57 protein-coding genes, 1 other RNA gene and 1 riboswitch (1 of these 59 only partly in view) are annotated in these 55,701 nt (G+C 64.5%); of the genes, 26 read left to right on the forward strand and 32 right to left on the reverse strand.

Annotated elements, in window-relative coordinates:
- On the reverse strand, positions 1 to 487 hold a 487-nt coding region (locus ACX80X_RS01355; protein WP_459310995.1), incomplete at its 3' end, for a DUF222 domain-containing protein.
- 227 nt (positions 488 to 714) lie between these two features.
- On the opposite strand from ACX80X_RS01355, the gene ACX80X_RS01360 reads away from it, so the two are divergent.
- Positions 715 to 1,773, forward strand: coding sequence for a M4 family metallopeptidase (locus ACX80X_RS01360; RefSeq protein WP_252600102.1), 1,059 nt, complete (start codon positions 715 to 717; stop codon positions 1,771 to 1,773).
- A gap of 60 nt (positions 1,774 to 1,833) precedes the next feature.
- Complete coding sequence (locus ACX80X_RS01365) at positions 1,834 to 2,157, forward strand: protealysin inhibitor emfourin (RefSeq protein WP_252611714.1); 324 nt, start codon at positions 1,834 to 1,836, stop codon at positions 2,155 to 2,157.
- A 12-nt stretch (positions 2,158 to 2,169) separates the two neighbouring features.
- Here ACX80X_RS01365 and ACX80X_RS01370 read toward each other — a convergent pair whose 3' ends face one another.
- The gene (locus ACX80X_RS01370; RefSeq protein ID WP_252600104.1) at positions 2,170 to 3,138 is read right to left on the reverse strand and encodes a GlxA family transcriptional regulator; all 969 of its coding nucleotides are present in this window, start codon (positions 3,136 to 3,138) and stop codon (positions 2,170 to 2,172) included.
- 81 nt (positions 3,139 to 3,219) lie between these two features.
- On the opposite strand from ACX80X_RS01370, the gene ACX80X_RS01375 reads away from it, so the two are divergent.
- Entirely contained in the window at positions 3,220 to 3,387 is a 168-nt protein-coding gene (locus ACX80X_RS01375; RefSeq protein ID WP_181037140.1) for a hypothetical protein, read from the forward strand.
- A 62-nt stretch (positions 3,388 to 3,449) separates the two neighbouring features.
- Here the strand turns inward: ACX80X_RS01375 and ACX80X_RS01380 are convergent, their stop codons facing one another.
- Positions 3,450 to 3,596: a hypothetical protein gene (locus ACX80X_RS01380; RefSeq protein ID WP_252600105.1), complete on the reverse strand. Its 147-nt coding sequence runs from the start codon at positions 3,594 to 3,596 to the stop codon at positions 3,450 to 3,452.
- On the opposite strand from ACX80X_RS01380, the gene hrpA reads away from it, so the two are divergent.
- Positions 3,595 to 7,548: an ATP-dependent RNA helicase HrpA gene (hrpA, locus tag ACX80X_RS01385; protein ID WP_252614312.1), complete on the forward strand. Its 3,954-nt coding sequence runs from the start codon at positions 3,595 to 3,597 to the stop codon at positions 7,546 to 7,548. The genes ACX80X_RS01380 and hrpA overlap by 2 nt on opposite strands.
- A 65-nt stretch (positions 7,549 to 7,613) precedes the next feature.
- On the opposite strand, the gene ACX80X_RS01390 is transcribed toward hrpA, so the two are convergent.
- From ACX80X_RS01390 to ACX80X_RS01400, 3 genes are read right to left on the reverse strand one after another with little or no spacing between them, the layout of a single operon-like run.
- The gene (locus tag ACX80X_RS01390; RefSeq protein WP_252614313.1) at positions 7,614 to 8,042 is read right to left on the reverse strand and encodes an HIT family protein; all 429 of its coding nucleotides are present in this window, start codon (positions 8,040 to 8,042) and stop codon (positions 7,614 to 7,616) included.
- A complete protein-coding gene (locus ACX80X_RS01395; RefSeq protein ID WP_305884353.1) occupies positions 8,039 to 9,223 on the reverse strand; it encodes an NAD(P)-dependent alcohol dehydrogenase in 1,185 nt (394 codons plus the stop codon). The genes ACX80X_RS01390 and ACX80X_RS01395 overlap by 4 nt, the downstream gene beginning before the upstream one ends.
- Positions 9,220 to 10,107 (reverse strand): sulfurtransferase, encoded by an 888-nt coding sequence (locus ACX80X_RS01400; RefSeq protein WP_252614314.1) that lies wholly within the window; start codon positions 10,105 to 10,107, stop codon positions 9,220 to 9,222. The genes ACX80X_RS01395 and ACX80X_RS01400 overlap by 4 nt, the downstream gene beginning before the upstream one ends.
- A 100-nt stretch (positions 10,108 to 10,207) precedes the next feature.
- Here ACX80X_RS01400 and ACX80X_RS01405 point away from each other — a divergent pair, with 100 nt between their 5' ends.
- The gene (locus tag ACX80X_RS01405; RefSeq protein ID WP_252614315.1) at positions 10,208 to 11,287 is read left to right on the forward strand and encodes a PLP-dependent cysteine synthase family protein; all 1,080 of its coding nucleotides are present in this window, start codon (positions 10,208 to 10,210) and stop codon (positions 11,285 to 11,287) included.
- Positions 11,288 to 11,291: 4 nt separating this feature from the next.
- Here ACX80X_RS01405 and ACX80X_RS01410 read toward each other — a convergent pair whose 3' ends face one another.
- Positions 11,292 to 11,948, reverse strand: coding sequence for an MBL fold metallo-hydrolase (locus ACX80X_RS01410; RefSeq protein WP_252614316.1), 657 nt, complete (start codon positions 11,946 to 11,948; stop codon positions 11,292 to 11,294).
- Positions 11,949 to 12,058: 110 nt separating this feature from the next.
- On the opposite strand from ACX80X_RS01410, the gene ACX80X_RS01415 reads away from it, so the two are divergent.
- Positions 12,059 to 12,541: a Fur family transcriptional regulator gene (locus tag ACX80X_RS01415; RefSeq protein ID WP_252614317.1), complete on the forward strand. Its 483-nt coding sequence runs from the start codon at positions 12,059 to 12,061 to the stop codon at positions 12,539 to 12,541.
- Positions 12,542 to 12,583: 42 nt separating this feature from the next.
- On the opposite strand, the gene ACX80X_RS01420 is transcribed toward ACX80X_RS01415, so the two are convergent.
- The 5 genes from ACX80X_RS01420 to ACX80X_RS01440 form a co-directional block, all read right to left on the reverse strand.
- A complete protein-coding gene (locus tag ACX80X_RS01420; RefSeq protein ID WP_252614318.1) occupies positions 12,584 to 13,459 on the reverse strand; it encodes a metal ABC transporter permease in 876 nt (291 codons plus the stop codon).
- On the reverse strand, positions 13,459 to 14,274 hold the full coding sequence (locus ACX80X_RS01425; RefSeq protein ID WP_252614319.1) for a metal ABC transporter ATP-binding protein: 816 nt from the start codon (positions 14,272 to 14,274) through the stop codon (positions 13,459 to 13,461). The genes ACX80X_RS01420 and ACX80X_RS01425 overlap by 1 nt, the downstream gene beginning before the upstream one ends.
- Positions 14,271 to 15,269, reverse strand: a complete 999-nt coding sequence (locus ACX80X_RS01430) for a metal ABC transporter solute-binding protein, Zn/Mn family (RefSeq protein WP_252614320.1) — start codon at positions 15,267 to 15,269, stop codon at positions 14,271 to 14,273. Before ACX80X_RS01430 ends, ACX80X_RS01425 begins: the two co-directional genes overlap by 4 nt.
- A gap of 115 nt (positions 15,270 to 15,384) precedes the next feature.
- Positions 15,385 to 16,455: a hemolysin family protein gene (locus tag ACX80X_RS01435; RefSeq protein WP_252614321.1), complete on the reverse strand. Its 1,071-nt coding sequence runs from the start codon at positions 16,453 to 16,455 to the stop codon at positions 15,385 to 15,387.
- Complete coding sequence (locus ACX80X_RS01440) at positions 16,452 to 17,786, reverse strand: hemolysin family protein (RefSeq protein WP_252614322.1); 1,335 nt, start codon at positions 17,784 to 17,786, stop codon at positions 16,452 to 16,454. The genes ACX80X_RS01435 and ACX80X_RS01440 overlap by 4 nt, the downstream gene beginning before the upstream one ends.
- A 500-nt stretch (positions 17,787 to 18,286) precedes the next feature.
- Between ACX80X_RS01440 and ACX80X_RS01445 the strand changes: the two genes are divergently transcribed.
- From ACX80X_RS01445 to ACX80X_RS01465, 5 genes are all read left to right on the forward strand, one after another.
- On the forward strand, positions 18,287 to 22,087 hold the full coding sequence (locus ACX80X_RS01445) for a multifunctional oxoglutarate decarboxylase/oxoglutarate dehydrogenase thiamine pyrophosphate-binding subunit/dihydrolipoyllysine-residue succinyltransferase subunit (protein ID WP_459311002.1): 3,801 nt from the start codon (positions 18,287 to 18,289) through the stop codon (positions 22,085 to 22,087).
- A gap of 121 nt (positions 22,088 to 22,208) precedes the next feature.
- A complete protein-coding gene (locus ACX80X_RS01450) occupies positions 22,209 to 22,808 on the forward strand; it encodes a GDSL-type esterase/lipase family protein (RefSeq protein ID WP_252614324.1) in 600 nt (199 codons plus the stop codon).
- Between the two features lie 99 nt (positions 22,809 to 22,907).
- Positions 22,908 to 23,750: a DUF4097 family beta strand repeat-containing protein gene (locus tag ACX80X_RS01455; protein ID WP_252614325.1), complete on the forward strand. Its 843-nt coding sequence runs from the start codon at positions 22,908 to 22,910 to the stop codon at positions 23,748 to 23,750.
- The gene (locus ACX80X_RS01460; RefSeq protein WP_252614326.1) at positions 23,750 to 24,361 is read left to right on the forward strand and encodes a PadR family transcriptional regulator; all 612 of its coding nucleotides are present in this window, start codon (positions 23,750 to 23,752) and stop codon (positions 24,359 to 24,361) included. The genes ACX80X_RS01455 and ACX80X_RS01460 overlap by 1 nt, the downstream gene beginning before the upstream one ends.
- A 154-nt stretch (positions 24,362 to 24,515) precedes the next feature.
- Positions 24,516 to 24,590 carry a 50S ribosomal protein bL37 gene (locus ACX80X_RS01465; RefSeq protein WP_104061284.1) on the forward strand — a complete coding sequence of 25 codons (75 nt, stop codon included), beginning with the start codon at positions 24,516 to 24,518 and terminating at the stop codon, positions 24,588 to 24,590.
- A 167-nt stretch (positions 24,591 to 24,757) separates the two neighbouring features.
- Here ACX80X_RS01465 and rsrA read toward each other — a convergent pair whose 3' ends face one another.
- Positions 24,758 to 25,018, reverse strand: coding sequence for a mycothiol system anti-sigma-R factor (gene rsrA / locus ACX80X_RS01470; RefSeq protein ID WP_185260958.1), 261 nt, complete (start codon positions 25,016 to 25,018; stop codon positions 24,758 to 24,760).
- Positions 25,015 to 25,839, reverse strand: a complete 825-nt coding sequence (locus tag ACX80X_RS01475) for a sigma-70 family RNA polymerase sigma factor (RefSeq protein WP_252614327.1) — start codon at positions 25,837 to 25,839, stop codon at positions 25,015 to 25,017. Before ACX80X_RS01475 ends, rsrA begins: the two co-directional genes overlap by 4 nt.
- Before the next feature lie 316 nt (positions 25,840 to 26,155).
- On the opposite strand from ACX80X_RS01475, the gene ACX80X_RS01480 reads away from it, so the two are divergent.
- The 11 genes from ACX80X_RS01480 to ACX80X_RS01530 all read left to right on the forward strand — a co-directional run bounded on the left by ACX80X_RS01480 (position 26,156) and on the right by ACX80X_RS01530 (position 34,882).
- Complete coding sequence (locus tag ACX80X_RS01480; RefSeq protein WP_252600117.1) at positions 26,156 to 26,692, forward strand: DoxX family protein; 537 nt, start codon at positions 26,156 to 26,158, stop codon at positions 26,690 to 26,692.
- A 6-nt stretch (positions 26,693 to 26,698) separates the two neighbouring features.
- Positions 26,699 to 28,099, forward strand: coding sequence for a 3-phosphoshikimate 1-carboxyvinyltransferase (aroA, locus tag ACX80X_RS01485; protein ID WP_252614328.1), 1,401 nt, complete (start codon positions 26,699 to 26,701; stop codon positions 28,097 to 28,099).
- Complete coding sequence (gene rsgA, locus ACX80X_RS01490; RefSeq protein WP_058931974.1) at positions 28,083 to 29,198, forward strand: ribosome small subunit-dependent GTPase A; 1,116 nt, start codon at positions 28,083 to 28,085, stop codon at positions 29,196 to 29,198. The genes aroA and rsgA overlap by 17 nt, the downstream gene beginning before the upstream one ends.
- 52 nt (positions 29,199 to 29,250) lie before the next feature.
- A complete protein-coding gene (hisN, locus tag ACX80X_RS01495; RefSeq protein WP_104061136.1) occupies positions 29,251 to 30,063 on the forward strand; it encodes a histidinol-phosphatase in 813 nt (270 codons plus the stop codon).
- Between the two features lie 159 nt (positions 30,064 to 30,222).
- A riboswitch (SAM riboswitch) is annotated at positions 30,223 to 30,336 on the forward strand.
- 35 nt (positions 30,337 to 30,371) lie between these two features.
- Positions 30,372 to 31,811: an aminotransferase class V-fold PLP-dependent enzyme gene (locus ACX80X_RS01500; RefSeq protein WP_252614329.1), complete on the forward strand. Its 1,440-nt coding sequence runs from the start codon at positions 30,372 to 30,374 to the stop codon at positions 31,809 to 31,811.
- Between the two features lie 106 nt (positions 31,812 to 31,917).
- On the forward strand, positions 31,918 to 32,676 hold the full coding sequence (locus ACX80X_RS01505) for a class I SAM-dependent methyltransferase (RefSeq protein WP_252614330.1): 759 nt from the start codon (positions 31,918 to 31,920) through the stop codon (positions 32,674 to 32,676).
- Between the two features lie 31 nt (positions 32,677 to 32,707).
- Positions 32,708 to 33,421, forward strand: coding sequence for a metal-dependent transcriptional regulator (locus ACX80X_RS01510; protein ID WP_252600122.1), 714 nt, complete (start codon positions 32,708 to 32,710; stop codon positions 33,419 to 33,421).
- On the forward strand, positions 33,422 to 33,856 hold the full coding sequence (locus ACX80X_RS01515) for a fluoride efflux transporter FluC (protein ID WP_459311005.1): 435 nt from the start codon (positions 33,422 to 33,424) through the stop codon (positions 33,854 to 33,856).
- A complete protein-coding gene (locus ACX80X_RS01520) occupies positions 33,856 to 34,251 on the forward strand; it encodes a fluoride efflux transporter FluC (protein ID WP_252600147.1) in 396 nt (131 codons plus the stop codon). Before ACX80X_RS01515 ends, ACX80X_RS01520 begins: the two co-directional genes overlap by 1 nt.
- Positions 34,252 to 34,294: 43 nt before the next feature.
- Positions 34,295 to 34,663 (forward strand): hypothetical protein, encoded by a 369-nt coding sequence (locus tag ACX80X_RS01525; protein WP_056343264.1) that lies wholly within the window; start codon positions 34,295 to 34,297, stop codon positions 34,661 to 34,663.
- An 81-nt stretch (positions 34,664 to 34,744) separates the two neighbouring features.
- On the forward strand, positions 34,745 to 34,882 hold the full coding sequence (locus ACX80X_RS01530; RefSeq protein WP_185260969.1) for a hypothetical protein: 138 nt from the start codon (positions 34,745 to 34,747) through the stop codon (positions 34,880 to 34,882).
- 4 nt (positions 34,883 to 34,886) lie between these two features.
- Here ACX80X_RS01530 and ACX80X_RS01535 read toward each other — a convergent pair whose 3' ends face one another.
- The 14 genes from ACX80X_RS01535 to ACX80X_RS01600 all read right to left on the reverse strand — a co-directional run bounded on the left by ACX80X_RS01535 (position 34,887) and on the right by ACX80X_RS01600 (position 46,336).
- Complete coding sequence (locus ACX80X_RS01535) at positions 34,887 to 35,867, reverse strand: S1C family serine protease (protein WP_459311007.1); 981 nt, start codon at positions 35,865 to 35,867, stop codon at positions 34,887 to 34,889.
- A 203-nt stretch (positions 35,868 to 36,070) separates the two neighbouring features.
- Positions 36,071 to 36,439, reverse strand: a transfer-messenger RNA (tmRNA) gene (gene ssrA / locus ACX80X_RS01540).
- Between the two features lie 87 nt (positions 36,440 to 36,526).
- Positions 36,527 to 36,997, reverse strand: coding sequence for an SsrA-binding protein SmpB (gene smpB / locus ACX80X_RS01545; RefSeq protein WP_459311009.1), 471 nt, complete (start codon positions 36,995 to 36,997; stop codon positions 36,527 to 36,529).
- 87 nt (positions 36,998 to 37,084) lie between these two features.
- A complete protein-coding gene (locus ACX80X_RS01550; RefSeq protein ID WP_252600125.1) occupies positions 37,085 to 38,491 on the reverse strand; it encodes a peptidoglycan DD-metalloendopeptidase family protein in 1,407 nt (468 codons plus the stop codon).
- 27 nt (positions 38,492 to 38,518) lie between these two features.
- Positions 38,519 to 39,433, reverse strand: coding sequence for a permease-like cell division protein FtsX (gene ftsX / locus ACX80X_RS01555; RefSeq protein WP_252600126.1), 915 nt, complete (start codon positions 39,431 to 39,433; stop codon positions 38,519 to 38,521).
- Positions 39,430 to 40,224 carry a cell division ATP-binding protein FtsE gene (gene ftsE / locus ACX80X_RS01560; protein ID WP_252614333.1) on the reverse strand — a complete coding sequence of 265 codons (795 nt, stop codon included), beginning with the start codon at positions 40,222 to 40,224 and terminating at the stop codon, positions 39,430 to 39,432. Before ftsE ends, ftsX begins: the two co-directional genes overlap by 4 nt.
- A gap of 175 nt (positions 40,225 to 40,399) precedes the next feature.
- Positions 40,400 to 41,518: a peptide chain release factor 2 gene (prfB, locus tag ACX80X_RS01565; protein WP_459311011.1), complete on the reverse strand. Its 1,119-nt coding sequence runs from the start codon at positions 41,516 to 41,518 to the stop codon at positions 40,400 to 40,402.
- 63 nt (positions 41,519 to 41,581) lie between these two features.
- The gene (locus ACX80X_RS01570; protein ID WP_459311125.1) at positions 41,582 to 41,995 is read right to left on the reverse strand and encodes a pilus assembly protein TadG-related protein; all 414 of its coding nucleotides are present in this window, start codon (positions 41,993 to 41,995) and stop codon (positions 41,582 to 41,584) included.
- Positions 41,996 to 42,059: 64 nt separating this feature from the next.
- Complete coding sequence (locus ACX80X_RS01575) at positions 42,060 to 42,452, reverse strand: hypothetical protein (protein WP_459311013.1); 393 nt, start codon at positions 42,450 to 42,452, stop codon at positions 42,060 to 42,062.
- A gap of 73 nt (positions 42,453 to 42,525) precedes the next feature.
- A complete protein-coding gene (locus tag ACX80X_RS01580; protein WP_459311127.1) occupies positions 42,526 to 42,948 on the reverse strand; it encodes a TadE/TadG family type IV pilus assembly protein in 423 nt (140 codons plus the stop codon).
- 24 nt (positions 42,949 to 42,972) lie between these two features.
- Entirely contained in the window at positions 42,973 to 43,239 is a 267-nt protein-coding gene (locus ACX80X_RS01585) for a hypothetical protein (protein WP_227008108.1), read from the reverse strand.
- 81 nt (positions 43,240 to 43,320) lie between these two features.
- Entirely contained in the window at positions 43,321 to 44,262 is a 942-nt protein-coding gene (locus ACX80X_RS01590; protein WP_459311015.1) for a type II secretion system F family protein, read from the reverse strand.
- Positions 44,259 to 45,113: a type II secretion system F family protein gene (locus tag ACX80X_RS01595; protein ID WP_459311017.1), complete on the reverse strand. Its 855-nt coding sequence runs from the start codon at positions 45,111 to 45,113 to the stop codon at positions 44,259 to 44,261. The genes ACX80X_RS01590 and ACX80X_RS01595 overlap by 4 nt, the downstream gene beginning before the upstream one ends.
- A complete protein-coding gene (locus tag ACX80X_RS01600) occupies positions 45,113 to 46,336 on the reverse strand; it encodes a CpaF family protein (protein WP_459311019.1) in 1,224 nt (407 codons plus the stop codon). The genes ACX80X_RS01595 and ACX80X_RS01600 overlap by 1 nt, the downstream gene beginning before the upstream one ends.
- Positions 46,337 to 47,037: 701 nt before the next feature.
- Between ACX80X_RS01600 and ACX80X_RS01605 the strand changes: the two genes are divergently transcribed.
- A complete protein-coding gene (locus tag ACX80X_RS01605) occupies positions 47,038 to 49,098 on the forward strand; it encodes a lysozyme (protein WP_252600150.1) in 2,061 nt (686 codons plus the stop codon).
- 233 nt (positions 49,099 to 49,331) lie between these two features.
- Entirely contained in the window at positions 49,332 to 50,507 is a 1,176-nt protein-coding gene (locus ACX80X_RS01610; protein WP_459311021.1) for a lipopolysaccharide biosynthesis protein, read from the forward strand.
- A gap of 7 nt (positions 50,508 to 50,514) precedes the next feature.
- Here the strand turns inward: ACX80X_RS01610 and ACX80X_RS01615 are convergent, their stop codons facing one another.
- From ACX80X_RS01615 to ACX80X_RS01630, 4 genes are read right to left on the reverse strand one after another with little or no spacing between them, the layout of a single operon-like run.
- A complete protein-coding gene (locus ACX80X_RS01615; protein ID WP_252600134.1) occupies positions 50,515 to 51,507 on the reverse strand; it encodes a glycosyltransferase in 993 nt (330 codons plus the stop codon).
- A gap of 13 nt (positions 51,508 to 51,520) precedes the next feature.
- Positions 51,521 to 52,945 carry a sugar nucleotide-binding protein gene (locus tag ACX80X_RS01620; protein ID WP_252600135.1) on the reverse strand — a complete coding sequence of 475 codons (1,425 nt, stop codon included), beginning with the start codon at positions 52,943 to 52,945 and terminating at the stop codon, positions 51,521 to 51,523.
- Between the two features lie 3 nt (positions 52,946 to 52,948).
- Positions 52,949 to 53,947 (reverse strand): dTDP-glucose 4,6-dehydratase, encoded by a 999-nt coding sequence (gene rfbB / locus ACX80X_RS01625; protein ID WP_252600136.1) that lies wholly within the window; start codon positions 53,945 to 53,947, stop codon positions 52,949 to 52,951.
- Positions 53,948 to 53,956: 9 nt separating this feature from the next.
- Complete coding sequence (locus ACX80X_RS01630; protein WP_252600137.1) at positions 53,957 to 54,730, reverse strand: glycosyltransferase; 774 nt, start codon at positions 54,728 to 54,730, stop codon at positions 53,957 to 53,959.
- Between the two features lie 168 nt (positions 54,731 to 54,898).
- Between ACX80X_RS01630 and ACX80X_RS01635 the strand changes: the two genes are divergently transcribed.
- Together ACX80X_RS01635 and ACX80X_RS01640 are read left to right on the forward strand one after the other, a co-directional pair.
- Entirely contained in the window at positions 54,899 to 55,651 is a 753-nt protein-coding gene (locus ACX80X_RS01635; RefSeq protein ID WP_252600138.1) for a glycosyltransferase family 2 protein, read from the forward strand.
- A protein-coding gene (locus tag ACX80X_RS01640; protein ID WP_459311129.1) for a DUF2304 family protein crosses the window boundary here: on the forward strand, positions 55,651 to 55,701 show its 5' end (the start). The gene runs 339 nt beyond the window's last position; 51 of the gene's 390 nt are visible here — the first part of the coding sequence; it begins with the start codon at positions 55,651 to 55,653; its stop codon lies off the right edge, out of view. The genes ACX80X_RS01635 and ACX80X_RS01640 overlap by 1 nt, the downstream gene beginning before the upstream one ends.

The following is a 55,701-nucleotide window of genomic DNA, read 5'->3' on the forward strand; positions in this document are numbered from 1 at the left end:
AATGTGCCTCCAACGCCTGCGCCCCGGTGAGGTCAAGGTTGGTGGTTTCGTCGACCATGATCCGGGCGTGCTGCCACGAAATCGTCCCGGCCTGCAATGCCGCAAACGTCAGCGGCAAGGCCGTGGTCAGTACGTGGGATTCGGCGAGCAGGGCACCGGCACTGCGTTCACTCACCGTCAGGGCGCAAGCGACCTCAGCGACGACAGCCATCTCCTGACCTGTGTGGTCCTGCGGCGACTCGGCCGGACCCGCCAGGGCCTCGGCAGCGGCGCCGTAACCGGCAGCCAGCCAGGCCTTCAGGGCGGCACTTTTCGCGTCCAACCGCGAGATCTCGGCCAGCCCGTCCAGGAAACCACCCACCACCCGGCGCAACGGATCAGCCTCCCAGGGACCGGAGGCTTCGGCACCTTCACTGATCACAACAGCCAGCTCAGCGAAAGACACCGCAAGTGCCTCCGCCGTCACCACAGCTGCTCTGGTATCCATACTCAAATGATCCCGCGAGGGTCTGACAATAACGGCCAGCCTAAACGGCTATGTGCACAACTCCGCGAAACAACGATCCGTGCCTCCAGCCGCCGCGGAGTTCAGGGCCACAGCTGTCCCCTCGCGCACGGGGCCCCAAGTGTCCGTTCGCGCTGGATTGAGTGCGCCTTCGTCGGATTGTCGGCGCCCCCTCGTAGGCTGATTCAACGAACGCGAGGAGGTAGACCATGCACATTCCAGCCACATTCTGTTCGATCGTTCCGCCTTACTTGCTGCGGCGGTTGGCCCGCCTGGACGAGCCGAGGTTTTCAGCCGCCGCACGGGCTGCCAAGGAAGCGCTAAGCCACGTCCGGTACGTCCAATCAGCCCGTACCCAGCCGGCGCCTGCCGCTCCCCCGGCACTGCGGGACGTCCGCCCGGGCCCGCCCAACAGGAGCGTCTACGATGCCGGCGGTTCGGAGAACCTGCCCGGAAAGCTCATGCGCAAGGAAGGCGAACCGGCCTCCGGCGATCAGTCCGCTGATGAGGCGTACGACGGCCTTGGGCACACGCATCGCCTGTTTGCCGACGTCTTCGGCCGTAACTCCATCGACGGGGAAGGCCTGCCGCTCGATGCCACGGTGCACTTTGGCAAGCTCTACGACAATGCTTTCTGGGACGGCCGGCAGATGGTCTTCGGCGACGGCGACGGCGAAGTCTTCGACCGTTTTACGCGGTCGCTCAGCGTCATCGGGCACGAACTCACGCACGGCGTCACGCAGTACTCGGCGGGGTTGGCTTACCGCAACCAGGCCGGTGCCATCAACGAATCCATGTCCGACGTTTTCGGCGCGCTCGTGGAGCAGTACCTGAACAGCCAGTCCGTGACCGACGCCAGCTGGCTGATCGGCGAAGGGCTCTTCACGCCCCAGGTTGAGGGATCGGCTCTCCGATCCTTGAAGGCCCCGGGCACAGCGTACGACGACGACGTGCTGGGTAAGGACCCCCAGCCGGATTCGATGGACTCGTACGTGCGGACCAGCGCGGACAACGGCGGCGTCCACATCAACTCCGGGATCCCCAACAGGGCCTTCTACCTCACGGCGGAGACCCTGGGCGGCAACGCCTGGGAGGCGCCGGGACGGATCTGGTACGACACACTGACGGGCGGCTCGCTGCCTGCCACCGCCACCTTCCGCGTCTTCGCTAGGGCGACGGCGGCATCTGCCGTCGACCTGTTCGGCACCGATTCGCCGGAGCATGACGCCGTGCGGCAGGCGTGGGAAACTGTGAAGGTCAAGCTTTAGTTGAACGCCTGCCCGCCGCGAGCCGGCGGCCAGGCTGCAGGAAAGCCCAGGACCCAGGCCATGAAGATCAGTGTGGAGCGCAGCGGCGGCATCGCAGCCCTGACCCGCGTATGGACAGTGCATGCCCAGACCGCGAGCGCCAAAAGCCAGTGGCAACCCATTGTGGAAGCATGCCCTTGGGACGCGGTGCCCAAGACCGTCCGGGCCGCAGCCGCGGAGGTGCAGGACAACCAGCCCGACCGATTTATCTATTCGATCCGGGCCGGCCAGCGGCGGGCGGCGCTGCCGGAGCAGGCTGTCACCGGACCATGGCGTGTGCTGGTGGACACCACCCGGGCGGCAGCCGGGGACAGCCCCGACCGGCGGGGTCCTGTGCAGGCTTAGCTGCGTCTCCAGTCAGCCTGCTGTTACCAGTTGCCCCCGGAAGGCCCGGCGGTAGGACTGCGGGCTGGTGTCCAGCACCTTGGCGAAGTGATGCCGAAGGAGGACGGGGTGGCCAAAGCCGGATTCCCGGGCAACCTCGTCGATGTTCAGGTCAGTGGATTCCAACAGCACCTGCGCCCGGAGGACACGCTGCGAGTTCAGCCAGGCAGCAGGGGTGGCCCCCGTTTCGGACCGGAAGCGGCGGGCGAAGGTCCTGGCTGACATGTGGACGCGGGACGCCAGCTCAACGACGGTGTGCTCCTGCTCCAGGTTCTGCACCATCCAGCGCAACAACTCTTCCATCGGCGCCGATCCACAGGCTGGCACGGGCCGGTCGATGAACTGAGCCTGGCCACCGTCGCGGTGCGGCGGCACCACCATGTCCCGCGCAATGGCGGCAGCCACATTGGCGCCCAACTCAACGCGCACCAGATGAAGGCAGGCATCAATTCCTGCCGCTGTTCCGGCGCTGGTGATCAGGTTGCCGTCCTGCACATAGAGCACGTTTTCATCGACTTGCACTTCCGGGTACCGGTTTGCGAGTTCATGGGAATAGTGCCAGTGCGTGGTGCAACGCCGCCCGTTCAGCAGACCGGCGCGGGCCAGGGCAAAGGCTCCGGAACAGATGGACATCACCCAGGCTCCACGGGCGTGCGCGGCGCGCAATGCCTCCAGCACGGATTCCGGAACGTCGTCGTCGCGTCCGAAGGGGGTCATGATCACGAGGTCCGCGTCCGCCGTTGCCTCCAATCCCAGCGAAACATTCAAGGAAAGTCCCGATTTCATCCGGACGTTACCAGGTTCGGGTGCGCAGACCCGGAAGTCGAACGCCGGAACGTTGCTGCCGCGTCCTGATCTGTCGATACCAAAAACCTCGCAGGCGGTGGCGAACTCGAAGACAGAGAAGTTGGGAACTACGATGACTGCCACTGATTTGAGCATGCTTCCATTATGGCAGAAATTCGAGCTTTTTGGGCATTTCTGCCACTGTTTCTTCACAGCCCACGGGAGCAGCATTGAGTCATGGAAATCTTCGGAATCGCCCTAGTGGTCCTGCTCCTCGTTGTTCTCGCCGCCACCGTCTCAGCGCTCCTGCGTGATGGCCGCGGCCACACCCCGCCCATCACCTCCGACCAGCCTTGGTCCGCCCTGGACCTGCCCAGCGTTAACTACACCCTGCGCATTTTCTAACCAGAAGGCATGCCTCAACCCGCCATTGTTAACCCATCCGTACTAACACGAAGGGACGCGGCTCATGTGAGCCGGGTCCCTTCCTCATGTTCTGATTGAGTGGCGTCCGGGAGGGCGGGGAAGGTGGGATCAACGGCCGGGCCGGCGTCGGGGTTGCCAGCAGCAAGCGTGGGAAACAGGCGCCGCCCCAGTAGACTGGCTGCAGCCATGACATTTCATATCTCCTACCCTGCTGAGCTGCCCGTTTCCGAGCGCCGCGAGGACCTGAAGGCTGCCATTGCAGCGAACCAGGTGACCATCATCGCCGGCGAGACCGGCTCCGGCAAGACCACCCAGATCCCCAAAATGTGCCTCGAGCTGGGCCTGGGCGACAACGGCCTGATCGGGCACACCCAGCCGCGGCGGCTCGCAGCCCGCACCGTCGCTGAGCGCATCGCCGAGGAACTCGGTGTGGAGATCGGCCAGGAAGTCGGCTTCCAGGTGCGGTTCACGGGCGAAGTCAGCCGCGCCACCAAGGTCAAGCTCATGACCGACGGCATCCTGCTCGCCGAGATCCAGCGGGACAAGCTGCTGCGCAAATACAACGCCATCATCATTGACGAAGCGCACGAGCGCAGCCTCAACATCGACTTCATCCTGGGCTACCTCAAGCGCATCCTGCCGCAGCGGCCGGACCTGAAAATCATCATCACCTCGGCCACGATCGATCCGGAGCGGTTCGCGAAACACTTCGGGTCCGACGACGAGCCCTCCCCCATCATCGAGGTGTCCGGGCGCACGTTCCCGGTGGAGATCCGGTACAGGCCGCTGTCCCAGCCGGCCGGCGGACCCGCCGATCGCGAAGATGCAGACGCCTCCGATGACGAACTCGAAGAGGACCGCGATCCGCTCGACGCCGTCTGCGACGCCGTTGACGAACTCGCCACCGAGGCCCCCGGCGACATCCTGGTCTTTTTCTCCGGCGAGCGCGAAATCCGCGACGCAGCAGAGGCACTCAACGCCAGGATCCAGTCCAACCGGCGCCTGGCCGGCACCGAGGTGCTCCCGCTGTTCGCCCGCCTGAGCCTGCAGGAACAGCACAAGGTGTTCCACCCCGGCAAAAACCGCCGGATTGTGCTGGCCACCAACGTGGCCGAGACGTCCCTGACGGTCCCGGGCATCAAGTACGTCATCGACACCGGCACGGCCCGCATCTCCCGCTACTCGCACCGCACCAAGGTCCAGCGGCTGCCCATCGAGCGCGTGTCGCAGGCTTCGGCGAACCAGCGCTCCGGCCGGTGCGGCCGTGTGTCGGACGGCATCGCCATCCGGCTCTATTCGGAAGAGGACTTCGGGTCCCGGCCGCTGTTCACGGATCCGGAAATCCTGCGCACCAACCTGGCGGCCGTCATCCTGCAGATGACCGCCATGGGCGTTGCCCGCGGGCCCAAGGACGTGGAGAACTTCCCGTTCGTCGAGCCGCCGGACTCGCGGGCAATCAACGACGGCGTTACGCTCCTGCGCGAGCTCGGCGCCCTGAATGCCGTCCGGCCAGGTGACGCCAAGAGCGGCGGACTCACCGCCGTCGGACAGCAGCTTGCCCAGCTGCCGGTGGATCCCCGCCTCGGCAGGATGATCGTGGAGGCCGGCAAGCGCGGCTGCGTCCGCGAGGTAATGATCCTGGCCGCGGCGCTGACCATCCAGGACCCGCGTGAGCGTCCCACGGACAAGCAGCAGCTCGCCGCCGAGAAGCATGCCCGCTTCCGCGATGAAAACTCGGACTTCACCGGCTTCCTGAACCTGTGGAACTACCTGCAGGAGAAACAGCAGGAACTCTCGTCCACCCAGTTCCGCCGCCTGTGCCGGACCGAGTTCATCAACTACCTTCGGGTCAGGGAGTGGCAGGATCTCTTCGCCCAGCTCCGCCAGATGGCCCGCCCGCTCGGGATCAGTCTGGACAACAAGCGCCTTGCCGATCCTGCGGGCAACCACGAGGGCATCCACATGAGCCTGCTGTCGGGCCTCCTCAGCCACATCGGCATCCTGGACGAGCGCAAGCGCGAATACGCCGGTGCCCGCGGCAGCCGGTTCGCAATCTTCCCCGGTTCGTCGCTCTTCAAGAAGTCCCCCACGTTTGTGATGGCTGCCGAACTCGTGGAGACGAGCCGCCTCTGGGCCAGGGTCGCAGCCAAGTTCGATCCCGTCTGGGCAGAACAGGTGGCGCCGGACCTCGTTAAGCGCAGCTACAGCGAGCCGCACTGGTCCACCAGAATGGGCGCGGTCATGGCGTACGAGAAGGTCACCCTGTACGGCGTGCCCATCATCCCGCAGCGCCGGGTCAACTACAGCCGAGTGGATCCTGTGCTGGCCCGCGAGCTGTTCATCCGGCACGCCCTGGTGGAAGGCGATTGGAAAACGCACCACAAGTTCTTCCACCGCAACCGCGCCCTGCTTCTGGAGGTCGAGGAGCTCGAAGCCAGGATGCGCCGCCGCGACCTGCTGGTGGACGACGAAACGCTGTTTGAGTTCTACGACGCCAGGATCGGCCCCGACGTTGTATCCGAACGGCACTTCGACAAATGGTGGAAGGAGGCCCGGCAGCAGAATCCGGACCTCCTCGACTACGACAAGTCATTGCTGCTCAACAACGACGCCGATGGCCTGGACGAAGCCGCTTATCCGAAGACGCTATTGCACAAGGGCTTCGAGCTCCCGCTCAGCTACGAGTTCCACCCGGTGGCGCCCGGGTCACCACCCAACCCGTCCGACGGCGTCACAGCCGAAGTCCCGGTGCTCTTCCTTAACCAGCTCGATGATGCCGCCTTCCGCTGGCTGATCCCGGGCCAGCGCGCGGAGCTTGTGGCTGCCCTGATCAAGTCACTCCCCAAGCAGGTCCGCAAGAACTTCGTCCCCGCTCCGGATGTGGCCCGGCAGGCCGTTGCTGCCCTGGATTCGGACTTCGATCCGGCGCACGATGAGCTGGAAGCTTCACTGGAACTGGCCTTGCGCCGGATCCGCGGCCACGTCATCCCGCCAGATTCCTGGAACTGGGACGCTGTGCCGTCCCATCTGCGGGTGAGCTTCAAGGTTGTCGATACGCGGGGCAAGGTGCTGGATGAGGGCAAGGACCTCGCGGTCCTTCAGGAGCGGCTGGCCCCGGCAACCCGCCGCGCCATCGCTGAATCCTTGGGGGCGACGCCGGGAACCACCGCGCCGCAGTCTCTTGGAAATTCGAAGACACCCGGAAAGGCCGGCGGAACAGTACCCGCGTCATCTACTGGCGGAAATGCAGCCGGCAGCGGCACAGGCTTCCAGGAACAGACCGGCCTGACCGAGTGGGCCTTCGGCACGGTCCAGCGGCAGGTCAGCAACACCGTCAACGGCCACATGGTCACCGGCTATCCGGCGTTGGTGGATGAAGGAACATCCGTGGCGCTGCGCGTCTTCCAGACCTCGTCGGAGCAGCTCGAGGCCATGCGCGGCGGTGTGATCCGGCTCCTCGCCCTCAGGGTACCGGCACCGGACCGTTACGTCCTGGAGCACCTCAACAACACCGAAAAGCTGACGTTCAGCCAGAATCCGCACGGTTCGGTGTCAGCCCTCATTGCCGATTGTGCCCTGGTTGCCGTGGACAAACTGACCCCGGCGGAACTCCCGTGGGACCGGGGGTCCTTCGACGCCCTTTACGAACAGGTCCGGGCGGAACTGATCGATACCGTCTTCAGTGTGACGGCCGTGGTGGAGCGCGTCCTGGCCAGCACCCGGCGGATTGAGAAAATGCTGAAGGGCACCACCAGTTTGGCACTGATCAGCGCCCTGAACGATGTCAGGAGCCAGCTCGAGCAGCTCGTGTTCCCGGGATTCGTGGCCCGCACCGGCTATATGCAGCTGAGCCAGCTCCCCCGCTACCTTGCCGCCATCGAGAAACGCCTCGAAAAGCTCCCCGGCAACGTCCAGCGGGATGGCCTGAGCATGGCCGCGGTCCAGCGGCTGGAAGACGATTACGACGACGCCGTGTCGGCGCTGCTGCCCGGGCGTCGGGTCGGTGCAGAACTGACGCAGGTCCGCTGGATGATCGAAGAGCTGCGCGTGAGCCTCTTCGCCGTCGAACTCGGAACGGCCTATTCCGTCTCCGAAAAGCGGATCAGGGCTGTCCTTAACAAGGCGCTCGCGCCGGCCTAGGCCTGCCGGCCCACGGCTGGCGCGGGCAAAGACCTGGACGGGCCAAACCGGCGCGAGCGTCAGGCTCAGCTGGCGGGAACGAATTCCGCGTAGCCGGCGGCCCGAAGCCCGGCGCGCAGCTTTTCGGCGTTCGCGTCCAGCACCGCGGGATCCGGGTTCTGGTCGGCAGAGGCGAAATCGAAATCAGCCATGGTCCTGGACGGCCACACGTGGACGTGCAGGTGGTTGATCTCGTACCCGGCCACAATCAGCCCCGCCCGCTCGGCGGGGAAGACGTCCAGCTGCACCGCACCGATCCGGCGGGCCACTTCCATCACCTTCGCGAGGGTTTCCGGGGACGCATCCGTCCAGCGGTCCACCTCCTCGGTGGGGACCACCAGGGTGTGCCCGTCGGCCAGGGGACCCGTGGTCAGGAAGGCCGCAACGTCAGCCTCCCGCCAGACGAAGCGTCCGGGGATCTCGCCTTTGATGATTTTCGTGAACAGAGTGCTCATACGTCTGCCTTCGCGGCCGGAGCCTGCAGGGTGCTGGTGTCCAGCACAAACCGGTATTTGACGTCGCCTGCCACCATGCGGTCGTAGGCCTCATTCAGCTGGTCTGCGCGCACCAGTTCGATATCCGCCACCACTCCATGCTCGGCGCAGAAGTCGAGCATCTCCTGAGTTTCGGCGATGCCGCCGATCAGCGAGCCAGCGTACGCGATCCGCCGCCGGATCAGGGCCCCCGGATTCACCGGCGGCATGGCGTCGGAGGGCAGGCCCAGCTGGAACAGGGCGCCGTCCACGCGCAGCGTGCGGAAGAACGGATTCAGGTCGTGCGGAGCGGCCACAGTGTCGATTATGAGGTCGACGGTGCGGTCCGCGGCGGCCATGGCGTCCTTGTCCCGGGACAGGATCACGTCGTCCGCTCCGAGTTCCAGTGCGGCCGGCACCTTGCCTTCGGAGGTGGTGAACACCACCACCCGCGCCCCCATGGCCTTGGCCAGCTTCACGGCCATGTGTCCGAGCCCACCGAGCCCCACCACGCCCACCACGTCGCCTTCCTCCACGTCGAAGTGCCGCAAGGGAGAGAACGTGGTGACACCGGCGCAGAGCATGGGGGCGACGGCGGCCGGGTCCAGGTTGCCAGGCACTCGGACCACGTAGCGCCGGTCCACCACCACGGCGGACGAGTAACCGCCCTGAGTGACGGTATCGCCGTTGCGTGGATCCTTGGCGCCGTAGGTCCCGATCAGCCCGTTTTCACAGTACTGTTCCAGGCCGTCCAGGCAGCTCTCACATTCGCGGCAGGAATCAACCATGCACCCGACGCCCACGCGGTCCCCCGGTATGAAGTCAGTCACGGCCGAGCCGACGCGGCTGACGGTTCCGACGATCTCGTGGCCGGGGACCAGCGGATATTTCTGGCTGCCCCATTCGCCTCGCGTGGCGTGCACGTCCGAGTGGCACAGGCCGCAGAATTCGATGGCAATTTCGACGTCATCTTCCTTCGGGGCACGCCGGGCAAGCGTCAGGGGCACCATGCCGCTGTCAGCGGAAACCGCGCCATAGGCGGCTGCCAGCACGCCGGTGCCCGGAGCGGTGTCCAGGTCCGTAGCAGGATGAGCAGCAACACCATCGTCGTTCGGCAATACGGGGCGGGCAAGGGGCGGCGGTACGGGGCGTCCTGGGGTCATCCTTCGACGCTACCCCCGCGGGCCGCCGCATGGCCATTCGGCCGGCTGCCCGTCGCCACCGGCAGCGCGGGATTGTTGGACCATTCCGAGAAGGATCCCGGATAGAGGGCGGCCCGGAATCCTGCGATTTCGAGAGCGGCCACCTCGTGGGCGGCGGTCACGCCCGAGCCGCAGTACACGGCCACCGGGACGTCGTCGCGGACGCCGAGGTCCTCGAACCGATGCCGCAGCAGGTCCGCGGGCAGGAAATGCCCGGCCCCGTCCACGTTCTCCGTTGTGGGTGCGCTCCGGGCGCCCGGAATGTGGCCGGCGCGGGGGTCAACGGGTTCAAATTCGCCCCGGTACCTTTCGCCCGCCCGGGCGTCCAGGAGGACGCCCGTTGCCGGCCAGTCCGCCGCTCCGGCCGCGTCAATGCTGGGCATCCTGCCTCCGGCAGGGGAAACATCAAAGGAAACACGCCCGACGGCGGCGTCCACGGGTCCGGTGTCCAGCGGCAGTCCGGCGTCCCGCCACGCGGCCAGGCCGCCGTCGAGCAGGTACACGGCCTGGAACCCGGCGTTGCGGAGCATCCACCAGAGGCGGGCGGCAGCCATATTGCCGCTGTTGTCATAGGCCACCACAACGTCGCCGTTGTTGATCCCCCAGCGCCTGGCAGTTTCCTGGAATTCCGCGTGGGTGGGCAGCGGGTGCCTGCCGCGGGCGGGCGTGGCCGGCGTCGCCAACTCGGTGGCCAGGTCCACAAAAACTGCCCCCGGGAGGTGGCCCCCAAGGTAGTGTTCGCGGCCGTGCGGGTCGCCCAGCGCCCAGCGGATGTCCAGCACCACGGTCCGCTGTCCGGCGTCGAAACGCGCCGCCAAAGCCGGGACAGCCATCAGTGGACCCATCGTTCTCCTTGGCAATTGTGCTTGTGAGGTGTGCAGTCGCTGATCCAACTCTAGCTGCGGCAGAGCGCCCTGCACGGAGGGCCGACGGTAGGCTGGTCCGGTGAAGAACGCGAGCGCGGACCGGGCCTGGGCTGACGAGGCCATCAGAAAAGTCAATGCAGAAAACAACCGGTCCGCCGATACCCATCTCTACTCGGTGCCGCTCCCGGAGCACTGGGGCGTCCAGCTTTACCTCAAGGACGAATCCACTCACCGTTCGGGGAGCCTCAAGCACCGGCTGGCCCGCTCGCTGTTCCTCTTTGGCCTGGTCAACGGCTGGATCCGCGAAGGTACCACCATCGTGGAGGCGTCCAGCGGCAGCACCGCTGTTTCGGAGGCATATTTCGCACAGCTCCTGGGCCTGCCGTTCGTAGCAGTCATGACCCGCACGACGAGCCCGGAGAAGATCGCGCTGATCGAACAGTTCGGCGGCACGTGCCTGTTGGTTGACCACGCCTCAGAAGTTTATGCTGCGGCGGCGGACGTCGCTGCCACATCCAACGGCCACTACATGGACCAGTTCACCTACGCGGAGCGGGCCACAGACTGGCGTGGCAACAACAACATCGCGGAGTCCATCTTCGGCCAGCTGGCGCTGGAGGAACACCCCGTCCCCCGCTGGATCGTGGTGGGTGCGGGGACCGGAGGCACGAGTGCGACCATTGGCCGCTACCTGCGCTACCGCGGCCACGACACGCGCCTTGCGGTGGTAGACCCGGAGAATTCCGCGTTCTACCCCGGCTGGCTGAGCGGTGCGGGTGAGGCCAGCACCGGAATGCCGTCACGGATCGAAGGGATCGGCCGGCCGCGGATGGAACCGAGCTTTGTGCCCGCCGTCATCGACCACATGATTCAGGTTCCCGATGCCGCCTCCGTCGCAGCCATGCGGCACCTGCGCACGGTCGCCGACTTGCATGCCGGACCGTCCACGGGCACCAACCTGTGGGGTGTCTGGCAGCTTGTGGGGGAAATGGTGGCCGAGGGACAGCGCGGCAGCATTGTGTCGTTGATGTGCGACGGCGGCGACCGCTATGCGGGCAACTACTACAATCCCGCGTGGCTGTCAGGGCAGGGCCTGGACCCCGAGCCGTATGAGGAAGTCATCCGCCGGTTTTTCGAGACCGGCGTCTGGAACGCGTAGCCGGTCAGACCTCCACTGATTCCCGCGGGGCAAGGCGGGTGTACTCGGTGCCGTATTTCCGGCCCAGCCGGGCAACATGGGATTCTGCGACCTTCAGGCCCGTTTCGTTGAGCAGCCCGTCGTGGATCTGGAACGCACGCGGGGCCCGGACGGCAATGACAAAATCCACCACCTCGCTGACCTTGCTCCACGGCGCGTGGAGCGGAACCAGCAGCGTCTGTACGCTGAGACCGTCCGGGATGATGAAAGAGTCCCCCGGGTGGTAGACGTTGCCGTTTACCAGGTAGCCGATGTTGGCCACGATGGGAACCTGCGGGTGGATCAGTGCGTGCTGTCCGCCGAAGCTGCGCACGTTGAAGCCGGCCGCGTCAAAACTGGAACCGGGTTCAACAGTGTGGATCCGCACTGCGGCCTGCGGCGCCTCCTCCCGCAGATGGGCGGCCACTCCGGCCGGCGCGAAGACCGCCAGGACGTGAGAGCGGCGCAGTGCGTTGACCATGGCTGGCACATCCACATGGTCGGCGTGCTCGTGCGTGATCAGCACGGCCTGCGCCCCGGACAGGGCTTCGGCCGTCTCGGAGTATGTTCCCGGATCCAGCACCAGCACCCCGCCGTCCTTCTCAAGCCGGACGCACGCGTGGGTGTATTTTGTCAGCTTCATAGCGCCAGCCTAGGGTCAGGCCCCAAGCCTGTCCAAGGGGCGTCCGGCTGTTCAGCCCCGGCTGGTAATCTTGATGATTGCCACCGTCCCTCAGGGAAGCGAGTACCTTCATGCCGTTCGGCACCAAAGCTGACGCCACGCCGTCGACCGCCGCATCCGGCGCAGGCACCGCCAGTGTGCCCGGCAAGGAGCAGCGCGTCACCAAGCAGCGTGTGGCCGTCGGCGCTGCCCTGGACGAGCTGGATGACTTCGTCAGCACGCAGGAGCTCTACCGCATCCTGCAGAACAAGGGCGTGTCGGTTTCCCTGGCAACGGCGTACCGGATCCTGCAGTCCCTCGCCGATGACGGCCTCGTGGACGTGCTGCGCAACGGCGAGGGCGAAGCCGTTTACCGGCGCTGCGCCGTGACCGGGCACCACCACCACCTGCTGTGCCGCAACTGCGGGAAGGCCGTGGAAGTCGAGGCCCCGGCGGTGGAAACCTGGGCCGCCCGGATCGCCACCGAACACGGCTACACCGAGGTGGCGCACACCGTGGAGATCTTCGGGCTGTGCCCGGACTGCACAGCCCTCAGGTCCGCCGGCAAACTCTGACGGCCTGAGCCGCAACAACCGGACGCACGCCGTTGGACCGCGTCAGCGGGCGTGCACCAGCCGGCCGTTGATGCCCTTCTTGGCCCGGACACTGCCCACGACGCGGCACGCCACGTAGATCAGGAATGACAGCGTGGTGACGTAAGGGCTGATGGGGATCCGGCCGCCCAGGGCCAGCAGGATTCCGCCCACCGTGGCCGTGACGGCGAAAACAACGCTGAGCGCCACGACGGCCACGGGAGCGGACGTCACGCGGAGCGCCGCGGCTGCCGGGGTGATCAGCAATGCGAGCACCAGGAGCGCCCCCACCACCTGGATGGATAGCGCTACGCTGACTCCCAGCAGGACCATGAAGATCAGCGCGAGCGTCCGTACGGGCACCCCGCGGGCTTCGGCCAGTTCGGGATCAACGCTGGCAAAGTTCAGCGGGCGCCAGATGGCTGCCAGTGCTGCAATGACCAGCACAGCGGCGCCGGCAAGGACCTGGAGCTGGACGGTGTCCACGGACACGATCTGCCCCGTGAGCAGGCCGAATTTGTTGGCGGCCCGGCCTTCGTAGAGCGACAGGAACAGGATGCCGAGCCCCAGGCCGAAGGGCATGATGACCCCGATGATGGAGTTTTTGTCCCGGGCCCGGACGCCCATCAGGCCCAGGAGCAGCGCCGCCGCCACCGAGCCGATGAGCGAGCCAAACACGATGTCCGAGCCGATCAGGAGCGCAAACGCCGCCCCGGCGAAGGAGAGCTCCGAGATGCCGTGGACGGCGAAGGCCAGGTCCCGTTTCATCACGAAGGTGCCCACCAGCCCGCCCAGCAGGCCCAGCACGGCCCCGGCCCAGATGGAGTTCTGGACCAGCACCAGCAGCTCTCCGTAGTTCTCGAAGCTGAAGATCGCTGCGATGATGCTGTCCGCATCCATCAGGCCACCTCCCCCACCGTGGCGTGGACATCTGCGTGATGGTGCGTGGTCGCGTCGGGCAGGCCGATGACGACGATGCGCCCGTTCGCGTGGATGACTTCCACGTGGCTGCCATAGAGCTCGGTCAGGACCTCGGTGGTCATGACCTCTTCCGGGGTCCCCACGCGGAACCGCCCGCCGACCAGGTACAGCACACGGTCAACGTAGTCGATGATGGGGTTGATTTCATGGGTGACAAAAACCACCGCGCTGTTCTGGGCGTGGCACTGCTTGTTGATCAGCGCGCTGACGGCCTGCTGATGGTGCAGGTCCAGGGACAGCAACGGTTCGTCACAGAGGAGGACCTTGGGGTCCGTGGCCAGCGCCTGGGCCACCCGGAGGCGCTGCTGCTCACCGCCGGAGAGCTGGCCCACGGGGACTTTAGCGTAGTCGCTGGCGCCCACCAGTTCCAGGAGCTCATCGATCCTGCGGTTTGCCCGGGACTTGCCCAGCCGCAGCCCCCAGCGGTGGCCGTCCACGCCGAGCCCCACCAGGTCCCGGGCACGCATGGGGGTGTCCGGAGCGAAGGATTTCTGCTGCGGAATGTAGCCGATCAGGTTGCTGCCCCGCTCCACGGGACGGTCGCCGAGCGTGGCCCGGCCGGACTGCAGTTCCTGCAGGCCCAGAAGAACCTTGAGGAAACTGGTCTTTCCGCTGCCGTTGGGGCCCAGGACGGCGAAAAACTCACCGGGCCTGATGTCCAGGTCGAGATCCTCCCAGAGCAAGCGTTTGCCGAACTGCAGGGACGCCCCGCGGAGGCTGACCACCGGTTTCAACTATTTTTCTCCAAAACTTTGCTGACGTTGTCAACATTGTCCGTCATCCACTGCAGGTACGTCTTGCCTTCGGGCAGGGTTTCGCTGAAGTCAATGACGGGAACGCCGGCTGCTTCGGCTGCCTTTTTCAGCGCCTGTGTCTGTGATCCCTCTGTCTGCGCGTTGTAGGCCAGGAAACTGATGTCCTTGGATCCCGCCAGGTCCGTGGCTGCCTTCAGCACCGCGGGCGGAACGTCCGAGCCTTCCTCGATCGCGGCGGTGTAGTCGGCCGGAGTCTTGTTCTCCAGCCCGGCTGCCTCGAGCAGGTACAGCGGGACAGGTTCGGTCACGGCCACGGCTGCGCCTGTTCCGTTGGCCTTCAGCGCGGCGAGCTTGACGGCCAGGCCGTCCACCCCGGCTTTGAAGGTTGCGGCATTGGAAGTGAACAGGGCGGCTGATCCCGGTTCGAGTTCACCCAGTTTTGCCGCCAGTGAATCAGCGAGCTTACCCATGGCATCCAGGCTGTACCAGGCGTGCTCGTTGAACTCACCGTACTCGTGGTGGTGGCCGTCAGCTGACTCGCTCGCCGCCGACGATGAATCGGTGTGGCCTTCCTCCGGAGCCAGGCCAGCCACTTCGACGGCCGTGACGATATTGCTGTGCGGGATGTTGCTGTCGTCGGCCATCTTGTGGAGGAAGGCGTCGTAGCCGCCGCCGTTCTCGATCACCAATTCCGCTTTGGACACCAGCAGCCGGTCCTGCGCGGTGGCCTCGTACGAATGCGGGTCCTGGCTGGTCTTGGTGATGATGGAGGTGACGTTGACTTTGTCCCCGCCGATGATCGCGGCGATGTCCCCGTACACGTTGGTGGACGCCACCACCTCGACGACGCCGGCAGATGACTCCGGGCCGGACGTCGCCGACGGTGCACCGCCTCCGGAGCCGCAGGCGGTGAGCAGCAGGCTCACGCCGGCGAGGGCTGCGAGGGACGTTCGGATGGCGGCGGGGTGGCGCACGGAAACCTCAGTTCAGTACAGGGATGGACTTTTGCGTCTCCAAAAAGCTTACCCCTAAATGTGAATGATTCCTATTTAGGATAGCCGGGCCGGTCCCTTTCGGACCCGGCCGCGCTCAGTCACCGTTCGGCTGGCCCAGCCTCCTGATGCCGGTGGCCTGCGTGGCGTCCCGGATCTCTCCCACCAGCTGCTCGATCACGTCTTCCAGGAACAGGACCCCATGGGTCTGCCCGTCCGCGCCGATCACGCGGGCCAGGTGTGAGCCCGTGCGCTGCATGACGGACATGGCCGTTTCAACTTCGTCGTCCAGCGCAAGGTTGGCCAGCGAGCGGATCCTGCTCTCGGCGATGGGGTGCTGGTAGTCCGACTCGGGAATGGACAGCACATCCTTCACGTGGAGGTACCCGGACAGCATGCCGTCATCGTCCAGCATCGGGAACCTCGAAAAACCGGTCCTGCTGACGGCTTTTTCAAACTCCACCGGCGTGGTGGCCGCCTTCAGCATGACCAGGTCGTCCAGCGGAACCATGATGTCCGAGGCCGTGTATTCGGAAAATTCCAGGGCGCCGGTGATCAGGCCCGCGTCATCATCCACCAGCCCGTGACGGGTGGATTCCTGCACGATCGACTGGACTTCTTCGAGCGTAAAGGACGAGTTCACCTCATCCTTGGGCTCAATCCGCAGGAGCTTGAGGATGTGGTTGGCGGACCAGTTCAGCGCGACGATGGCCGGGTTGACCAGCTTCGCAACGAACATCAGCGGCGGCGCCAGAAGCAAGGCAGCCTTGTCCGCCACCGATACCGAGATGTTCTTCGGCACCATCTCGCCGAACGTCACGTGGAGGAAGGTCACCACCATCAGGGCAATGGCGAACGCTGCGACGTCGGCAACTTCCACCGGCAGCCCGACAGCTTCCAGGGGAGCCGCCATCAGGTGGTGGATGGCCGGTTCGGCCACCTGCAGGATCAGCAGCGAGCACACGGTGATGCCCAACTGCGCACAGGCCAGCATCAATGAGACGTTTTCCATGGCGCGCAACGTGGTCTGTGCCCGCTTGGAACCGGCCTCGGCGAGGGGTTCGATCTGGCTGCGCCTGGCCGACATCACGGCGAACTCGGCGCCGACAAAAAACGCGTTACCCAGCAGGAGGACAATCAGCCAGGCAATTCCGGCCCAGTCACTCATCGTTCACTCCCGTCTTTCGGAGCAGGCTCCGCTTCAGGCGCCGCCGGATGGAAGGAGATCCGCTCGATCCTTCGGCCGTCCATCCTGGTCACGCTCAGCGTGCCTCCGCCTACGTCGACGGTGTCCCCCACTGCGGCGATCCGGCCCAGTTCACTCATGACGTACCCGCCCACGGTTTCGTAGGCGGCTTCGTCCGGAACGGTCAGCCCCGGGATCTGTTCGGAAAGCTCGTCGGGGCGCAGCAATCCGGGGAAGTACCAGTCCCCGGAGGCGCTCTGGAGCAGTCCCGGGCGTACCTTGTCGTGCTCGTCGGACACTTCACCGACGATTTCCTCCACCAGGTCCTCAAGGGTGGCGATGCCTGCGGTTCCGCCGTATTCGTCCAGGACAATGGCGAGCTGGAGGTTTCCCTCGCGCAGCTCGGCCAGGAGGGCATCGAGGTGGATGGTCTCCGGCACGCGGAGGACATCGGTCATGATGGCTCCGGCCTCCAGGTTGGCCCGCCGGTCCCACGGCACGGCAACGGCCTTCTTGACGTGGACCAGGCCCTTGATGTCGTCGGAGGACTCCCCGATGACGGGGAAACGGGAGTACCCGGTGCGCCGGGCGGCGTCCAGGATGTCCGAGACAGGCTGGTCGGCGTCGATGGTTTCCATCCGGATCCGGGGCGTCATAACATCGGCGGCCGTCCGGGCCGAGAAGTTCAGGGTGCGGGCCACAAAGTTGGCCGTCCCGGCGTCGAGCGTTCCCATGGCGGCGGAGCGCCGCACCAGGGAGGCGAGCTCGGCCGGCGTCCGGGCACCGGAAATCTCTTCCTTGGCCTCCAGGCCAAAGACGTTCAGTACCTTGTTGGAAAAGCCGTTGAGCACCACGATGGCGGGTTTGAAGATGGCGGTAAAGACCAGCTGCGGCCGCGCCAGCGCCTTGCCCACTTGGAAGGACAGCGCAATGGCCATGTTCTTGGGCACCAGTTCGCCAAGCAGCATGGACAGCAGCGTTGCCAGCGCCATCGCTATGACCAGGGAAACGGACGCGGCAGCCACTTCGGGAATTCCGACGGCGGCCAACGGGCCCTCGAGGAGGCGTCCTACCGACGGTTCCATCACGTAACCGGTCAGAAGGGTGGTCAGAGTGATGCCGAGCTGACAGCTGGAAAGCTGGGTTGAGAGGGATTTCAGGCACTTGAGCAGTGGGACGGCACCCGTGTCACCGTTATCGATGGCACGTTGGACCGTGGCCTGGTCAAGGGCAATCAGGGAAAATTCGACGGCGACGAAAAAGCCGGTGCCGGCGATCAGCAGGAGGCCTGCCGCGAGGAGCAACCACTCCATTCAGAATCCCGCCCGAAAGCCGGGAGAAATTGTGTGAAGCCGGGGGAAACGGACCGGCGGAGGATGATCGGCCGAAGCCGACGCTGTTTCCATAGGGGCTCCGCCGGGGTGGGCTGACGGAAAATGATGGGCGCGTGTTCGGGGTTTGCCGGCTCTGCGGGTGGACTGCGCGGTGCTGTACTTCATACTCCGCTGACAGCCCCCAGGCCGGCACCTAGATTTACTGTCCATAAGAATTTCAGTCTACAGGAGCAGATTGCGCCTTTCGGATGGCCGCACTGAGGTCACGGCGCACCCGCGCCGGGACGGCTTCCGGATGCCACAATCCGCGATCTCCGCGTCATTGCCATGATTTGGGTCACCGTTATTGGCAGTTAACACAGAATGCTCATTAGACTGGCAAAGGTCCGGGTTCAGGACGCAGAGACTGGTTCGAATGTTGTGCTGCGGCACCGTGGCGGCCAGAGAGAAATCAAACTCATGGAAGAGGCGTATTTCAAGTGCCAGAGCAGCCAAGCCACCGTCTACCAGAGGAATTTGGCGGAAACGAGTGGCTCGTTGACGAACTGTACGAGCAGTATCAGAAAGACAAGAACACGGTGGATACCAAATGGTGGCCCCTGTTCGAGTCCTTCGATTCAGGCAGCGGTTCTTCTTCCAACGGAAGCACGGCGGTAGCCGTGGCCCACCCAGCAACCCGCGAAATGCCGGCTGTACCACCGGCGCCTCCGGCTTCTGCAACTGCTGCACCGGCAACGTCGCCGGCCGCACAGCCCGCAGCGCCGGCCGCCGCCCCCGCGGCGGCAAAGAAAGCTCCCGCTACGGTCGCCCGCGATGGCGCGAAGAAGACCGAGCCCGGAAGCACGGCCCAGCCGATCCCTGCCCAGCTTCCCAAAAACGTCAAGGCACCCACGGCTCCGGAAGAGGACGTGGTCTCCGTTCTTCGCGGCCCGGCCAAGGCCATCGCCACCAACATGGTCACCAGCCTTGAGGTCCCCACGGCCACCAGCGTCCGGGCTATTCCGGCAAAGCTGCTGATCGACAACCGCGTGGTCATCAACTCCAACCTGGCCAGAGCACGCGGCGGCAAGGTTTCCTTCACGCACCTCATCGGCTACGCCGTGATCCGCGCACTCGCCCAGTTCCCGTCGATGAACGTCTACTACGACGAAATCGACGGCAAGCCCAGTGCTGTCCAACCGGCCCACGTCAACTTCGGCATCGCCATTGACATGCCCAAGCCGGACGGCACCCGCCTGCTCATAGTGCCCAACATCAAGAAAGCGGAGACCCTCAACTTCTCCGAGTTCTGGCACACCTATGAAGACCTGATCAAGCGTGCCCGCAGCGGCAAGCTGACCGCTGATGACCACTCCGGCACCACGGTGTCCCTGACCAACCCCGGCGGCATCGGCACCGTTCACTCCGTGCCGCGTCTGTCCAAGGGACAGGCCGCCATCATCGGCGTCGGCGCGCTGGACTACCCGGCCGAGTTCCAGGGCGCCAGTGAAAAGATCATCGCGCAGAATGCCATCAGCAAGGTCCTTACGCTGACGTCCACCTATGACCACCGCGTCATCCAGGGAGCCGGCAGCGGCGAGTTCCTGAAGCTTGTGCACCAGCTGCTGCTCGGTGCCCAGAACTTCTACGACGACATCTTCGAGTCACTGCGCATCCCGTACGAGCCCATCCGCTGGAGCCCCGACCTGCAGGTGGACCCCGCTGACGAGATCAACAAGGTTGCCCGGATCCAGCAGCTGATCCACTCCTACCGCGTGCGCGGCCACCTGATGGCGGACACCGATCCCCTGGAGTATGTCCAGCGCAAGCACCCGGACCTTGACGTCCTCACCTACGGGCTGACGCTGTGGGACCTGGACCGTCAGTGGCCCACCGGCGGTTTCGGCGGCGCACCCATGCTCAAGTTCCGCGACATCCTCGGCGTACTCCGCGACGCATACTGCCGCACCACCGGCATCGAGTACATGCACATCCAGGAGCCGGAGGAACGCAAGTGGTTCCAGGACCAGCTGGAGCACCCCTACTCGAAGCCGAGCCGCGAAGAGCAGCTGCGCATCGTGTCCCGGCTCAACGCGGCCGAAGCGTTTGAAACCTTCCTGCAGACCAAGTTCGTCGGCCAGAAGCGCTTCTCCCTGGAAGGCGGCGAATCCCTGATTCCGCTGCTGGACGCCATCATTTCCGATGCCGCTGACGACGGACTGGACGAAGTTGCAATCGGCATGGCCCACCGCGGCCGCCTGAACGTCCTCACCAACATCGCCGGCAAGACCTACGCCCAGGTGTTCCGCGAATTCGAAGGCACCCAGGATCCCCGCTCCGTGCAGGGCTCCGGCGACGTGAAGTACCACCTCGGTACCGAAGGCACGTTCACCTCGGAAAACGGCAACGAGACCAAGGTCTACCTCGCCGCCAACCCGTCCCACCTCGAGGCTGTCGACTCGGTGCTCGAAGGCATCGTCCGCGCCAAGCAGGACCGCCTGGACCAGGGCGAGGCCTTCCCGGTCCTGCCCCTCATGGTCCACGGAGATGCTGCGTTCGCAGGCCAGGGCGTGGTTGCTGAGACGCTGAACCTGTCCCAGCTCCGCGGTTACCGGACCGGCGGCACCATCCACGTGGTGGTCAACAACCAGGTCGGCTTCACCACGGCGCCGTCGTCGTCGCGCTCGTCCACCTACTCCACGGACGTCGCCAAGATGATCCAGGCGCCGGTGTTCCACGTGAACGGTGACGATCCCGAGGCAGTGGTTCGCATCGCCCAGCTCGCCTACAAGTTCCGCCAGCGGTTCCACAAGGACGTTGTGATCGACATGGTGTGCTACCGCCGCCGTGGCCACAACGAGGGTGACGACCCCTCGATGACCCAGCCCATGATGTACAACCTGATCGAAGCCAAGCGCTCCGTCCGCAAGCTGTACACCGAGGCACTCATCGGCCGTGGCGACATCACCGAGGAAGAAGCGGAGCAGCTGCTCCGCGACTACCAGGAACGGCTGGAGCGGGTCTTCGCCGAAACGCACGCGGCCCAGACCTCGCCCATCCCGATCATCACCGCGGACTCCGCCGCCGTCTCCGACATTGAGCGTCCCATCGCCCAGCAGGCTGACTTCGGCACCAACGCCCCGGCGTCCACTGCCATTTCTCCGGAGACCCTGGCACACATCGGCAAGGCCCACGTCCAGATCCCCGAGGGCTTCACCGTCCACGCCAAGCTCAAGCAGCTCCTCGAAAAGCGCGAGCAGATGTCCCGCGAAGGCGGCATCGACTGGGGCTTTGGCGAGATCGCGGCCTTCGGTTCGCTGATCATGGAAGGCGTTCCCGTCCGGCTTGCCGGCCAGGACTCGCGCCGCGGCACGTTTGTGCAGCGCCACGCAGTGTTCCACGACCGCGCCAACGGCGGCGAGTGGCTGCCCCTGGGCCACCTCTCGGATGACCAGGCGAAGCTGTGGATCTACGACTCCCTGCTGTCCGAATACGCGGCCATGGGCTTCGAATACGGCTACTCGGTGGAACGCCCGGATGCCCTGGTGCTGTGGGAAGCGCAGTTCGGTGACTTCGTCAACGGCGCGCAGACCATCATCGATGAGTTCATCTCCTCGGCCGAGCAGAAGTGGGGCCAGCGCTCCTCCCTGGTCCTGATGCTGCCGCACGGCTACGAAGGCCAGGGCCCGGACCACTCGTCGGCACGCATCGAACGCTTCCTGCTGATGTGCGCCGAAGAGAACATGATCGTCGCCAACCCCACCACGGCGGCATCACACTTCCACCTGCTGCGCCGCCAGGCGTACAGCCGGCCGCGCAAGCCGCTGATCATCTTCACGCCGAAGCAGCTTCTGCGCCTCAAGGCAGCCGCGTCGTCCGTCGAGGACTTCACCACGGGCTCCTTCCGCCCCGTCATAGGTGACCACGAGCAGCTGGCGGCAGACGCCGTCGAACGCGTACTGCTGGTCTCCGGCCGCCTGTACTACGATCTCCTGTCCACCCGGCAGAAGACCGGTGACAAGACCACCGCGATTGTCCGTGTGGAGCAGCTCTACCCGCTGCCGCACGAAGAAATCGCAGCGGAACTGGCCAAGTACCCGAACGCGGAGGTTGTCTGGGCACAGGACGAGCCCGCCAACCAGGGACCGTGGCCGTTTATGGGCCTGAACCTCCCGGAGGCGCTGGACCGGCGCGTTCGCCTGGTGTCGCGTCCCGCATCGGCCTCCACGGCGGCTGGCTCCATGAAGCGACACGCAGCTGAGCAGGATTCACTGCTGAAGCAGGCATTTGCGCGGAAGTAGTCCCAGTGGCTGCCCGGCCGGACGTCGAAATACCAGACTCCGGCCGGGCAGTTCTGTTTAATGAAGATGGATCATAGCCACGCCGATTGGCCTGAATCGGCACGGACGTAAAGAGGGACTTGTGGAAGACAGGAAGCTGCGGATCGCAGCTGTTGGAGATGAACTGCTGGCCGGGCTAGGCGATCCCAGGGCCCTCGGCTGGCTGGGCCGCGTGTTGGCCCGCACTCCGCAGGACGGCATGGTCCTGGAAGCGTATGCCCTCCCCTGTCCCCAGGAAGGAACGGAGGGGCTGGCTGCCCGCTGGCAGGAGGAGGCCGGGCGGCGGTTCGGCGACCAGCACGAGAACCGCCTGGTGATTGGCCTCTCGGGCCGGGACATCGAGTTCGGCCTGTCGACCGCCCGCAGCCGCCTGAACCTGGCCAACATCCTGGATACCGCCACGCAGAACCGGATCGAGGTGTTTGTGGTGGGCCCGCCGCCCACGCTGGACCCGGTACAGAACCGCCGGCTCGCCGATCTGAACACGGCCTTCGCTGACGTCACCACCAGGCGCAAGCACCTCTATGTGGACACGTTCTCCCCCCTTCTGAACCACGAACAGTGGCGCCAGGACCTTGCGGCGAACACCGGCACGCCGGGGCAGGCGGGCTATGGCCTGATGGCCTGGCTGGTCCTCCACCGTGGCTGGTTCCAGTGGCTGGGCATGGACGCCCCCGAGTAGGCTTCGCCAACCCTTCCAGTCGCGATATATCTTGACGGGTCCAGCGGTCCGTTATATCTTGAGATATCAGTCACGATATATCGCGGTTTTGGAGGATTCATGACAGAGGACAGCTGGACCGTCACAGGTCCGCAAACCATCGACGTTGACCACGTCCGGTCGCTGAAGCTGGGCATGGTCCGCGGCAGGTTCGACGTCGTCACGCACGCCGACGCCGTGGCCCGTGTGGAGATCAACGACGTCCAGGGCGATCCCGTGTCGGTGACACTGACGGACGGCAGGCTTGAGGTCCGCCATCAGCTGCACGGCCCCCAGGGCTGGTTCAAGAACCTGATGGGCACGGTCAACCACAACAGCAACAACTCAGCGGTGATCAGCATCGCTCTGCCGGCCGGCGTCGAGGTGGAGGCCGGCACGGTCAGCGGCGATGGCCTCGTGTCCGGAATCAGCGGGCGCACGCGGCTCAATACCGTCTCGGGTTCTGTGATGGCAGACGGCACATCCGGGGAACTTCACGTCAACACCGTCAGCGGCGAAGTCATCGCGCGAAACCACGACGGCGTCCTGACCGCCAAGAGCGTCTCCGGCGAGGTCACCGCATCCGGCCGGTTCAGCAACATCAGGGCTCACACGGTCAGCGGCGACATGAGTTTTGACCTGCTCGGCTTTACCCACGACTTCGGTGCCAATTCAGTCTCCGGCGACCTCACCATCAGGCTGCCGCACGACGTCGGCGTGGACATCGTCGCGAAATCGGCCAGCGGCGTTGTGGTGATTGATGACCAGCAGTACTCCCAGCCCGGCGGCAAGGTGGAAACCATTGCCGGACCGGACGGCAAGCTGATGCTGGTGCGGACCAACTCGGTGTCCGGCAAAACGTCCATCTTTCATGGCCAGCCGGCCCGCAATGACGACGCAAGTAGCCCGGAAACGGGGCACTGATGCCTCCGGTGTTCGCCCATGGTGCGCTCCGGCTGTACTTGCTCGCACTGCTGGAGTCGGGGCCCAAACACGGCTATGAACTGATCAAAGCCCTCAGCGAACGGTTCGGCGGCACCTACTCCCCCAGCGCGGGAACCATCTATCCCCGGCTTGGGAAGCTGGAGGAAGAAGGGCTCGTCGCCACTGAATCAGAAGGCCGCCGCACGAACTACCGCATCACCGCGGCGGGGCTTGCTGAACTCAACAAGCGCCGGGAGGAACTCGCCGGAGTCGAGAACGACATTTCCGCTTCCGTCCGCCGCCTGGCGGACAACCTGCGGGCGGATATCCGCGCCAACATGCGCGGGTTGCGGGCAGACCTGGCGGCCACGGCCGAGGCGGCCCGTTCCACGGCGCGGGCCGCCGATTTCCGGAAAGCCGGCCGCCAGTCTTCGGAAGGGTTCCAGGAGCTGAAGGAAGCGGAGATGCTGCTGCAGGCGTTCCGGGACGACCTGCGCGTGGAACTGCGGCTGCAGGCCACCCGGCAACCGCTCAGCGCCGTCACGCTGGAAACTGTCAGGACCGTGCTGGACCAGGCGCGCATCTCCATCCGCAACTCACTGCCCGGCTGAGCCGCCCGGCTGAGCAGCCCGGCTGAGCAGCCGGACTGCGCCGCCGGACCGGTGTTGCCCCCGGTCACAGCCCGTTTCGGTTTCGCGGCGTGTCCCATGGTGTGGGAGACTTGAGGGCAGCTCTTTTGAGTACCAACATTTAAGGAGGCCAGCTATGAGCAAGCGTGCACGTAAACGTCGTGACCGTAAGCGTGGCGGCGCGAACCACGGGAAGCGCCCCAACGCCTAAGCTAAAGCTTGGAAAACGGTTTAAGCGAAGGACCCCGGAAGCCAAACGGCTTTCGGGGTCCTTCGTCTTTGCGCTGGTCTTTGGCGCCTGCGGTTCTGCTGACGGGCATCGACGCAGTCCGGCGTCGATGCGGTCACGTGGGTCCCTGCAGACGGGTACCGCTTGCGTCAGGCGTCCACCGGGCGAATGGAGTGGATCCGGTCCAGGATGGCGTTCTTCAGGTTTTCCGGAGCGGCCTCGGTGCACGAGCGCTTCACCATGGTGCGGATCACGCACTCGAGGTCGTACTGCTCCGTGCACTCAGGGCACTCATCAAGGTGGGTCTTGATTTCCGTGATGTCCTCGCGGGTCAATGCCCCGTCGAGGTATTCGTAGATGCGTTGCATCCGGGCGTCATCGCAGTCGCCCAATCCCTGGCAGTCGCTCATTTCCTGTTCTCCTGTTGTGTGTTCGCGGCCGTGTCCTGTGATTCGACGGCGCCTTTGAATCCTCGTTCGGCGGCATAGTCCGCCAGCATGTCCCGCAACATTTTCCTGCCGCGGTGAAGCCGTGACATCACAGTCCCGATGGGCGTGTTCATGATGTCCGAGATCTCCCTGTACGCGAAGCCCTCGACGTCGGCGAAGTACACCGCCAGCCGGAACTCCTCGGGGATTGCCTGGAGCGCCCGCTTGACGTCCGAGTCCGGCAGGTGGTCCAGCGCCTCAGCCTCGGCCGAGCGCAGGCCGCGGGACGTGTGCGACTCGGCCCTGGCCAGCTGCCAGTCCTCGATGGTGTCCGAGTTCGACTGCAGCGGTTCCCGCTGCCGCTTGCGGTAGAGGTTGATGTACGTGTTGGTCAGGATCCGGTACAGCCAGGCCTTGAGGTTGGTGCCGGGTTTGTACTGGTGGAACGCTGAGAACGCCTTGGTGTAGGCCTCCTGGACCAGGTCTTCCGCATCTGCGGGGTTCCTGGCCATCCGCATGGCGGCCGAGTAGAGCTGATCCACGTACTGCATGGCATCACGCTCAAAACGGACCCGGCGTTCTTCCGCTGATTCGGTGGCCACATCCACGGGTTGCTCGGCGGGCGCAGGCTCAGCGGGCACAGGCTCAGCGGGCGCAGGGACATCCCCTGCAGGCTGCGCGTCTGCCGGCCGCGAGTCACTCCCTGCCGGCGCATCGCTGCGGGCATTGGCTTCGCTGCTTGTTTTGGCTTCGCGTACGGAGGCCTCATACATGGCCTCGAGGGCCGGATCCAGGGTGCTCATTGCGTTCAAGTCTACTGTGACGGCCTTGGCACGCGGCGATCCGTACTCCGGAGGATCGGATTCCAGAGTCTGCAGTGCTACGGGTCCGGCGGGCTCCGTCCCGTCCTTCAGTAACCTCAAGGGCAACTCCAGTCTGTGTCAGGCCATAGTGTTCCAGGCAAATACCTGCCGGGGAATCCATGATGAGTCAATTCGTCCGGTGTTCGGCGGACCCGCAAACCATAACCGCTGGCGGCAGGCAAATATTCCCCAAAAGTGCAAGACTAGAACGGACTCCGCCGCATCCGGTGCGGTTCGTCCAGCCAGGAGGAAATCCATGTCCTTTGTCCGTACTCTCGCCCGCCCCATGCTGGCTTCCAGTTTCGTAGTCGCCGGACTGGACAAGCTGAAGAATGCCGATGACACCGCCACCCAGCTCTCGCCGCTCCTGCAGAAGGCAGCCGCGTCGCTGCCGTTCCAGGCCGACGAAAAGATGCTGGCACGGGTGATCGGAGGAACGCAGGTGGGTGCAGGCGTACTGTTCGGCCTGGGCAAGTTCAGCCGCCTCTCGGCAACGCTGCTGACAGTCATCTCGCTCCTGAACACCTTTGTGGAATGGCGCAGCGCAGACATCAGCACCAAGGAAGGCCGCCAGGCCCGCCGGAACCAGCTGCTCAAGAACATTTCCCTCAGCGGCGGCGCCCTGCTGGCCTCGGTGGACACCGCTGGCAAGCCGGGCCTGGCCTGGCGTGCCGGGCACCTCGCCGCGGACGCCCGGAAGAGCGCCGCCGGCGCCCGCAAGACCACCGGCCAAAAGCTTAACAAGGCAGACAAGGCCGTGCGCCGCGCCGTCGAACACGCAACGGGGGCGTAAGGACGGATGACCGGTTCCACCCCGCCCGCAGCCACCGACTCACACAGCTCCACCGGCACCGTTCCGCACTGGCCGGCCCCCTTCGCCAGCAGGCCCATCAACGCCACCGTCACGGTGCCGGGTTCAAAATCCCTGACCAACCGGTTCCTGGTGCTGGCCGCGCTGGCTGACGGGCCGTCCCGCCTCCGCGCCCCCCTGCATTCCCGGGACTCTGCGTTGATGATCGACGCCCTCCGCCAGTTGGGAGCCACCATCACGGAGGTGCCCGGCGACGGCGCGTTCGGGCCGGACCTTGAGGTCATGCCCCTGAGCCAGGAGGCGCCGTCGTCACGGACGCACATTGACTGCGGCCTCGCCGGAACAGTAATGCGTTTTGTTCCGCCGCTTGCGGCGTTGCGCAACGGCGTGAGCGTTTTCGACGGCGACCCCCACGCCCGGAAGCGTCCCATGCGCACCATCATCGAGGCCCTGAAAGCCCTCGGGGTGGCCCTGACCGCGGACGACGGCGGGACCCCCTCGTCGCTGCCGTTCACCGTGGAAGGCACCGGGGAAGTCCGGGGCGGCCACCTGGTGATCGATGCCAGTGCGTCGTCACAGTTCGTCTCGGCCCTCCTGCTGGTCGGCGCCAGGTTTACCGACGGACTCCACCTGGAGCACGTGGGCAAACCGGTGCCGAGCCTGGACCACATCAACATGACCGTTGCAGTACTCCGGGGCGTCGGTGTATCAATTGACGATTCCGTGCCGAACCACTGGGTAGTGGCACCAGGCCCCATCCGCGCCTTTGACCAGCGCATTGAGCAGGACCTCTCCAACGCCGGCCCGTTCCTGGCCGCCGCGCTGGCCTCCGGCGGCACCGTCCGGATCCCGGACTGGCCCGCCGGCACCACCCAGGTGGGAGACCTCTGGCGCAGCATCCTGGCGGACATGGGCGCGGACGTCAGCCTGGCTGACGGCGTCCTGACCGTCACTGCCGGGCCAGAGATCAAGGGTGCGGATTTTGACGAAACCAGCGAACTCGCCCCTACCGTGGCGGCCCTCTGCGCCCTGGCCAGCGGACCTTCACGGCTGACCGGCATCGCGCACCTTCGCGGCCACGAGACGGACCGGTTGGCCGCGCTGGTCACCGAAATCAACCGCCTCGGCGGCGACGCGGAGGAGACCAGCGACGGCCTGGTGATCCGCCCGGCAAAGTTGCACGCCGGCGTCGTCCACAGCTACGCGGACCATAGAATGGCCACCGCCGGTGCCATCCTCGGCCTCGCGGTGCCGGGCATCGAAGTCCAGGACATCGCTACCACTGCCAAGACCATGCCGGAATTCCCGCAGATGTGGGCCGACATGCTGGCCCAGGGCGCGGCTGCCGCCGACGGCATGGAAGGTTCGCCCGGTGGCACGCAGCACTGATTCCTGGGACGAGTCCGACGTCCGGATCCGGCCCAGCAAAAAGGGCTCCCGGCCGCGCACGAAGGACCGCCCCAGCCACGACGACGCCGTCACGGGCCGCATCATCACCGTGGACCGCGGCCGGTACACCGCCGTCGTCGGCGAAGACTCGGGCGACGAGCGGATCATCATCGCAGCCAGGGCCCGCGAACTCCGCCGCTCCCCCGTGGTTGCCGGCGACTTCGTCTCCCTCGTTGGAGATGTCTCCGGGGAACCCGACACGCTGGCCCGCCTGGTCCGGATCCAGGACCGCAGGACCCTGCTGCGCCGCAGCGCCGATGACACTGATCCGATCGAGCGTGCGGTGGTGGCCAACGCAGATCAGTTGGTGGTGGTGGTGGCCGCCGCAAACCCGGAGCCGCGCACAGGCTTCATCGACCGCGCCCTGGTGGCCGCTTACGACGCCGGCATTGAGCCACTGCTGCTCGTCACCAAGGCGGACGTCAAGGATCCGGCGGAACTGCTGTCCAACTACGAGCACCTGGACTTCCCGGTGATCATCAGCCGCACGTCGGACTCCGAAGCCTCAGGTATCGATGCCCGCTCCGACGACGGCCTCTCGGCCCGCCTGGACAGTGACGCAGTTTCGCAGCTCCGCGCGTACCTCGAGGGCAAGGTCTCGGTGATGCTGGGTCATTCCGGCGTGGGCAAGTCAACCATGGTCAATGCGCTCACCGGGGCCGAACGGGCCACCGGTGGTGTGAACGCCGTGACCGGCCGCGGCCGCCACACGTCGTCGTCGGCCCTAGCCCTGAAGCTGACCGGAGCTCCCGCCGGAAGCTGGATCATCGACACCCCTGGCATCCGTTCGTTCGGCCTGGCCCACGTGGACCCGGACCGGATCCTGCGGTCCTTCCCGGACCTGGAGCCGGGTACGGATGCCTGCGAGCGTGGCTGCAAGCACAACACCGCGGCCGTCAACTGCGGCGTGGATGCCTGGGTGTCCGCCGGCCACGCGGGCCCCACCGGCCCGGCCCGGCTCGCGTCCCTGCGACGGCTGCTGGGCACGGATCCCCGCCTGGTGGGCCAGGAAACCAAGGAACTCGGCAGCATCGGCTAGACGGGACGCCGATGTCCCCAACACTGCGGCCCTGAGACGGTAGTTTGGAACCATGATCCAACCCGCTTCGAGCTACAACGATGACTTGCGCCTTGCCCATGTGCTGGCAGATTCCGTGGATGACCAGACCATGAGCCGCTTCAAGGCACTGGACCTCCGCATCGAGACCAAGCCGGACCTGACGCCGGTAACGGACGCGGACAAGTCCGCGGAGGAAGCCATCCGCGGCCAGCTGTCCCGCTCGCGTCCGCGCGACGCCGTGCTGGGCGAGGAATTCGGCAGTTCGGGCCATGGCTCCCGCCGCTGGATCATTGATCCCATCGACGGCACCAAGAACTTTGTCCGCGGCGTCCCGGTTTGGGCCACCCTGATCGCCCTCGTGGACGAAGGCGAACCCGTGGTGGGAGTGGTCAGCGCGCCCGCGCTGGGCAAACGCTGGTGGGCCGCCAAGGGTTCCGGCGCGTACATGGGCAAGTCCCTTGCCGCCGCAACGCGGCTCCGCGTCTCCGACGTCTCCAAACTTTCGGATGCCTCCCTGTCCTACTCCAGCCTGGGCGGTTGGAAGGAACGCGGCAACCTGGATGAGTTCCTGGGCCTGACCGAGGACGTGTGGCGCACGCGCGCCTACGGCGATTTCTGGTCCTACTGCATGGTGGCCGAAGGTTCCGTGGACATCGCCTGCGAGCCCGAACTGAACCTGTACGATATGGCTGCCCTGGTGCCCATCGTAGTGGAAGCCGGCGGCCGCTTCACCTCCTTGGAGGGACAGGACGGGCCGTTCGGCGGCAACGCCCTGGCCACGAACTCCATCCTGCACTCAGAGGTGCTCAAGCGGCTGAACCCGGATCTGGACGATCTCCTCTAGGCACTTTCTTCGAATTATCGACGGCGGATGCCTCCTCAAGGGGGCGTCCGCCGTCGTATCTTCGACAAATGAGGCTGTTCCTCAAACGCGCGTAACAAAGTCCTTAACATTGGGCCGAGCTTCCTTTCTGCAGCGGCGGATGTTCTAGGCTTCTTAACAGGTCACGAGTGCCAGCGCGAAACCCCGGTTTGCTGGCCGGCAACCCTCCATTCGCGGTGGGGTGCCCCGGGTGACGACCAGGCCGGTCCGGAATGGACACGGCAAGCGCGGATTCCCGTTACCGGGAGTCCTTCTAGAGTGAGGTCTCCGTGACAACTGCCACCGTCTCCCCTAACACTGTTTCTCCCAGCAACGCCGCCCCCGCCAATGCCACTGCGCTGATCCACGATGACGCCGCTATTGCAGGGCGCCCCCTCTCTGCGGTCACCGGGGCGGAAATCCAGGCACCGCTGATCCAGGGCGGCCATGTCCGGTACGCGAACCTGGACTACGGCGCATCCGCTCCCGCCCTCTCCGTCGTGTCGGCCTACCTCAACGAGATCCTGCCGTTCTACGCCAGCGTCCATCGCGGCGCCGGCTACGCGTCGCAGATCAGCACCTCCGTCTACGAGAACGCCCGGGACATCGTGCGCGACTTTGTGGGCGGGCGCCCGGACGACTCCGTCATCTTCACCCGGAACACCACCGACTCGCTGAACCTGCTGGCGGGTTGCCTGCCGGCGACGGACGGACGGCCCAATGGCGATGTCCTCTACTTGGACATCGAACACCATGCCAACCTGCTTCCGTGGCAGGGAGTCCCGCACCGCAGCGTTGTCGCCGCGGACACCATCGTGGGGACCCTCGAGGTCCTCCGCGCCGAACTTGAGCAGGGCAACGTCAGCCTCCTCGCGGTCACGGGCGCCTCCAACGTCACCGGCGAGATCCTCCCGATCAAGGCCCTGGCCGCCCTCGCCCATGAGTACGGAGCGCGGATCGTGGTGGACGCCGCGCAGCTGGCGCCGCACCGGCGCATCAATATCAGCACCGACGACGTCGACTACCTCGCCTTCTCCGGGCACAAGCTCTACGCGCCCTTCGGCTCCGGCGTCCTGGTGGGCCGCACCGACTGGCTCGACGCTGGCACGCCCCACCTGGCCGGCGGCGGCGCCGTCCGCGAGGCCAGGCTCGACGGCGTCAGCTGGGCCACCGGTCCGGCCCGGCACGAGGGCGGCTCCCCCAACGTCCTCGGCGCGGCCACTCTGGCCCGCGCCACCCAGGTCATCGCGTCCCTGGACCACGACCGCTGGCACGCCCACGAGGCAGCCATCAGGTCATTCCTGGTGGAAGGGCTCGGGAAGATCGACGGCGTCACCGTGCACCAGATCTTCTCGGACACGGACGCTGAAGCGGGCACCATCGGCGTGGTGAACTTCTCCGTGGCAGGGTACGACGCCGGGCTTGTGGCCGCGTACCTGTCGGCCGAGCATGGCGTTGGTCTCCGGGACGGCCGCTTCTGCGCGCACCCGCTGCTCAAGCGCCTCGGCCTTCCCTCCGGTTCCCTGCGGGCCAGCTTCGGCGTGGGCTCACGGCTGGAGGATGCCCAGCGGCTCCTTGCCGGCCTGGAGCAACTCCGCCGGACCGGCCTGGGCTGGGACTACGTGGTGGACGCGGGCCGCTGGGTTCCGGCCAACGACTCCCGCACGTACCCTCACTGGGCTCCCAACACGCCGGGCACCGCCGGCGCGGCTCCGTGCCTTGACGACTGACTGACGCTTTCCTCCCCTGGTTCCTGACCTGACCGCTGCCCACCCGGCTGCGGCCCATGCGGTAAATTCGAAGGATACCGATGGGCTCAGTTGAAGGAGGCCGCACGTGGCACGGGGTGGCCCCAGACTTGAGCACGGACGCCGCCTGGAACTCGGACAGAGTTTCCAGGACGGCGGCGAACATTACCAGCGCGTACGCCCTGGCTACCCTGCCGACTCAGCGGACTGGCTGATCCCTGCCGGGGCCACGGACGCCGTGGACGTGGGCGCCGGAACCGGCAAGTTCACCGCCCTTCTACTGGAACGCAGCCTGGCGGTTTCCGCCGTGGATCCGTCGCCGGACATGCTCGAACAGCTGCGGGCCCACTACGCGGCGGCGGACGCGACGCAGGGGACGGCAGAGGCGACGGGACTCGCTGACTCCTCGTTCGACGTCGTAAGCGTGGCGCAGGCCTGGCACTGGTGCGATCCGCTGCCGGCGAGCACCGAACTGGCGCGGATCCTGCGGCCCGGCGGAACTCTGGGGCTGATCTGGAACCAGCTGGACACGTCCGTTCCGTGGGTGCACCGGTTGTCCCGCATCATGCACGCGGGCGACGTCTACAAGCCCGGGTTCCGCCCGGTGGTGGGGCCGGAGTTTGAAGGCCTCGAGAGCCATGTGACGCGGTGGGAGGACAGCCTCAGCACGGCGGACATCATGGAACTGACGAAGTCCCGCAGCTACTACCTGCGCGCCGGCGAAGCCACGCGCGGCAAGGTCCTCGCCAACCTCGACTGGTACCTGCACGAACACCTGGGGCACGCCGCCGAAGAGGAGATCAGCCTGCCGTACCTGACGTTGACGTGGCGGGCCACGAAGGCGTGACGGGCGCTGACCACCGGGTAGGCTTGGAAACGTGAAGACCAGCGCGCCCTCCTCCTCGATCGAGGACTACGTCAAGGTCATCTACGGCTTCACGGAGTGGCAGGACAAACCCATCACGTCCTCGCAGCTCGCGCAGCGCCTGGGGGTGGCCAATTCCTCGGTCTCGGAGATGGTCCGCAAGCTCAAGGACCAGGGCCTGGTGGACCACAAGCCATACAGCGCCATCACCCTTACAGACTCCGGGGTCCGGCTGGCATTGTCCATGGTGCGCCGGCACCGGCTCATTGAGACCTACCTGGTGCAGGAGCTTGGTTACAGCTGGGACGAAGTCCACGACGAAGCCGAACTGCTGGAGCACGCGGTGTCGGACACGTTTATTGAGCGTATGGCGGCAAAACTGGGCAACCCGCAACGCGACCCGCACGGTGACCCGATCCCCGCCGCGGACGGCACGGTGCTGCTGCCCGAGGCCCATCTGCTCGGCGAACTCGATCCCGGGCACACCGGCCGGATCACCCGTATCAGCGACGAGAACCCTGATCTGCTGCGGTATCTTTCCGCCGAGGAAATCGACCTCGACGACGAGGTCGAGGTAGTGGGCCGTAAGCCGTTTGGCGGAGCGCTGGTGGTGCGGATCAGCAACGCCGGCAGGAAGCGGGACTACGATCTCGCGGATGAAGTCACCGCGGCGCTCTGGGTCCACAGTGACCACCCCCATACCGGCTGCACCCTCAGCGGCAGCTGAATGACGAACGTCCGCGCGCCGCATTGGCGGGCCTGGCTGGCCGTGGCGGCAGGCGGCCTCGCCGGAACGGAACTCCGGTACGGGCTGGGACTCGCCTTTCCGGAAACCGTGGGGGCAATGCCCTGGACCACCCTGGCCATCAACGTCACCGGAAGTTTTGTGCTGGCTGCCCTCACTACGGTCTGGATGGCCCGGCCGCAGACGGCATTCTGGCTCCGCGCCGGCCTGGGGCCCGGATTCCTGGGCTCGTTCACCACGTTCTCAGCAGTCGTTTTCTCGAGTGACCAGCTGTCCAGGGCCGGCGAACATCCCGTGTGGATCGCCTACCTGGGGCTATCCCTGCTGCTGGGACTGGGCGGCGCGGCCGGTGGCTGGCGGACCGGACGGCTACTCACCGACCGGCTGCAGGGTGACCGGGCGGGGACAGCGCCGTGATGGGCGCGGTCCTGGTGGGAGTGTTCGGCATGGCGGGCGCCCTGCTGCGCTTCGCCGTCGACAGCTGGTTCGCCCACCGCGAGGGGCTCCGCACGGCCGTCAGCCCGAGCGGTAGGCTGCGGCACTGGCCGTGGGCCACGCTCACCGTCAACGTCACCGGGTGCCTGATCATCGGACTGTCCATCGGCATCACCGGACGGCTCGGCCTTGCCCCCGAGTGGCAGACCGCTGTCGCCACCGGCCTGGCGGGCGGGCTCACCACGTTCAGCTCCTGGACCACCGCCACGGTGCGGCTCCTGAGCGAGTCGCGGTTCAGTGCCGCCGCCCTGAACATCGGCGCCAACCTGGCCGCCGGATTTGCCGCGGCGGCTGTCGGCATCGCACTGGCGTCGTAAGGGACTCATTCAGGTTTGTCCCGGTCCCGTATCGTTGACTCTGATGATTAGCAGACGCGACGCGGCAATTGCCCTTGATGTACCGATGGAAATGGCCCAGCGCCATGGCATCCCGAAACGACTGACCGAGGCGGAGTTGGGCGAAATCCTGGACAACCCACCGGCATGGCTGATCCAGTCGCGGGCCAACCGGACCGGCAAGCGTCCGGTCTGGGTGCACCTGGAATGTGCCGTCTGCGGCTACGAGGAAGCGGCCCGGCCCAAAAAATGGTGGCCGGAATTCACGTATGTGGTGTGCGAGCACCATGCCCCGGACGAGGTGCCGCCGCTGCGGCCGGGCCTCATCAGGAGCGAGTTCGACGGCGTCGGGACCCGTTTCGTTGGCATCGCGGACGTTGCAGTTCCGGACTGATTCGGGGCATTACATTCGGGGCTGAACAGGCGTATTTTACGAAGTGGGACGCAGCCCGTCCCCCGTTGTAAGGAGCACGCCATGCCGGACAAGTCACCACACCAGCAGCTGCACAAGAAGCCGGTCAAAACCATCAAGGAGAAACGCGCGGAGAAGAAGGCCAAGAGCCCGATTGAAGGCCCGCAGGACCCGGTAGCGCACCTGAAGAAGCGCCGGTAGCGGTTTACCCGTTCCCGGCCATCTCTTCGGGCACTGCCACAATGTCCACTTCCTGGCCGTCCCTCAGCACTCGAATCAGCAGCGGCTGGCCGATCGCATCGGCGAACAGCAGCTTCTGCAGGCTTTCGGCGTTGCTGACGGGGCGGCTTCCGGCTGTCAGGATGACGTCACCCGCACGCAGGCCCCCGCGATCTGCAGGCGAACCGGCCAGGACCTCCACCACGCGCAGCCCGTCCCGCTGTCCCGTCCTGATCACGGCGCTCGCATTGAGGCGGAAGGGTGTGCTGACCACGCCGAGATAAGCCCGCCTGACGCGGCCGTCCTTGAGCAGCGCCGAGATGATGCGCCGCGTGGTGGTGTTGATGGGCACGGCCAGGCCCAGCCCGGCGCCGGCCACGGCGGTGTTGATTCCCACGATACGGCCGTGGGTATCAGCCAAAGCTCCGCCGGAACTGCCTGCATTGAGTGCCGCGTCGGTCTGGATGACGTCCTCGATCACGCGCCGGTTGCCACTGGACCACACCGGAATGGCACGGCCCAGGCCGCTGACCACACCCGCTGTAACTGATCCGGCCAGGCCCAGCGGATTCCCCACCGCAATGACCAGCTGGCCCACCCGGAGCGTCTCGGCATCGCCGAACTGCGCCGGGGCCACTTTCGGCGCCCGGCCGTGGACCACCGCGAGGTCGGACAAGGGGTCCGCCCCCACCAGTTCAATATCTGTCCTGCTGCCGTCCGCGAAGGCGGCATGGCCTTGATGTGTGCCGGCTACGACATGTGAGTTGGTGAGGAGGTAGCCGTCTTCCGTAAAGAGCACCGCCGAGCCGGCACCCATCCGGAAACGGCCGTCGCGTCGGTTGCCGGTCATTTCAATGGCCGCAACATGCGGGGTGACCGTCTCAGCCACGCGCATGACGGTCTCCGAATACGAGTCCAGCGGACCGTCGTCGGCCGCTGCAGTGTTGTGTTCCCGCGCCGGATCCATGGCGCACCTCCTGGCTGGCGTTGCTGCCCCCGGCTTCCAGACCTGCTGCTGCGCCGGAGCTTATTGGCGACAACCACGGGGTAGCACCGCGTAGTCCCGGAAAAGCTACGCCGTGGGTGAACAGGGCACTCAACACCGCGCTTAAATGCCAGAAGACCCGGACGCGGGTCCGGGTCTTCTGGCAATGTCTTGCGACATTCAAAATGTGGAGATGGGGGGAATTGAACCCCCGTCCGATGTTGTGTTAACAGGGCTTCTCCGGGCGCAGTTTGCGTCGGACTTTCTCGGCCCCAGCCCTCCTGCAAACAGGTGGCTGATCCGGGCCCAGTCATCTAAGAGTCCCGTTTGCCCCGATGACGGAGGCAAGCAGCAGTGGCTATCTAAATGACGCCAGGATCCGGGGCAATAGCAACCTCGGGCTGACGGACTGTCTTACTGCTTAGGCAGCGAGAGCGAAGTCAGTGCGGTTTGATTTGGCACTTATTGGTTTGCAGACAGCGTTTACGAGATAATTCTGCATCCTCGGCCCGCTTCACCTGTCGCGACTAACATCGTCGAAACCGATCATCCCCGTATTTTGTTTTCAAACCGGCCGGGCTGTGCACGCACAAATCCCTGCCGGACTATCTATCATAACGCATGCCCGGCGGAAATCATTCCTACCTGCGGTTGCGTTCCCGGACCTCGCGAAGGGCTTCGCGGTTGTCCTGCTGCTCACGCAGGGTCTGGCGCTTGTCGTACTCCCGCTTACCGCGTGCGACGCCGATCTCCACCTTGGCCCGGCCATCGAGGAAGTACAGCTGCAGCGGCACCACTGTGAGGCCGGACTCCCGGATCTTCACGGAGATCTTGTTGAGCTCTTCACGGTGCAGCAACAGCTTCCGACGGCGGCGTGCGGAGTGATTGGTCCAGCTCCCCTGGTTGTACTCCGGGATATGGATGCCCTCCATCCACAGCTCGTCGTTATAGAACGTGCAGAAACCGTCCACCATGGAGGCGTGGCCTTCGCGCAGCGACTTGACCTCGGTCCCCATCAGGGCGATGCCAGCCTCGTAGGTATCCAGCACGTGGTAGTCATGCCGGGCCTTGCGGTTGGTGGCCACTACTTTACGGCCACTTTCTTTGGGCACGGTTGAACTCCTCAGTTCTTGGATCCTGGTTGGCTCCGGCCGTTCCGGCGCGGAGTCATACCAGTGTACGGCAGGCGCGGACCGGCGTTACAGCAGCCGCATCGGGTCCACTGCGGCCCCGTTGAGCCAGGTTTCAAAGTGTGCGTGGCAGCCCGTTGAGTTGCCGGTGCTGCCCGAGTAGGCGATGAGCTGCCCGGCGGAAACCTGCTGGCCGTTGGAAACCACGACGCTGGCGTTGTGGTAAACAATAGTGGTCAGCGAGTTGCCCTGCACCACTCCGTGGGAGAGCTTCACGCGCCAGCCGCCGCCGTCGGCGGAGTTCCAGCCTGAGGAGAAGACCTCGCCGGCTGCCGCTGCGTAGACCGGAGTGCCGCAGGCGGCGCCGAAGTCGATGCCGGTGTGGAGGTAACCGCCGGTGCCGTAGAAGTCGATGGTTCCCGGCGGGGTTGAGCGCCAGCCAAAGCCGGAGGTGATGGGCACGTCGCCCGAGAAGGGATGCCGCAAGCCAAAGGCCGACGGCGATCCGGTCACCGGGGCGTACGGCTGCTCGGCCTGGCCCTGCGCCCGTGCGGCGGCAGCAGCAGCCTCAGCGAGGCGGCGCTGCTCTGCTTCCCAGGCCTCCCGGAGTCTGCGGTCACGTTCGGCGATCTCGTTGGCTATGGCGTTCTGGCTTGCTGCAACCGCCGCCATTTGGGACTGAATGCCAGGTTTCGCTGCCTGGAGTTCAGCGTCAAGTCTTGTTGTATCGGCGATCAGCTGGTCAACCTGGGCCTTCTTGGCAGCCGCCTCGTCACGGGCAGCCTTTTCCCGTTCCAAGGCGGCGTCTGCCTTGGCTTTGAGGTCCCTGATTTCTGCCTCAACGGCTTCGAGCCGGGCCTGCGAGTTCACATTTGTGGCGCTTTGCTGGGACAGCTTGTCCATGGCGGCGTTCTGGCTGCGCATGGCCTGGTCCGCGAGGTCCATGGTGTCGGTCAGGCTGCCGCCGTTGTTTGCCCCGAAGAAGAGGGTCAGGTTCGACGGCACGCCTCCGGACTTGTAGGCCTGGGTGGCGATCTGGCCGATCAGCTTCTTGGTGTCCGCAATCTTCTGCTTGTCAGCCTCAAGCTGCTGGGTGATTTTGGCCTTATTCTGCTGTGCAAGGTCAACCCGCGCCGTCAGGGCCTCGACTTCCTTGACCGCACTGGCCACGCGCCCCTGGGCCTCCAGGAGTGCCTGCTGGGCGCCGGGCAGCTGGCCCTGATAGATCACTAGGTCGCCGGCGGCCTTCGCGATGCGTGAGTCCACGAATTCCAGGGACTGCTGAACCCGGGCCGCCTCAGCTTCGAGGGCGGCACGCTTGTCATCGAGCTCATCGGCGTGCGCCACCGGGGCTGACGCACCCATGCTGGCGGCGAGGAGCAGGGCCAGGACGCCGCTGATCAGGCCGCCGCGGCGGCCCGCAGGTCGCCGGCGTTCGGCCCGGTGTCGGGGCGCAGTTCGGTGCAATTCGTTCATCAGGATTCCTTGTTCGGTTTGCACAGCCTAGACCTTCAAATATCTGCGTAAGGTCAAGAGCGACGAAATTCCTGCCAAAGATCCGCCAAGGATCAGCAAGGCCGGCGCAAGAATGAGCGTCTGGCCCGGCGAGATAAACGCCGTGTCCGGATACTGCTTGGACAGGTATTCGCCCAGGAAGAAGTGCGCCACTGCCCACAGCGTGCCGGATGCCAGCGCGGCGCCGATCACCGCCGCAATCACGCCTTCAAGGATGAACGGCAGCTGGATGACGATCTTGGACGCGCCCACCAGGCGCATGATCCCGGTTTCGCGGCGGCGGCTGAAGGCCGAGAGCCGGATGGTGGTGGCGATCAGGAGAATGGCACAGATAATCATCACGCCGGCGATGCTGACAGCAACCAGGGAGGCGGCATTCATGGCCGAGAAGAGCCGCTCGAGCAGCTGGCGCTGGTCAATGACCGTTTCGACGCCCGGCTGCGAGGAGAACGTCTCGCTGATGATCTGGTATTTTTCCGGATCCTTCATGTTGATGCGGAACGATGAAGGGAGCTGGTCCGGCGTGACGGAATCCACGATCGGAGAATTCGAGAACTGGTCCTTGAAGTGCTTGTAGGCCTCTTCCTTGGACTCGTACTGGAAATCGTTGACGTACTGGGCCACGGCGGGTGATTCGAGCAGGGTCTGCAGGTTGTCCTGCTGCTCCGGGGTGACCGGGCCCGTTGCGCAACCGGCCGCCGTCGAACCGTCACTGCAGAGGAAGATGGCAACCTGGACTTTGTCGTACCAGTAGCCCTTCATCTGGTTGATCTGGAGCTGCAGCATGCCTGCGGCACCAACGAACGTCAGTGAGACGAAGGTGACCAGGATGACCGAGACCACCATGGAGACGTTGCGCCGCAGGCCACTGCCGATCTCACCGAGGACAAAAGCCAACCTCATCGCTGCTCCTCCCCTGCGCCCGGATTACGTTCCCCTAATGCGGGCGGCTGGGATTCGTCCCGGCCGCTGGCGTCCCTGAGCCGGCGGGACTGGCCCACCACGGGGATCATCGAGGTATACAAAGCTTTGGCCTCGTCGCGGATGACGATGCCGTTCCTGAGCTCTACAACGCGCTTGCGCATCTCGTTGACGATGTCGTCGTCGTGCGTGGCCATGACCACCGTGGTGCCGTTCTGGTTGATCTTGTCCAGCACGCCCATGATGCCCATGGAGGTGGTGGGGTCCAGGTTGCCGGTGGGTTCATCGGCGAGGAGGATGCCGGGGCGGTTGACTACGGCACGGGCGATGGCCACACGCTGCTGCTCGCCGCCGGAAAGCTCATGCGGAAGGCGGTTTTCCTTGCCTTCCAGGCCCACGGTCTTCAGGACTTCGGGGACGGTGTCGCGGATGACGCTGCGGCTCTTGCCGATGACCTGCATCGCGAAGGCTACGTTGGCGAACACGCTCTTCTGCGGAAGGAGCCGGAAGTCCTGGAAGACCACGCCGATGCCGCGGCGGAGCCTGGGCACGCGCCAGCTGGAGATCTTGGCGACGTTTTGCCCGGCGACGTACACGGCGCCCGAGGAGGCCCGGTCTTCCTTCAGCACCAGCCGCAGGAAGGTGGACTTTCCGGATCCGGAAGCGCCGACGAGGAAGGCAAATTCACCACGGTCAATCTCAAGGCTGACATCGTCCAGCGCAGGCCGGGCCGTATGGTCGTAGACCTTGGTGACATTTTCGAATCGGATCATGGCCCTAATTACCCTGCAGGGCACGGCTGATACAGCCCAGATCTGCAGCCGGCGCACGGGCATTCGTTTGGGGGAAGTAGAGCTCCGGCTCCTCGACTATACGCAGGCTTTTGGCCGGTTTTCGGGGGCTTCGGGGGTGTGTCGCGCGATCAGGGCTACCGGGTAGGCACTGCAGCTACGACTTCTCGGCGTTCCGGTTGTCGGTGCGCCAGCGGATCCCGGCGTCGATGAAGTCGTCAATTTCGCCGTCGAACACGGCGGAGGTGTTGCCTACCTCGTGTTCGGTCCTGAGGTCCTTGACCATCTGGTACGGGTTCAGGACGTAGGAGCGCATCTGATCGCCCCAGGATGCCTTGACATCGCCGGCGAACGCCTTCTTTTCGGCGTCCTCCTGCTCCTTCTTCAGGAGAAGGAGCCGGGACTGCAAAACGCGCAGGGCTGCTGCCCGGTTCTGGAGCTGCGACTTTTCGTTCTGCATCGACACCACGGTGCCGGTGGGGATGTGGGTCAGCCGGACGGCGGAGTCGGTGGTGTTAACCGACTGCCCGCCGGGACCGGAGGACCTGAACACATCCACACGGATCTCGTTGTCCGGTATGTCGATGGAGTCCGTTGACTCGATGAGCGGAATGACCTCGACGGCGGCGAAGGACGTCTGGCGGCGGCCCTGGTTGTCGAACGGGCTGATCCGCACCAGGCGGTGGGTTCCTGCTTCGACGCTGAGCGTGCCGAACGCATACGGTGCCTTGACTTCGAACGTTGCGGACTTCAGTCCCGCCTCTTCGGCGTAGGAGGTGTCCATGACGATGGTGGGGTACCCGTGGCGTTCGGCCCAGCGAAGGTACATACGCATGAGCATTTCGGCGAAGTCTGCGGCGTCAACGCCGCCGGCCCCGGCCCTGATGGACACCACGGCTTCACGTTCGTCGTACTCTCCCGAAAGCAGCGTCACTACCTCGAGTTCCTTCAGGGATTTCCTGATGGACTCCAGCTCGGTTGCAGCTTCGCCCATGGAATCGGCGTCATCCTCGTCCTGGCCAAGCTCCACCAGCACTTCCAGGTCATCGATCCGCGATACCAGCCGGTTCAGCCGCTCCAGCTCGGACTGGCGGTGCGACAGGCGGGAGGTGATCTTCTGCGCCGCGGCGGGGTCATCCCACAGGTCAGGCTCGCCGGCGCGTTCACTCAGTTCGGCGATGTCTTCCTTCAGAGCCTCAACATCGCTGACTCGCTCGATGGAGGTGTAGGTGGCGCGAAGAGCGCGGATTTCTGCGGAAAAATCAATGTTGGCCATGGTTGTTTAAGCCTACGCTATCCGGCCGGAGTGCCGGACTTCTCCTGGCTTCTCCGCTTCCGGTCAGCGCGTGAGCCGGGAACGGGCCGTGGAGGCCGCTTCAATTCTGATGCCATCAGGCACCAGAAAGTTCACCACCGGCGGGTGGACAACAGCGCTGAGAACCACGACGGCGGTGGACCCGTCAGGGCTGCCGGTCGACGCTGAAACGGCTAACCCGTCGAACCGGGCCGACGACGGGCTCCGGGCGATAAAGTCGGCCGCAACGCTGCGGACGCGTCCAGGGCCCAGTACGGCTGAGGGGCTCCCGCCCTCTCCCCTGACCTCGCCCAAGGTGTAGCTGTCGGCGGCGGCCAGCGAGGCGCCGTCGGCCAGGGACAACAGCCGCTTGTGTTCGAGGTAGACGCTGGAGATGCCGATGACCACTGTGACCACCAGGAGGGCCAGCGCGACGTAGCCGATGATCATGACGGTCATCTGGCCGCCCTCACCTGGATCGCTCTGCGTGGCTTCGGGGATCGCTTTCTGCGTCACTTTTGGGTCACCGGAACCTGCCCACCAGTTGGGTGGACGAGGCTTCAACTTCGCTGGCCTTGAGCCTGAAGTCCTCGTTGAATGGCACGAAGGGCAGCGCGACAGTGAGGTTGACCGTGACGGTGATGGCCGTGCCCGCAGCCTGGCAGTCGGCAGGGTCGCAGCGGGTGGATACGCGTGCCTGCTCGGCATCGTGGCCGAAGTCCGCGAGGGCGATGAGGGCTGCCTGTTCGGCAGCAGCCTGGGCAGACTCTGCATCCGGTTGGGCGACGAACACCTTCGCGGCCTGGTCGGCGGCGCCGACCACGGCGAAGGACCCACCCTGGATCTGGCCCACGGTGATGATGAAGTAGACCAATGGGACCATCAGGAGCAGCGCGAGGAAGGTGAATTCGACCACTGCACTCCCCTTTTCCCTGTGCTCGTTGCGGAGCGCCTCGCTGAATCGCTTGCGTAGGCGGCAACGCCAGGTGTTAGGGCTGGATGGCCGCATGGCCTTTCACCTCCAGCAGGTCCCGGGGGCCGATCAGCCCGATGACGGGCATGGGAGCCTTGATGGTCACTTCGAGGGTCCGCAGGCCCTGGAACATCACTTCGGCAGTTGTGATGTCCTGCGCGAACTCAGCGTTCAGGGAAGTCTCGATGAGCGTCGCCGCCCGTTCCTGGGCATCTGACGCTCCCCGGTCTGCGAGCGTTCCATAACGTGCCCCTGAGGCTGCCGCGTCGATCAGTGTGTTGCGGACGTGCAGGACCAGGGTCAGCTGGATTATCGCCAGAAAAAACATGGTCAGCAGGCCGCCCACCAGGACGAAGTCCACGACGGCAGAACCGCGTTCATCCGTGCGCCAGCCCGGCTCAGCACCGATCCGGGACCGGCACGGTTCCCGGCTGGGCATGCACTGGCTGGCGCCCAGCATGACTTACTTTCCGACCTTGTCCATGGCCTGGTTGAACATCGTTTCGAGGGCTGGGCCGGCGAGAGCCAGCAACGCCGCCACCAAGACTGCGGACATTAAGGTGATCATCACCCAACCGGGGACGTCGCCACGTTCCGGGTGGTCTTGGGCCGGCACGTCGGGATCCGTCGCTGCGTACCTCCGGCCTGACACAGTTTCACTGGTCCGTGCCCACAGGCCGGCCAGCAAAGCGAGGAGCAGCAGGCTGCCCGAGATTCCCATGTTTTTCATTTCGGTCCCATTCGTTGTGTAAATGACGCGGTGGAAATCATGTGGCGGTTAGCGGCTGTGACGGCTTGGCGATGCTCATGGCTAAAGTCCAAGGCTGATGGCCGCGATGCCGGGGAACACTGCGAAAACCACTGTTAAGGGCAGTACACCAAAGACCAAAGGAACCATCATGGCAATTTCTTTCTTGCCCGCCGACTCCATGAGGTCCCGTTTTGCGGTGTCCCGGACGTCCTGGGCCTGAGCCCTCAGCACATCTGCCAAGGGTGTGCCCCGCTCGACCGCGACGATGATTCCGTCGACAAATCTGACGAGCGGCCCCATATCTGTCCGCGAGGAAAACTCCTGGAGCGCTTCCACCAGCGGTTTTCCCGCTCTGGTCTCAGCAAGAATCTTGGAAAACTCCTTGGCCAGCTCGCCACTGGCACTGCGACAGACGCGGTCCAGGGCCCCCGTGGCACTTTCACCGGCACCGACAGCCAGGGCCATGAGCTCGGCAAGACTGGGAAACTCCGCCATCATCCGGGATTCCCGCCTGCTGATCTGGACGCCCAACCAGAAGTCACGGAAGAGAAAGCCGCCGAGCGCGCTTCCGAGGACGGCGACAACCGCGAGGAATGGACTGAACCGGCCGGCTACCGCGCCCAGCACCACCGCGGCCATGGCGGCGGCGAATCCAGCGGCGGCCCAGAGGAGCTGTTCGGCCCGGAAATCTATGGGTGATTTGTTGATGCCGGCTTGGGCGAGCCTGCGGGTCAGCGCCTTTGACCCTAGGTTCAGCTTCCCCAAGGCTGCGAGTCCGTCGTGGAGCAGGGGACGCACGATCCGTTCCAACGGTCCGAATGGCGTGGCGTTCTGTCCGCTGGCCCGCAGCAACCGCGATTCAAGGTTTTGCGATTTCAGCTGCGGATCGATGCGCTCGACGAATGTGAGCGGCCGCATAAAGGGCAACCGGACGAAGATCAGCCACAGGCCCGTCCCGAGGACGATGCCGCACACAATCGCAGCCGCCGAGATCCCGTTCATCGCAGCACCCGTTCGTCCTGCGGAAGGGCGCCGATGCGGAGCATGATGGAGTAGCAGACCAGCGACACCACGAGCCCGCCGAGGAGGACGCCGGCTCCCATGGGCGTGTTGTAGGCGTTCACGGCTTCAGGCCGGGTGGCCAGGAGGAGCATAACGATCCAGGGAGCGGCAACCGCGAGCCTGGCGGCGTTGACAGTCCAGGACTGCCGGGCCTCGAGCTCGCTGCGTGTCCGCGCATTTTCCCGGAGAAATTCCGCAAGGGTGCCCAACAGCTTCCCCAGGTCCGAACCGCCCACTTCACGGGTCAGCCTGAGTGCCTCGACGATCCGGTCCGCCACCGGGTCCGCCAGCCGGTCCTTGAGTTTATTAAGAGATGCATCGAACTGCCCGCCCGCGCGGTAGTCGGCTCCGAAGTCCCGGAATACATGCCGAAGCTCCTCGGGGCCTTTCTCCCCCAGCTGGATCAGGGCTTCCGGCAGTGAGAGCCCGGCGCGGATGGCCGAGCGCAGGTGGTCCACCACGTCCGGCCAGAGCTGGCGTAGGACGGCGGTTCTCCTGTTCGCCCGCCACCTGACAATGCTGACGGGCAGCCACGCGCCGAAGATTCCGAAGCAGACGGATATAGGCCATGACCGGCTGACCACAAAAAGGATGAGAGCCACAAATATGCCCAGTCCCAAGCATGAGGCCACGAGGCCCGTCCCCGTGACCTTTTCGACGCCGGCGGAGGCCAGCAGGTCCTCGAGGCGGCTGGCCCTGGGCCGGCGCTTCAGCGCTGCCGGCTTTTCCCAGAACGACCACCAGATCAGGAAGAGCCCGGCGCCCGCAAGCACCCCTACCAGAGGCGCCATCAGCGCGGTTCCAGCAGCGCCGCGACGTCGTACCCTGCCCGGGAAAACTTCTCCGCCGCGGGCATGGAGTTGGCCCGCGGCTGCAGCTGGCCATCCTCCATGGCGAAAACCATGGAGGATTCGATGATGCCGTTTTCCACCCGCCGGCCGAGGGAAAGGATCTCGGTTACCTGGCGGCGGCCGCTGGCGTGCCGGCTGCAGTGGACCACGAGGTCGATGCAGGACGCCACCGTGGGGACGACGAAGGCAGACGAGATATTTTCACCGGCGAGTAGCGGAAGGGTACAGATCTTGGCCACAGCGTCGTGGGCTGAATTTGCATGGACGGTGCACATCCCCGGAAGTCCACTATTTAAGGCGATCAGCATGTCCAGGCTTTCCGCTTCCCGTACCTCTCCCACCACTAGTCTGTCCGGGCGCATCCGGAGGGCTTCCTTTACAAGCCTGCGCAGTGGGATCTCGCCTTCGCCTTCGAGGTTGGGCTGCCTGCATTGGAGTCCGACGACGTCCCTGAGCGGGAACTGAAGTTCGAAGATTTCCTCGACCGTAATGACGCGCTCACGGCTGCCGATGCTCGCGGCCAGGCAGTTGAGCATGGTGGTCTTGCCCGCCTGGGTTGAGCCCGACACGAGGATGTTCAGTCCGCTGGACACCGCTGCACCGAGGAAACGGGCGGACTGAGGTGTCAGGGTTCCAAGCTCGACCAGGTGCTCCAGGCGGCTGGCCTTCACCACGAACTTGCGAATATTCACGGCCCAGTGCCTGCGGGTGACATCTGGAATAACTACGTGGAGTCTCGAACCATCAGGCAAGGCTGCGTCCACGAAGGGCGATGACATGTCCAGGCGGCGGCCGGAACTCTTCAACATGCGTTCCACGAGATCGCGAACCTGCTGGTCCGTGAGGCTGAGTGAGGTCAGTTCCGACTCGCCGTTCCTGGCGACGTAGATTTCGTTGGGCGCGTTGATCCAGACTTCCTCGATGGTCGGATCGTCCAGCAGCGGCTGAAGGACACCGAAGCCGGCCACCGCATCAAAGACAAACCTGCGGGCGGCCTCCAGCGGACCAATCGGAGGGAGCGGCCCCATCAGGGCCCGTTCGTCGTAGTCGCTGACAGCCGCCTCTACGAGACGACGGACCTCGCCCGCCTGCCGCAGCGGATCAAGACCCCGACGGCGGATTAGCTCGCGGACTTCGTCTTCCACGATTCGCACAGCGTCCATGTAGTTCCCCAATACAACTGCCGCCCCCGGCGGAGGCAGTTCAACTGGGTACAGCCTAGGGACGCTACACCACGGCGCCAAGTCATATGAGTCGGGCTGTGGATAACAGTGACGCATCTTTCACATTGGCAACAGCGGAAACTCTGGTTACTGCAGACACTGCGGTGTTAGGGTAGGCGCGTTAAGTCTCGATATAACCAGTTCAGCGTCTCCTGAACTGCAACCCACTAGTGACGCGCTTAAGTTAGCGCCTCATTGTCACCGGAGCCAAAATGAAGCGGAACCAGCCCAACAATCATCGTCCCCTCCTGCAAGTTTTGGGGACAGCCGTTTTGGCTGCCGCTCTCGTGGCGGGCCCCGGCCTGGCGGGCGTCGCGTTCGCTGTTGAACCGACCCCGACTCCGACGCCTGATTCAAGTGCCACAGCATCGCCCAGCCCGGCTCCAGAAGAGACAACGAAGGCCCCTTTAACGACAGCGACGACCACCGCTGCTCCTTCGACGGCGCCGACGGTTGCTCAGAGTTCAGAGGCAAGCGCCGCACCGAACGCTGAGTCCGCCGCTGCGAAAGCCGCAATGGCTGAGGCCGCGGGTCCCGGCGGCGCAGAGATGGGACAGCGTTCCGCCCGAGTGGCAGCGTCATCCTCGAGCACCAGCTTCAAGAAGCTCAGCACCGAGGCCCTCGGAACCGAAGGCACGTGGATGCCGACGTTTGGCGTCCAAGGACTCGACGTCAGCAGCCACCAGCCCAGTGTGGACTGGCAGCAGCAGTGGAACATGGGTGCGAGGTTCGCCTACGTGAAAGCGAGCGAAGGAAATTACTACACGAGCCCCACCTACGCTTCGCAATACCAGGGCTCGCGGAATGTCGGCATGATCCGCGGGGCATACCACTTCGCTATCCCCAACTGGTCCTCAGGCGCCGACCAGGCCCGTTACTTCGTGCAGAACGGTGGAGGCTGGACCGCCGACGGATACACATTGCCCCCAGTGCTGGACTTTGAGTTCAACCCCTATGAGGGCCGGACAATCAACGGTTTCTATTTCGGCAACACGTGTTACGGCATGTCGCCAGCTCAGTTGGGTTCATGGGTCCGCGACTTCGGCAACACAATGCAATCATTGACCGGGCGCCTTCCCGTTATCTATACCAACACCAGCTGGTGGAATCAGTGCCTCGGTAATCCCGCAGGGTTCGGTGACTATCCCCTGTGGGTGGCCGCCTACCCTAGCTCCCCGACGAACAACGCTGGCGCAGTTCCCACTGCGAGCTGGAGCACTTACAGCATCTGGCAGTACAGCAGCACGGGGCCGTTCGCAGGTGACTCGAACGTCTGGAACGGGGACTACACATCGCTCCAGCGCTTCGCAGGTGCAGCACTCCCTACCGGGAATTTTGATGAGCTCGCTATCAGCCGCACTGGGAGTGAGGTATCCCTCCGAGTGCGGGGGTGGTCGGTAGATCTTGCCAACATTCCCGGTTCCAACCAGACACACGTCTATGTAACAGCACCTGGCGGAAGCACGACCGGCTATCCATGGACGGCCGACGCTTCCAGGCCGGACGTTGATCGAGCGCTCGGTTATGGTCCCTCACATGGTTTCGACGGCACCGTACCGATCACAAGATCCGGGACGTACAAGGTTTGCGCCTTTTCCATCGGCATCTTTGGCAATACGGCGCTTGGTTGCAAAAGCGTCACCGCGGCTGGAGTCGAAGCACCTATAGGCTCCTTCGACAGTATCGGAGTAGTCCGAGCAGAAGGCAAAGCGTCCCTGCAGTTGCGAGGCTGGGCAGTTGATCTGGCAAATCCATCTGCTTCCTCGTACGCGGATACGTACGTCACGAACCCTGCCGGCATCACAACCGGCTACAGAATGACCGCGAATACGTCACGGCCGGATGTCCATTCCATCACAGGACTGGGCACCAACCACGGTTTTGACTATCACGTGCCTCTCACCTCGCCCGGAGCCTACCGTGCCTGCACGTATGCGATCGGCAACAACTCCAATGTTCCTCTCGGATGCAAATCCATAAACGTTGAGGCCAGTCCAGTCCCTATGGGCAGCTTCGATGCAATATCTCTCGTACAGGCAGTCAACTCCGCACGCATCCAGGTGAGCGGCTGGGCCCTGGACCCCGCTCAGCCCGCGACCAGTATTCCAGCGAGCGTCTACATCACGGCCAAAGACGGATCCGCCGTTGCCAGTCCTTCACCTACAGTCGTCACTGCCAACCTGAAGAGACCCGATGTTAACGCTGCTTTGAGCACTGTGGGCGACCACGGCTTCCAGGCGACACTTTCCATCACTTCGACCGGCAAGTATACGGTGTGCGTTCAGGCAATCAACGTCGCGCCCCTATCTGCCGGCCCGAAAGCGCTTGGATGCAAAGACATCTCTGTCGGCTTAACGCCTCCCACAATGGGATATCTCGACGGCGCGAGAATTCAGTCCACCAATGGCCAAGCAACACTCCTGACTCAGGGCTGGACGCTGGACCCCGTGCTGCCTGGGATCTCCAACCCAGTTCACATCTACATCAAGTACCCGGACGGCACCACAAAAGGATTTCCTTTCACGGCCAATTTGAAACGTCAGGATGTAAATACCGCGTTGCAGACAGTTGGCGATCACGGTTTTGCGACAACAGTACCAATCACGGCCCGCGGACAATATAGCGTTTGCGCTTATGGCGTTGCAGTCTCGCTGTTCAGCTCCAATAACTCCCAGCTAGGATGCCGCACACTTAGTTACTAATTCGCCGTAATGAAGACGTAGTGGCTTCGGTCCCGACCCCTGAGAACCGGCCTGACATGATTCGCTGAGCCATGCGGGGTAGGATTCAGGTCGGCATGCTAGGGACTCCCCCGGGCTGCATGTATCTTTTGAGGATCGGAGACCTACAGTTGGCTTCAAGAGCCGCTCCTGCTTTGCTTCGTCGGTTCGGTGGGTTTGCCACTTCGCTTGTTTTCTCAACGGCCATCAATCTGTTGGCAATCCCTTTTGTCATAGCTACCTTAGGTAAGAACACGTGGGGTGAACTGGCGCTGTCACAGGCGACGGCGGCTATCTTCGGAATCATTGTCGCTTTTGGGTGGGGAACCGTCGGCGCCGCAATGGTGGCATCGTTTCCGGACGAGAAACGTCCACAGATGTTCATGGATTCGCTGGTCAGCCGGGTCTACCTCTTCCTGTTTGCCACGCCAGTGATGTATGTCGTGATGATGCTCATAAGTAAGATCGATGCACCCGTGGCCGCGTTGGCTTCCGTGGCCTACATCCTGCCCTTTGTCGGTGCCTCGTGGTTCTTCATCGGCCAAGCCAAGCCATGGAAACTGTTTCTTTTTGACGTGCTTCCCCAGGGCTTAGGCACTGTGGCAGGCGTTGTGCTGATCCAGTTCTTCCCCGAACCCATCGTTTTTGTACTCTCGCTACTGGCCTTCAACCTGGCGGCTGTCGTCCTAGGCGCAGTCGGCGCACTTTCCGGGACGGGGCACCCCCCGAAGGCTGATCTTCACCTCATCCACGCCATTGGACGCCTGCGGGACCAAAAATACGGTGTCATCGCAGCGGGAACGGGGAGTCTCAACAGCAACCTGCCTATGCTTGCCGTTAACCAGGTGGTCGCAGCAGCCCTCCCCCAATACGCTTTGGCAGATAAACTCTTCCGTTTCGCCGTGGCTGGATTTGGCCCTGTGCTCCAAGTGATTCAGGGATGGATTCCGGAAGCAGGCCCGGCCAGGAGTTCCCACCGGATCCGTACTGTGGCAGGTCTTGCCCCCATCGTCGGGTTGCTTGCCGGACTCCTTCTGGCCCTCCTGACGCCGTGGGCGAGCCCGCTCTTCTCCGGTGGCGTCATCATCATCGACTACAGCCTCAGCATTCCGTTCGGGCTGATTCTCGCCGGCGTAATCGTTGCCCAGGTAGTGGGCCTGGCCTGCCTCATCCCGCTGGGCAGGGGTGCCGCCCTGGCAAAGTCGACTGCGATCGGTGCCGCCGTCAATGTTCCTCTGATGTTTGCGCTCGGCATCGCCTTCGGCGCTCCCGGCGTTGCCTGGGCCGTAGCTCTGGCTGAGTTGGTCGTTGCCGGATACCAGATCATGGTGGTACGTGACAGCCTCAGGCACGTCGTTCAGCCGCCCATCCCCTCGGCGGAAGCGCACTAAAGGGCAGCTACTTCCGACGCCCCTTGGCGAATAGTTCAACCGGAGCACCGGCAACAAATTCCACGAAACACGGCAAAGCAATGTCGCCGCTGCGCAGACCCGCGACCAGAGCGCGCGAGGTCGGCACCCAGCCGTGTCCCGTTTCGAAGGCAGCCACCCCGGCGTCCAGGCCCGGAGCACCCGGAACAACCCGTTCCCGCAGGGCGTCAGCCATGACCCTGCGCCAGCCGAAGCTCAGGTCGTTGGCAGTCCTGAGCAAGGCAAGCGGACTGCTGCTGCCCTGGAATTTCCGGGACAGCGCGGTCACGTGCTCAAAGGACTTAGCGAGGCTCTTCCTGCCACCGACCTCACCGAGGACGTTGCCGCCGTGCTGCACGTAATCCTGGACAATATCGTCGACCACGAGCGCACCGCCGGTGGCTTTCGCGCAGACAGCCAGCCAGTGGTCATGTACCTGCGAGATGGTGTTCAGACGCGGGAACGGCAGTGCAAGGTCCAGCAGTTCGCGCCTGAAAACGCACAGGCTCCCGGTCACCTGGTTCTGGGCCAGCAACGCATCCAGCGAAACGTTCTTCCGCTGCGTCGATGCCGTCACCACCTGCTTGCCCGGAAGCCTGACGACTCGCGCCTGCGCCGCCACGAGGCTGACATCAACCAGGTGCGGCACAAGCGTTTCGAGCTTCGACGGGTACCAGGAGTCATCCTGGTCCGACAATGCCACCCACTTCGCGTCTGCGGGGACGTGCTCGAGGACGCGTTCGAAGTTGCCGTAGAACCCCAATCTGTCCTCGAACCCGATCACTCGGAACCGTTCGTCGCTTCCAAGTTCCCTGGCCACGAAGTCGCGGACGTCAGCGAAACCGCCGTCGGCCGAGATGAGGCACTGGAAATGTGCGTGCGTCTGGTTCTGGATGGATCTCAGCTGGGCCCGGAAGAGCTCCCAGTCCGGCTGATACGCCGCCAGGGCGACCACGCCGAACGTACTGGAATCGTACTGCATAGGTCGGGCCGCCCTATTCCGCTGCCGTCCGCTGTCCGAGGTACTCTTCCAGCACGTCCCGGGCCTGCCGCGGTTTGAAACCCGAGTTCTTGATCTTGCCCAGGTCCAGAGCGCTGTTCAACGGTCGCGGTGCGGCAACCTTGCCCTTGAAGTACTCTTCGGTGCTCACACCGGTAACGGCCGACCTGGGCCGGCCCGAAAGCTCGTACACGTCCGCGGCGATGTCCGCCCAGGACTGCGGCTCGCCGTCGTTACTGAGGTTATAGGTGCCGTAATCCGCGCGGGAGTCCAGGAGGTGCTGGATGCCTGCCGCGATGTCCTCGGTGAAGCTGAGCCGTCCGATCTGGTCATTGACGACAGCCGGCTCGATGCCGCGGCCGGCGAGGGATGCCATAGTGCGGACGAAGTTGTTGCCTTCCCCGATGACCCAGCTGGTCCGAACGATGTAGTGGCGGGGAACGACGCTTACGACGGCGTCGCCGGCTGCCTTCGTCTGGCCATAAACACCCAGCGGAGTGAACGCTTCAGCCTCATCGTGGCTCTCGCGAACGCCGTCGAATACGTAGTCGGAGGAAACGTGCACCAGGGTGAGGTCATGCTCGACGGCGGTCCTGGCCAGCCGAGACACCGCGGCAACGTTGACGGCCCAAGCAGCTGTGCGGCCCTCGGCGGTTTCCGCAGCGTCGACGGCGGTGTAAGCGGCAGCGTTGATGATCGTCGAGTAGTTCCCCCAGTTCCGTTCCGCGAAGGACGCTTCGCTGGCCAGGTCGAATCCGGACCGGCCGGCGAACTCGACGGTCGCGTCGCCGTCGTACAGTTCCCGCAGTGACTTGCCCAACTGCCCGTCGGCACCGACCACGAGGATCTTCTTCGCCGGCATCGGCACGACGTCCGCGAGGCGGGGGTGGGCCTTGTCCTTATCGGAAAGCTCTGCCTCCTCGAGCGGGACAGGCCACGAAATTGCGGACGTCTCGTCCGCGAGGTTCAGGAACGTGTACTGACCCTGAGCATCGGCCGACCAGTGGTCGTTGACGAGGTAGGTGTAGGCGGTGTTGTCTTCCAACGTCTGGAAGGCGTTGCCCACGCCGCGGGGAATGAAGATTGCCTGGCTCGGATCGAGTTCAGCGGTGAAGACGGCGCCGAACGAAGGCCCTTCGCGCAGGTCGACCCAGGCGCCGAAAATCTTGCCTGTGGCGACCGAGATGAACTTGTCCCACGGTTCAGCATGGATCCCGCGGGTGGTGCCGGCCTTTTCGTTGAACGAAATATTATTCTGAACGGGGCGGAAGTCCGGCAGACCCAGGGCCACCATCTTTTCCCGCTGCCAGTTTTCCTTGAACCAGCCGCGGTTGTCACCGTGGACCGGAAGGTCATAAAGAACGACGCCGGGGATCGGGGTTTCGTGCGCGGTCAGCTTCTTAGAGAACTCGATCGACATCGTCTACTGGCCCTGTTCCTTGTACTTGGCTTCGGTCTGGGCCTTCTGTGGCCGCCACCAGCTTTCGTTGTCGCGGTACCAGGCGATGGTGTCCTCGATGCCGGCGTCGAAGTTGGAGAACTTCGGCTCCCAGCCGAGCTCGTCGCGGAGCTTGGCGGAGTCGATCGCGTAGCGCAGGTCGTGGCCGGGGCGGTCCACCACGTGGTCGTAGGCGTCCGGGGACTGGCCCATGTGCTTGAGGATCAGCTCCACAACGTCCTTATTATTCTTCTCACCGTCGGCGCCGATCAGGTAAGTCTCGCCGATCGTGCCGTTTGCAATGATTGCCAGCACGGCCGAGGAGTGGTCGTTGGCGTGGATCCAGTCCCGGATGTTCTCACCCTTCCCGTACAGCTTGGGACGGATCCCGTCGATCACGTTGGTGATCTGACGCGGGATGAACTTCTCCACGTGCTGGTACGGGCCATAGTTGTTCGAACAGTTGCTGATGGTGGCCTGCAGCCCGAAGGAACGCACCCATGCGCGGACGAGCAGGTCCGAACCGGCCTTCGTGGAGGAATACGGGCTGGAGGGGTTGTACGGGGTCTGCTCCGTGAACCGTTCGGGGTCATCGAGCTCCAGGTCCCCGTAAACCTCGTCGGTGGAGATGTGGTGGAAGCGCTTGTTGTGCTTCCGGGCCGCTTCGATGAGCGTGTACGTGCCGATGATGTTCGTGTCAAGGAACGGCCGGGGATCATGCAGGGAGTTGTCGTTGTGCGATTCGGCGGCGTAGTGCACCACGACGTCGGCGTCAGCCACTAGCGTGTCCACCAGGGCGGCGTCGCAGATGTCACCCTGCACGAACTGGAAACGCTCCTCCGGGAGCCCGCTCAGAGATTCCAGGTTGCCTGCGTACGTCAGCTTGTCAAGGACAGTGACGTGATCCTCAGTGTTCTCGAGGACGTAGTGGACAAAATTGGAACCGATGAAGCCGGCACCGCCGGTGACAAGGAGTTTCTGCATTCAGCCAGCTTAGCGTCTCGAACCCTGCGTACGGTTGCTGCGGACCCTGCGCAATCCTTCCATCATCAGCCGGACAATCATGATCCTCGCCGCGGCAATCCTGCGCATGGACCGGAATCCTGCAGGAGTCTCGTTCTGTTCGTGGAGTCGGCGGAGCAATGACGGCGCATCCAAGTGGACGATCGAGCCGGCCAAATTTCCGCATATTGCGAACCACAAATCATGGGACTCGCGGACATAACCGGGTATCGGCGTCACCACAGAAAGCAAGTCGCGCCTGAACGCCATGCCACACCCGTAGTAGGCACGGTACCCCACTAAAATGCCGAAAAGGTTGACTAGGTTCCGAGGATCCATGCTTGGTTTTAGCGGCGGAATCCATGGTCTGGGACCACCGCCAAGCATCGCGAAATTGGTAGCCACCATGCGGGCAGATTTCAGGGCTTCAAGCATTCGATTGACTCGTCCCGCAACCCACAGGTCATCTTGGTCGGACAGGAAAATGAACTGCCCTTTGCTCGCAAGGACGGCAGTCTCGAAAGCACGGACGTATCCGACGTTGCGAGGGCTCTGGATCAACCTCAGCCTTGCGTCAGTGAAAGTTTGGATGATTTCCAGTGTGTTGTCGGGTGAGGCATCGTCGACTATTAGGAGTTCGTCGTCGGGACCGAGCTCATTTAGGATCGAAGCGATTTGCTCGGCGATGAACGAGGCACCCCGGTAACTTGCCATGCATACACTGACACGGATGTCGTTGGGCAGGGGGGCTTGCTCGCTCGTCATGAAACTGAGACTAGCCGATGGCAGCTAGGCGTCAGAACTGCAGGCTGTAGGTGGGGATCTGAATCGACGGCCACCATACGTGCCGCGGGACCAATAGAGTTGCTGTGCGCGGACTGCAATGTGACAGCGCGTCATCCGCCCCCAGTGCGTTGATATAGTTGGGATAATATGCGCAATTTGGAAAACAACCGGGTCTTGGTCATTATGCCGGCGTGGAACGAGGCGGATTGCGTAGGTGCAACCGTGTCCGAAGTGCTGAGCCTTAAAGAGCCCTACGACGTACTCGTAGTCAACGACGGTTCAACGGACAATACGGCCGACATAGCAGCCGCGGCAGGTGCCACGGTCCTTAACCTGCCTTTCAACCTCGGCGTCGGCGGCGCCATGCGCGCGGGATTCAGGTATGCCCAACGGCTCGGCTACGCGCAGGTGATCCAGGTGGACGCCGATGGTCAGCACGACCCCCGCAACATCCGGGAAGTACTCAACGGCCTGGCTTCAGCCGACATCTCGATCGGGGCACGATTCGCCAACCGTGGCGACTACACAGTCACCGGTCCGCGGAAATGGGCCATGAAATTTCTAGCTGCCGTGCTGACCCGGTTAGCGAAAACACCGTTGACGGACGTCACGTCCGGATTCCGGGCCGGAAACATCCGGGCAATCGCGCAGTATCTTGACCACTATCCCGCCGAATATCTGGGCGATACCATCGATTCCCTTGTGGTGGCCATCCGCTCTGGGCTGACCGTAACGCAGGTGCCAGTTGAGATGCGTCCCCGTCAAGGCGGCACGCCAAGCCACCACCCGATCAAAGCGGCCGTCTACCTGGGACGTTCGTTCTTCGCCCTTGCGTTTGCGCTGACCCGCAAGCGGTCGCACCTAACCCTATCGCTTCCCACCATGGCAGGACAAAAATGATGCCCAACATAGCGGCCTTCCTTTTGGCGTTAGCCATCGTGGGGCTCGTA

Source organism: Pseudarthrobacter sp. MDT3-1 (assembly GCF_054510755.1).

Excerpts from the sequence above, each read along its gene's own strand:
- ACX80X_RS01360 (WP_252600102.1), top strand. The coding sequence starts at position 715 with ATGCACATTCCAGCCACATTCTGTTCGATCGTTCCGCCTTACTTGCTG.
- ACX80X_RS01365 (WP_252611714.1), top strand. The coding sequence starts at position 1,834 with ATGAAGATCAGTGTGGAGCGCAGCGGCGGCATCGCAGCCCTGACCCGC.
- ACX80X_RS01370 (WP_252600104.1), bottom strand. The coding sequence starts at position 3,138 with ATGCTCAAATCAGTGGCAGTCATCGTAGTTCCCAACTTCTCTGTCTTC.
- ACX80X_RS01375 (WP_181037140.1), top strand. The coding sequence starts at position 3,220 with ATGGAAATCTTCGGAATCGCCCTAGTGGTCCTGCTCCTCGTTGTTCTC.
- hrpA (WP_252614312.1), top strand. The coding sequence starts at position 3,595 with ATGACATTTCATATCTCCTACCCTGCTGAGCTGCCCGTTTCCGAGCGC.
- ACX80X_RS01380 (WP_252600105.1), bottom strand. The coding sequence starts at position 3,596 with ATGGCTGCAGCCAGTCTACTGGGGCGGCGCCTGTTTCCCACGCTTGCT.
- ACX80X_RS01390 (WP_252614313.1), bottom strand. The coding sequence starts at position 8,042 with ATGAGCACTCTGTTCACGAAAATCATCAAAGGCGAGATCCCCGGACGC.
- ACX80X_RS01395 (WP_305884353.1), bottom strand. The coding sequence starts at position 9,223 with ATGACCCCAGGACGCCCCGTACCGCCGCCCCTTGCCCGCCCCGTATTG.
- ACX80X_RS01400 (WP_252614314.1), bottom strand. The coding sequence starts at position 10,107 with ATGGGTCCACTGATGGCTGTCCCGGCTTTGGCGGCGCGTTTCGACGCC.
- ACX80X_RS01410 (WP_252614316.1), bottom strand. The coding sequence starts at position 11,948 with ATGAAGCTGACAAAATACACCCACGCGTGCGTCCGGCTTGAGAAGGAC.
- ACX80X_RS01415 (WP_252614317.1), top strand. The coding sequence starts at position 12,059 with ATGCCGTTCGGCACCAAAGCTGACGCCACGCCGTCGACCGCCGCATCC.
- ACX80X_RS01420 (WP_252614318.1), bottom strand. The coding sequence starts at position 13,459 with ATGGATGCGGACAGCATCATCGCAGCGATCTTCAGCTTCGAGAACTAC.
- ACX80X_RS01435 (WP_252614321.1), bottom strand. The coding sequence starts at position 16,455 with ATGAGTGACTGGGCCGGAATTGCCTGGCTGATTGTCCTCCTGCTGGGT.
- ACX80X_RS01440 (WP_252614322.1), bottom strand. The coding sequence starts at position 17,786 with ATGGAGTGGTTGCTCCTCGCGGCAGGCCTCCTGCTGATCGCCGGCACC.
- ACX80X_RS01455 (WP_252614325.1), top strand. The coding sequence starts at position 22,908 with ATGACAGAGGACAGCTGGACCGTCACAGGTCCGCAAACCATCGACGTT.
- ACX80X_RS01460 (WP_252614326.1), top strand. The coding sequence starts at position 23,750 with ATGCCTCCGGTGTTCGCCCATGGTGCGCTCCGGCTGTACTTGCTCGCA.
- rsrA (WP_185260958.1), bottom strand. The coding sequence starts at position 25,018 with ATGAGCGACTGCCAGGGATTGGGCGACTGCGATGACGCCCGGATGCAA.
- ACX80X_RS01475 (WP_252614327.1), bottom strand. The coding sequence starts at position 25,839 with ATGAGCACCCTGGATCCGGCCCTCGAGGCCATGTATGAGGCCTCCGTA.
- ACX80X_RS01480 (WP_252600117.1), top strand. The coding sequence starts at position 26,156 with ATGTCCTTTGTCCGTACTCTCGCCCGCCCCATGCTGGCTTCCAGTTTC.
- aroA (WP_252614328.1), top strand. The coding sequence starts at position 26,699 with ATGACCGGTTCCACCCCGCCCGCAGCCACCGACTCACACAGCTCCACC.
- hisN (WP_104061136.1), top strand. The coding sequence starts at position 29,251 with ATGATCCAACCCGCTTCGAGCTACAACGATGACTTGCGCCTTGCCCAT.
- ACX80X_RS01515 (WP_459311005.1), top strand. The coding sequence starts at position 33,422 with ATGACGAACGTCCGCGCGCCGCATTGGCGGGCCTGGCTGGCCGTGGCG.
- ACX80X_RS01520 (WP_252600147.1), top strand. The coding sequence starts at position 33,856 with ATGGGCGCGGTCCTGGTGGGAGTGTTCGGCATGGCGGGCGCCCTGCTG.
- ACX80X_RS01525 (WP_056343264.1), top strand. The coding sequence starts at position 34,295 with ATGATTAGCAGACGCGACGCGGCAATTGCCCTTGATGTACCGATGGAA.
- ACX80X_RS01530 (WP_185260969.1), top strand. The coding sequence starts at position 34,745 with ATGCCGGACAAGTCACCACACCAGCAGCTGCACAAGAAGCCGGTCAAA.
- ACX80X_RS01535 (WP_459311007.1), bottom strand. The coding sequence starts at position 35,867 with ATGGATCCGGCGCGGGAACACAACACTGCAGCGGCCGACGACGGTCCG.
- ACX80X_RS01550 (WP_252600125.1), bottom strand. The coding sequence starts at position 38,491 with ATGAACGAATTGCACCGAACTGCGCCCCGACACCGGGCCGAACGCCGG.
- ftsX (WP_252600126.1), bottom strand. The coding sequence starts at position 39,433 with ATGAGGTTGGCTTTTGTCCTCGGTGAGATCGGCAGTGGCCTGCGGCGC.
- ftsE (WP_252614333.1), bottom strand. The coding sequence starts at position 40,224 with ATGATCCGATTCGAAAATGTCACCAAGGTCTACGACCATACGGCCCGG.
- prfB (WP_459311011.1), bottom strand. The coding sequence starts at position 41,518 with ATGGCCAACATTGATTTTTCCGCAGAAATCCGCGCTCTTCGCGCCACC.
- ACX80X_RS01570 (WP_459311125.1), bottom strand. The coding sequence starts at position 41,995 with ATGACCGTCATGATCATCGGCTACGTCGCGCTGGCCCTCCTGGTGGTC.
- ACX80X_RS01580 (WP_459311127.1), bottom strand. The coding sequence starts at position 42,948 with ATGCCCAGCCGGGAACCGTGCCGGTCCCGGATCGGTGCTGAGCCGGGC.
- ACX80X_RS01585 (WP_227008108.1), bottom strand. The coding sequence starts at position 43,239 with ATGAAAAACATGGGAATCTCGGGCAGCCTGCTGCTCCTCGCTTTGCTG.
- ACX80X_RS01590 (WP_459311015.1), bottom strand. The coding sequence starts at position 44,262 with ATGAACGGGATCTCGGCGGCTGCGATTGTGTGCGGCATCGTCCTCGGG.
- ACX80X_RS01595 (WP_459311017.1), bottom strand. The coding sequence starts at position 45,113 with ATGGCGCCTCTGGTAGGGGTGCTTGCGGGCGCCGGGCTCTTCCTGATC.
- ACX80X_RS01600 (WP_459311019.1), bottom strand. The coding sequence starts at position 46,336 with ATGGACGCTGTGCGAATCGTGGAAGACGAAGTCCGCGAGCTAATCCGC.
- ACX80X_RS01605 (WP_252600150.1), top strand. The coding sequence starts at position 47,038 with ATGCCGACGTTTGGCGTCCAAGGACTCGACGTCAGCAGCCACCAGCCC.
- ACX80X_RS01615 (WP_252600134.1), bottom strand. The coding sequence starts at position 51,507 with ATGCAGTACGATTCCAGTACGTTCGGCGTGGTCGCCCTGGCGGCGTAT.
- ACX80X_RS01620 (WP_252600135.1), bottom strand. The coding sequence starts at position 52,945 with ATGTCGATCGAGTTCTCTAAGAAGCTGACCGCGCACGAAACCCCGATC.
- rfbB (WP_252600136.1), bottom strand. The coding sequence starts at position 53,947 with ATGCAGAAACTCCTTGTCACCGGCGGTGCCGGCTTCATCGGTTCCAAT.
- ACX80X_RS01630 (WP_252600137.1), bottom strand. The coding sequence starts at position 54,730 with ATGACGAGCGAGCAAGCCCCCCTGCCCAACGACATCCGTGTCAGTGTA.
- ACX80X_RS01635 (WP_252600138.1), top strand. The coding sequence starts at position 54,899 with ATGCGCAATTTGGAAAACAACCGGGTCTTGGTCATTATGCCGGCGTGG.